This is a genomic window from Nocardiopsis sp. N85 (assembly GCF_028882275.1).
Lineage (GTDB): Bacteria > Actinomycetota > Actinomycetes > Streptosporangiales > Streptosporangiaceae > Nocardiopsis > Nocardiopsis lambiniae.
Window position 1 is genome coordinate 515,554 of sequence record NZ_JARBUT010000001.1, and the last position, 57,671, is coordinate 573,224.

The following is a 57,671-nucleotide window of genomic DNA, read 5'->3' on the forward strand; positions in this document are numbered from 1 at the left end:
CCTGGAACGCGGAACCGTGAACCGGGGGGAACGATGGCGGGACGGTACGGGGGCGGACACGGCGGCCGGGGCGGCGGCGGACGCGCCGGAGGGCGCAGGCCCGAGCCCGAGCCCGTCAAGGGGGTCCGCGACGACGCGCGCCTGTCGCAGGAGCTACGGCGCATGGACGGTGATTCCTACGGCCGCTACAAGTCCCTCAAGGGCGACTGGGACTTCGGCGATTTCACCCTGACCGTGCAGCGCGTCCAGGCCGATCCGTTCGCGCCCCCGTCGCGCATCCTGGTGACCGTCCCGGACCCGGGCGTGCCCGAGAGCGCCTGGGGCGACCCGGTGCGCCGCCGCGCCACCGCCGACTTCCTGGGCCGTCGGGCCGGACGGCTGCTGCACCGGTCGCTGCTGCGCGTCGACACCGGCGGACAGGAGGTCATCGAACGCTCCTCCTGCCGGATCACCGACGGCGGTGGCGTCGAACTGCGCATCGGCATCGACCTGCCCGGTCGGGGCCGCCGCATCGACGGCAGGGCCGCCGAGCGGGAACTGTGCGCCACCCTGCCCGGGTTGGTCGACGATCTCGACTGGGACGAGATCGACCGGGACGCGGCGGCGGCCTTCGCCGACTCCGTCGTCGACACCGTCGCCCTGCGCTCCCGCCTGGCCGACCTGGGCCTGGTCGCGTTCGTCGCCGACGGGGCGATCCTGCCCCGTCGCAGCGGGGTCGCCGACGAGCCCCTGACCGAGGGGGCGGTGCCCTTCGCGTCCCCGGCGGACCTGCGGGTGACGGTGGACCTCCCGCATCGGGGCACCGTCACCGGTATGGGCGTCCCCGAGGGGATCACGCTCATCGTCGGCGGCGGCTTCCACGGCAAGTCCACGCTGCTGCACGCCCTGGAACGCGGCGTCCACGACCACGTTCCGGGCGACGGTCGCGAACTCGTGGTCGCCCGCGCCGACGCCGTCAAGATCCGCGCCGAGGAGGGACGCCGGGTCGAACGGGTCGACGTGGGCTCCTTCGTGCGCGACCTGCCCACCGGGGCCGACACCGCCGACTTCCGCACCGACAACGCCTCCGGTTCCACCTCCCAGGCCGCCAACATCTGCGAGGCGCTGGAGGCCGGGTCGCGCACCCTGCTGGTGGACGAGGACTCCACCGCCACCAACCTCATGATCCGCGACGAGCGCATGCAGGCCCTGGTGCACGGCGATCGCGAACCCCTGACCCCGTTCGTCGACCTGATCCGGCCGTTGTACCGAAACCACGGCGTCTCCACGGTCCTGGTCATGGGCGGCAGCGGCGACTACTTCGACGTCGCCGACCACGTGATCATGATGGACGCCTACCACCCGCACGACGTCACCGAACGCGCCCGGAAACTGTCCCGGGACCGGATCGACGCGGTCTTCACCGCACCGCGCGACCGGGTGATCGACCCCTCCTCCGTCGACGGCACCGACGCGCGCGGCCGCGGCCGGATCAAACGCCGTGACATGGACGTGCTGGTGTTCGGCGACGACGACATCGACGTGCGCTCCATCGAACAGTTCGTCGACCCCGGACAGATCGTCGGGGCGGGCCTGGCCCTGCGCGCCCTGGTCCGCGACGGCCACCTCGACGGCCGGCGCACCCTGGCGGAGGCCCTCGACTCCCTGGAATCGGCCCTGGCCGAGCACGGGATCATCCACGTGGGCGCGGACTTCGGCGGCGACCACGTGCTGCCCCGCCGCCATGAGGTCGCCGCGGTCCTCAACCGCCTGCGCTCCCTGAAGGTGACCGAACAGCGACCACGGCGGGTGTGATCACCCCGGGCCGACCACGGGGTGTGCGCGTCGGGGCGGGTCCGGTGCGGAGATCGGGGGTGGAGTCGGGCCAGAGGCGGGTCCGACCACGGGGTGTGCGCGTCGGGCACCGGCCCCGGGGGGATCGATGGCGCCGGGTCCCCCCGGGGTCGGGTGTGATCGGTCCCACGTACAGCGGATCGGTATTGTGGGAAACCGGGGCGAACACCTCGGACGCGCCCGCTCCGGGCCCCGTTCGCCAGGTGTGCCCGCAGGACCGGCGCGTCTTTTCGCGCCGGTGCGGAACACGGTGGGCCCGGACGGTGTTGGACTGCCACGCGGCCCCCTGCCACCCCGAGCCTTTGGAGACGAGAACCCGGTGCGCAACCCAGCAGATCTGTACGAACTCCATCCCGGTTTCGACGATGTCGCCGGTCCGGCGATGCTGGTCTGCCTCGACGGTTTCATGGACGCCGGGAACACCGGCCGGCAGGTGGCCGAGGAGCTGTTCGAACGCTTCGAGGCGGAGGAGATCGCCACCTTCGACGCCGACCGGCTCGTGGACTACCGGGCCCGTCGCCCGACGATGACCTTCGTCGAGAACACCTGGACCGACTACCGGGCGCCCAAGCTCGCCCTCTACCGGATGCGCGACGCCGAGGGCAGCCCCTTCCTGGTGCTGTACGGCCCCGAACCGGACCGTGAGTGGGAGGCCTTCACCGCCGCCGTCGTCGGGCTGGTGGAGCGCTTCTCCGTGTCGCTGTCCCTGAGCGTCAACGGCATCCCCATGGCGGTCCCGCACACCCGGCCGGTCACCGTGACCCCGCACGCCACCCGCCCCGAACTGGTCGAGGGGCACACCCCCTGGATCGGGCGGATCGAGGTCCCCGGCAGTGCCGTCTCCCTCTTGGAGTACCGCCTGGGCGAGGCCGAACACGACTTCCTCGGTTACGCCGTCCACGTGCCCAGCTACCTGGCCCAGTCCACCTACCCGCGCGCGGCCGTCGCCGCCCTGCGGTACGTGGCCGACGCCACGGGGCTGTCCCTGCCCACCGCCGGGCTGGAGGAGGTCGCCATCGCCACCGACGTGGAGATCGCCGAACAGGTGACCGCCTCGGAGGAGATCCAGCGCGTCGTCCTCAACCTGGAGCGCCAGTACGACGACATCATGTCCGCGCGGACCGACCCGGAGGACCGCACGGTGCTCCCGCTGGCCGACGACGAGTCCGCACTGCCCACCGCCGACGAGCTCGGCGCGGAACTCGAACGTTTTCTCGCCGAGCGCGAGAGCGATGGAAACGGTTGACCTCCCCTCCTCCCCGGCGGGGGAGGGGCGGACCCGGTTCCCCGGTCCTCCTCCACCGGGCGGGCGGCGCCGACGCCCCGCCGTGGGGCACCCGCCGCCGTTCGGCGGTCCGGGCCTCGGAGCGTGCGGCCGAGGCCCGGCCGTAGCCGGGGCGCACGCTCCCGAACGTGCGCGACAGGGCCGCGGCCCGCGCGCCCGTTGGATGGAAGCGGTGTTCGCACACGCTTCACGGTCCTCCTCGCCATGATCCGTGCCGTAGCGGGACCGCTACGGCAGGATGAGGAGGACCGGGAAAGTCATCGAAAACACGAACGAGAGGAGGAGGGGTGTCTCCTCCCCGCCCTGAAGGGCGGGGGCTCCACACCCTCCAACCAGATGACCGTGTTCTACCAGATCCTCTTCAGCTCGGTCCTGCGCCACCTGGACGCCGAGACGATCCACAAGGTGAGCTTCGGAGCGCTGCGCTGTGCCGCCGCGGTCCCGGGGGTCGCGGCGACGGCCGGCCGGATGCTGGGCCCGCGCGAGCCCGAGCTGACCGTGCACGCCCTGGGCCGCGAGTTCCCCGGCCCGCTGGGGCTGGCGGCCGGGTTCGACAAGAACGCGGAGGGGCCCGAGGCGCTGGCCGCGCTCGGCTTCGGGTTCATCGAGATCGGCACGGTCACCGCCCAGCCGCAGCCGGGCAACCCGCGTCCGCGCCTGGTCCGCCTGGTGAAGGACCGGGCGATCGTCAACCGGATGGGCTTCAACAACGAGGGTTCGGCCCTGGTCGCCGAGCGCCTGCACCACCGTCAGGGGCGGCCCGGACCGATCCTGGGCGTCAACATCGGCAAGACCAAGGTCACCCCGGAGGACGAGGCGGAGGGCGACTACGCGACCAGCGCCCGCCGGTTGGCCCCGTACGCCGACTACATGGTGGTCAACGTCAGTTCGCCCAACACGCCGGGACTGCGCGACCTCCAGAGCGTGGAACGGCTGCGCCCGATCCTTTCGGCGGTGCGCGAAGCCCTGACCGAGGCGGGTCGTCCGGAGCTGCCGCTGCTGGTCAAGATCGCCCCGGACCTGGTCGACGAGGACGTCGACGCGGTCGCCGACCTGGCCCTGGACCTGGGGCTGGACGGGATCATCGCCACGAACACCACCATCTCCCGTGAGGGGCTGACCTCCTCGGCGGAGGAGATCGAGGCCGCCGGCGGCGGTGGCCTGTCCGGCGCCCCGCTCAAGGAGCGCTCCCTGGAGGTGCTGCGTCGTCTTCGCGTCCGCGTCGGCGACCGGGTCACACTGATCGCCGTGGGCGGCATCGACACGCCCGAGGACGCCTGGGCCCGCATCCGCGCCGGGGCCACCCTCGTCCAGGGCTACACCGGCATGGTCTACGGCGGACCGCTGTGGCCCCGTCGGATCCACCGCGGCCTGGCCCGCCTGGTCCGCGCCGCCGGCCACGCCTCGGTGGCCGACGCGGTCGGCACCGACGTCACGGTCGCCGCCCCGACGTCCGCCTCCGCCGACACCGCCCCGGTCACCACCGCCTGACCCGGCCCCGGAGCCGTCGAGCGGCCCGGCCCCGGACGGATCCCATCGATCCGTCCGGGGCCGTTCCCGTTGCCGGGGCCGCAACACCGCCACACCCGCATCGCGTTCCGTCCTCCCCGCCCCAGAGGGGACCGGTGGTGCGGCCGGACGTACGTCATCGCGCGGGCCGACGGACGCGCCCCTACCAGCTGCCGTCCCAGTCCGGCGGATAGGTCTTCCCCGTCTCGGGGGCGAGGGCCTGGGTGGTGGTGACGAACACGTACCCCTGTCCGCGCAGTTTCTCGATGATCCCCGGGACGGCCGCGATCGTGGGCGGCTGCGGGTCGTGCAGGAGCACCACCCCGTTGGGCTCGACCTCGCTCACGACCTTCTCCACGATCTCGTCGCGGTCGGAGCCGGTCCAGTCCTCACTGTCCACCGTCCACATGATCTCGGCCATGGCCTGGGCGGAGATCTCCGCCTTGACGTCGGCGTTGGTCGCCCCGAACGGCGGCCGGAACAGGTCGACCGTGTACCCGGTCTGTCGGCGGATCCCCGCGCTCACCATCGCCACCTGGGCGGGCAGTTCCTCGGGTTCGAAGTGCCGCGACATGCTCTCGTGCAGGTCGTTGTGGTTGGCCAGCTCGTGTCCCTCGACGTACATCCGCCGCACCGACCACGGCCGGGTCAGGAGCGGTCCTCCGTTGAGGAAGAACGACGCCGTGACCTCCTCCTCGGCGAGGATGTCCAACAGGTGCGCGGTCTGCTCGACCGGACCGTCGTCGAAGGTCAGCGCCACGCACTTGACCCCGGGGTCGGCGCAGTCCACGTCGGGACCGGGGTCGGTGACCACGCCGGGGGCCACGGGGACCGCGTCCAAGGGGGCGTCGGGCTCGGGCACCGACAGCACCGGCTCCTCGGTCAGGGAGGCCTCCCGGGCGCGTTCCCCCAACTCCGACAACAGCGGTGTCGCCCGGTCGGAGGGGACGATCGCGGTGATCCGGCCCTTCGACGCGTCCGGCGGGTGCCCCTCCACGACCGGTGACAGGTGGCCGTCGTCGAACTCCACCACCAGGTCCCCGTCCTCGTTGAACCCCATCGAGTCGTAGGTGCGCATCACCGGCAGCAGCCCCTGGTGGTCCACGTCCGGATGGTCCTTCAAGACCTCTCCGGCGAGACCGTTGAGTTCGGCCAGCGCCGCGTCGTCGGCCAGCAGTTCCGTGGCGTACCCGGTGTGCCCGGTCGACACGTCGTACCAGTACGTCGCGTATCCCTGGCGCACCCCGTGCAGGTCCTCCTCGGTGCGCACCAGGCGCACTCCCAGGACGTCGTCCGAGGCGGCGACGACCTCCCAGGTGATCTCCAGCGACACCGGATCCCGGCTCACCCCCCGGAAGTCCATGACCTCCTGGTCCAAGCGCCGGGCCAGGGCCTGGGAGAACGCGTCGGCGCCCTCGAACACCGGATGGGCGACGGAGATCTCCACGTCCTCGGGGACGTGGGGGTGGTCGGGGAAGTCGTCCCCGTCACCGGTCCACTCGTCGACCTCCTCGCCGGCCTCGTGCACCAGCACCCCGATGAACTCGGGGGTGGCGGTCCCCGAGGTGGCCGCCTGCGGGTTCTGGCAGGCCGTCAACGGCAGGAACAGCGCCATCACGGCACCCGCCGCCCACCGGGGGAGCCGCCGTGCGCGCCTCCCCCCTCGTGGGCGGTTCTGCTGCGGGCTCGTGCGGGTCGACGACAACACCGGACTCCCTCATCCCAGGCGGGCGCGTTGTGGCTGTTGGGTGCAACATAAGGGACTCCGGTGACGGCCCTGTGGCGCTGACCACATGTGGTCAGCGCCACAGGGCGGTGCCGATCCCGGCGGCCGTCGACCCTCCGCCCGTTCCTTGCCCTCCGCTTCTACTCCCGCTCCTCGGAACGGTGGGTCCGCTCCTCCGTGGAGTCGGGGTCCGCGACGTCCGAGGGTCCGTCCGAGGGCGGGGCGTCGGGCACGCCGGCGACGTAACTCTCACCGGGTTCGACCTCGCCCAACAGCTGCGACACCGTCACCATCGTGTACCCGCGCGCGTCCAGCTCCCGGATGATCTCCCGCGAGGCGTCGATGGTGGTGTCGTGGATGTCGTGCATGAGGATGATCGCCCCGTCGGAGGCCCCCGAGATCGCCCGGCCGGCGACCACCGAGGCGTCGCGGTCCTTCCAGTCGTTGGTGTCGATGCTCCACAGGATCTGGGCCAGGCCCATGTCCCCGGTCACCGAGGCGACGTTGCCGTTGGTGGAGCCGTACGGGGGACGCATGAGGTCCATGGTGTAGCCGGTCTCCCGGTACACCAGGGCCTGCACGGTGTTCAGGTTCGACCGCACCCCGTCGGCGCCCAACCCCGCCAGGTCCGGGTGGCTGAGGGTGTGATTGGCGATCTCGTGCCCCTCGGCGTAGGCGCGCCGTACCGTGCGCGGGTTCTCCATCACCGGGAGACCGGTGACGAAGAAGGTCGCCTTGGCGTCGTGCTCGGCGAGCATGTCCAACAATTCGGGAGTGCGCCCGCCGGGGCCGTCGTCGTAGGTCAGGGCGACGCACTTCACCTCGGTGGAAGCGCAGTCCACGGAGGCGTCCACGGGCGAGATGATCCCGGGGACCGCCTCCTCGCCGGCCTCGGGGATCTCCTCCGGGGCGGCGGTGATGGCGAACCCCTCGACACCGGTGGTGGCCGCGCGCAGGGCCCGCAGCCCGAACTCCGACAGCAGCGGCTCGGCGTCCGCGCGCTCCACCACGGCGGTCACGGGGCCGGCGTCGACGGCCGCGACCTGGCCGGCGTCGAACTCCACGACCAGGTCACCGTCGGGGTTGAACCCCACGGAGTCGTACAGGGACGCCACCGGCAGGACGGCACCCGTCTCCGCGGCGTCGCCCACCCGGTCGCGGACCAGGGTGTTGAGGGCGGCCAGTTCCTTCTGGCCGGCCAGCAACGACTGCGATCCGCGGGTCCGGCCGCCGACGATGTCGTACCAGTAGGTGGCGTGGCACTCCCTGGCGCCCTCGGAGTCGGTCTCCACACTCGTCATGCGCACACCGACCAGTCCGTCGGCGGCCGCGGTGACGTTCCACTCCGCCTCGTACGACGCCGCCCCGGGGTTGGCCGCGTCGAAGGCCGCCACCTCGGCGCCCAGCCGTTCCCGCAGGAAGTCGGAGAGCGGCTCGGCGTTGGGCAGGACCGGGTAGACCACCGAGGCGCTCACCCCCTCGTACTCCAGCTCCGCCTCGTCGAGGCCCTTCAGCTCGGCGGCGTCCACCACGGTCAGTCCGTCGGGCTCGCCGGTGGCCGGGATCCTCTGTTCCACGGCATCGGCGATGCCGTGCGCGACCCCGCCCGCCGGTCCCGCCCCCAGGGCTCCCGGTGGTCGCACCGACAACAACACCATGCCCGCCAGCACCACCAGGGCGACGACCACGGTGATCAAGGGGTGATCAGGGGTCATGGTGGGTCGGGACAACTCGTTCACCAGGGGTTCTCCGCGTTCATCTCGCAGACGAACGTGCGCGGGGTGGGCGGGGCACTCTCACGCGACGTCTTCATCGGGTGTGACGCCGGCCACGGGCGGGGGGTTCGCTCTCCGGGGGCGGCGGGGGCACAAGGGGGCACGCCGGGGGTCAGGGGCGAGGGGGTCTCCCTATACTTGCAGCCGTGGAAGGTACGCGCGTCATCTCCGCGTCCGGGGCGACCCGGGGCGGGCGGCGCGCGTCGAAAGAGGGAACCCGGTGCGAATCCGGGACTGCCCCGCAGCGGTGTACGGGAACGACCCCCGCCATGAAGCACTGGTGATCCGACCGGAGGAGTCGGAAACCGGGAAGCGGCGGGCATTAGGAGATCGGTGTCACCACCGGTCGCGCCCGTGAGTCCGAAGACCTGCCTCCGCCCGACGGCGCATCGCGCCGTCGGTGGTCCCGCGCCCCGAGGGAGGGCCGAGGGCGGCACCCGGGGGCTTCCGTCGTACGCCCCCTGACCGGGGTGCCTCCTCGTCGACCCTCGCGGCCGGTACCCGGCTTTCGACGAGGGAGAGAAGCTTCATGACCACCAACCCCGGGCCCGCCGTGCGATCCACGGTGCACGGCTACCCGCGCATCGGACCCGACCGCGAGCTCAAGCGCGCCGAGGAGTCCTACTGGAAGGGCGCCACCACCGCGGCCGAGCTGGAGAAGGTCGCCTCCGACCTGCGCCTCGACGTCTACGCCCGGCTGCGTGCCGCCGGGATCGACGACATCCCCTCCAACACGTTCTCCTACTACGACCAGGTGCTGGACACCGCCGTCCTCTTCGGCCTCCTCCCCGCCCGGTTCGAGGACCCCACCGAGGCCGGGGACGCGGACGGGCGGCTGCGCCGCTACTTCGCGGCGGCCCGCGGCGTCCAGGGCGCCCCGCCCCTGGAGATGACCAAGTGGTTCGACACCAACTACCACTACCTGGTGCCCGAGCTGTCCCCCGACGTCCGGCCCCGTCCGGTCGGTGACAAGCCCGTGGTCGAGTTCCGCGAGGCGCTCGACGCCGGCCACCGCACCCGCCCGGTGCTGGTCGGTCCGCTCACCTTCCTGCTGCTGTCCAAGGCCGCCGACGACGCGCCGGAGGGCTGGTCGCCCATCGCGCTGCTCGACGACCTCGTGGACGCCTACGCCTCCGTGCTGGCCGACCTGCGGGCCGCCGGCGCCGAGGAGGTACAGCTCGACGAGCCGATCCTGGCCACCGACGAGGGCCGCGCGGCGCTGGGCGAACTGGAGCGGGCCTACACGCGTCTGGGCGGGCTGGACGACCGTCCGCGGATCCTGGTCTCCACCTACTTCGGTTCCATCGGCGCCGACGCCCTGCGCGTCCTGAAGGAGTCCCCGGTGGAGGCCGTCGGCCTGGACTTCGTCACCGACGACAAGGGCATCGCCGATCTGACCGCCGTCTCCGGGCTGGGCTCCACCCGTCTGGTCGCCGGGGTGATCGAGGGCCGCAACGTGTGGCGCGCCGACATCCCGTCCGCCGTCGCCACCCTGGGCACCCTGCTCGCCCTCACCGACGGGCTCACCGTGAGCACCTCCTGCTCGCTGCTGCACGTGCCCATCGACCTGGACGCCGAGACCTCTGCGGCCCCCGGGCTGCGCGCGGCACTGGCCTTCGCCGAGCAGAAGACCCGTGAGGTCGCCCTGCTGGGCCGGGTGCTCTCGGAGGGCGGCGAGGGCGAGTACGACATCGACGCCACCGCCCCCGGCGCGGCCTTCGTGGACGCGCGGGTGCGCGCCCGCCTGGAGGCCCTGGGCCCGGACGCCTACGAGCGTCCGGAGGACCGCGGCGCCCCCACCGACCTGCCCCTGACCACGACCACCATCGGCTCGTTCCCGCAGACCGGCGAACTGCGCCGGGCCCGTGCCGCGCACCGTCGGGGCGAGCTGGGGGAGGAGGAGTACAAGGCGATCCTGCGTTCGGAGATCGACCGGGTCATCGCTCTCCAGGAGGACATCGGCCTGGACGTGCTGGTCCACGGCGAGCCCGAGCGCAACGACATGGTCCAGTACTTCGCCGAGCAGCTCGAAGGGTACGCCACCACCGACCACGGGTGGGTCCAGTCCTACGGTTCCCGCTGCGTGCGACCGCCGATCCTGTTCGGTGACGTCTCGCGTCCCGCGCCGATGACGGTCGAGTGGATCACCTACGCCCAGTCGCGCACCGCCAAGCCGGTCAAGGGCATGCTGACCGGTCCGGTCACCATGCTCGCCTGGTCGTTCGTGCGCACCGACCAGCCGCTGGGGGAGACCGCCCGCCAGGTGGCGTTGGCCCTGCGCGACGAGGTCGCCGACCTGGAGCGTGCGGGCATCCGCCACATCCAGGTCGACGAGGCGGCGCTGCGCGAGTTGCTGCCGCTGCGCGAGGAACGGCGGCGGGAGTACCTGGACTGGGCCGTCGGCTCGTTCCGCCTGGCCACCTCGGGCGTCTCGCCGTCGACGACCGTCCACACCCACATGTGCTACTCGGAGTTCGGTCTCATCGTCGACGGCATCGAGGCGTTGGACGCCGATGTCACCAGCGTCGAGGCGGCCCGTTCGCGCATGGAACTGGTCGAGGACCTGGGACGGCGCGGCTACAGGCGGGGCATCGGCCCGGGCGTCTACGACATCCACTCCCCGCGGGTGCCGTCGGTGGAGGAGATCGAGGCGTCCCTGCGCCTGGCCGTGTCGCACATCGACGCCGGCGGGCTGTGGGTCAACCCGGACTGCGGTCTGAAGACCCGCGGTTACGAGGAGGCCGAGCAGGCCCTGCGCAACATGGTGGAGGCGGCCCGCCGGGTCCGCGCCGACCTGGGCTGACCTTCGGCCGTGGGCCGCCCGTGAGCGGGAGCCGTCGTCGCCCGTGCGCGCGATGACCGTCGAGTGCGCCGGTGAGCGACGATCGGCCCGGGCCGACCCCTCCTCGGGAACACGGAAGGGGCCGCGGCGGCCGCCGCGGCCCCTCTCGCGTGTGCTCGATCAGGCGGAGCCGAGCAGGCCCAGCGCCTCGGTGGCGGCGTTGGTCATGCTCGCCTCGATGTCGTCGGGCAGCGCGAACTTCTCGACGTCCGCCTCGCTGGCGTCGTAGGACGGGTTCACCGTGTAGCTGATCTCGATGTTCACGTTCCCGTGGCGGACGATGAGGATGGCCCTGGGGACCATGTCGCCGAGGAAGTCGTACTTGGTGACGATGTACACGGCCTCGTCACCCAGGTCGACGTCCTTCTTCTCCTCCAGGTCGTCGGCGTCGTACTGGGTCGAGTACTGGTTCTCACCGGAGTACAGGGTGACGTCGTCCTGGAACTCGGACTTGGCGCCCTCGATGGAGTCGGAGCCGCCGTAGGGGACGGAGAAGGTGATGTCGAAGGCGCCGTACGCGGTGCCCGGGTTGCCCTCCGGGGCGTCGCCGCTGATGTCCATGCACGTCGACCTGTTGTCGCTGTTGCTCTTGGACCCGTCCGGCTCCAGCCCGAAGTCGGCCGCCACCTGGTCGGTGATGGCCTGGCAGGGCTCGGTGGGCAGGGTGTACGGGGGCTCACCGGTGGGGCCGCCCGTGCCGCCGGCGGGCTCCTCCTCGGGCTCCTCCTCGGCACCGCCGGCGCCGGCGCCCTCGCTCACCTCGGCGGTGGGGTCCTCGGTGGCGACGCTCCCGCCCCGGTCGTTGCCGTTGGTGACCAGCATGACGATCACCGCGATCGCCAGGACGACGATGACCGCGCCACCGCCGATGACCACCCACAGGGCGGCCTTGCCGCTCTTGGGCTGCGGCGGCGGTGGGTAGGCGCCGGGCGGACCGTACGGGGGCTGAGGGGGCTGGCCGCCGGCGTACATCGGCTGCTGGCCGTAACCGGGCTGTCCGCCGGTGTTGGGATCGCCGTAGGGGCCGCCCGGCGGCGGGCCGTAGGGAGGCTGACCCCCCGTGCCGTCACCGCCGTAGGGGTTCTGCGGTGGCTGGTTGTAAGGTCCGTTTTCGCTCATGGCTCCCCTCGCCCGGATGATGTGTTGACGTGTTGTCTGGGACGCGCGTATGCGCCTGTGGGTTCGTGTGACTTCCGAAGCCGACCCGGAGCGGGGCGGTATGAGCGTTCACACGGACGGGGCGCGCCTCCCGTGACCACCGGACCGCGGGCGAGAACGGAGGAGTGGGGGAGGGGCGGTCCCGGTGTCTCCAGGTGCCCCGTGGCGGGGTGCCCCGGGGCGCCGGAGGGGGGCGTTCGCCACCACCGGCCGGGACGTGAGCATCCTAGTCGGGCGACCCCGCAGGCCGGCAGGGTGGGCGGGGGGTGATGACACGAATCGTCACTGTTTCGTGTCGATCGCGTACACCGATCGTTTCTCCCCGTCCGCACCCTGAGACCGAACGGGGCCGATAGTGATGGAGGGCCTTTTCCAAGGAGTGCGAATGCTCACTGCTCCTGGGGCCGCCGGCCCTCGGTGGTTCCCCCTCGCGGCACTCCTCCACGGAAGACCAGGCCGTCCTCGTCTGTGTCCGGCGGGTCAGGTCTCCGTGACGGCCTTGGCAGTGGCGGGTGGGGCGCCGACAGCCTCAACGGGGATGTCGAGCGCGGGTTCGGTGGTGAGGTGCGCGGCGGTCACGCGGTCGAGACGCAGCCAGCGGATCGCCTCGCGGGTGCGGCAGTGCCCGACGAGGTACCAGTGCCCTTGGGTTCGGGCGAGGAGGACGGGGTCGATGCGGCGGACGGTCCGCCTGTCGTGCCGATCGCGGTAGTGCACGACGAGCACGCGCCGTTCGTGGAATGCCTGCTCGATGGTGTGGCGGGTGCGGGCATCGCCGTGGGTGTCGGTGCGGTCGATCCATACGCGGTCGTTGAGCGCGGTGGCGCGTTCTCGGGCGTCGGCGTCCATGACGCTGAGTGCTTTGACCAACGCGGCGCGGGCGTGGCTGTCGAAGGGCTGTCCGCGGTGGGCGGCCACGGCGGCGGCGAGCCCGGAGACCTCGGCGTCGGTGAAGTTCACCGGAGGCAGTGTGGCGGCGGCGTCGACCATGTAGCCGCCGCCCGGTCCGGGGCGTGCCCAGACGGGGAAGCCACCGTGTTGCAGGGCCGAGATGTCCCGTTTGATCGTGCGGACGCTGACCTCGAAGATCTCGGAGAGGCGTTCGGCGGTGCGCCCTGCCGGTCCGGCGCGCCGTAGCTCCTCACGTAGGGCGTAGAGGCGGTCGGTGCGATTCACGTGTAAATAGTGACATACAGGTGACATGTTCGGCTGTGAGGATGGTGTTATGAGTGATTCACGTGAGCCGGTCTTGTTCCTCAGTGGCGCGGGGCTTCCCGCCTGGATCTGGGATGAGGTCCGACACGACCTGGGCGACGGACGAGAGACCAGGGTCGCCTCGCGGCCTGAGAGCACCGAGGCGCGGCTGGACGACCATGTCCAGGCCGCGCTCGCCTCGGTGCCGGAAGGCGAGTTCGCCATTGTCGCGCATTCGGGTGGCGGCGTGATCGGTGCGCAGATCACTCGGTGTGTGCCTGAGCGCGTCACCGCGCTCCTGGGAGTGAGCGCGGTGATCCCACCGACGGGTGGATCGTTCATCTCGGCGATGCCGGTGCCGAACCGGTGGGTGCTCGATGCCGTGATGCGGTTCGCCGGGACCCGGCCACCGGATTCCGTGATCCGGCGGGGTCTGGCCCACGGCCTCGACGACCAGGTCATCGACCGCATCATCGCCGACTTCACCCCCGAGTCGCCCGGCTACTACCGCGACCGGGTCGGTCACGGGGCGTGGGACGGCCGGCGGGGCTATGTGCGCACTACCGGTGACCGCGAGCTGCCGCCGGCGCTGCAACGACGGTGCGCGCAACGCCTCGGCGCCGACCGGCATCACGACCTGGACACCGGACACCTTCCGATGATCGAGGAGCCCCGGGCCGTGGCGGGGCTGATCGCCCGGTTCCTCGACGCCCGGTTGTGACACCGGCGGACGCAGATCGACGTGATGCCTCGCCTGAGCAGGGAAGACACGTGATTTCGGGTCCCACGTCCGACGCAGGACGCACGGTTATCACCACATCGAGACGTGCACGTGGTCGAAGTGGTTCTCGGTGATGTTGCCGCGGTCGCCCATCGCGCGCCAGTCGGTGTCCCCGCGTCGCACGTCCCAGATCTGCTGCCGGTAGATGACGTACATGATCCCCAGCCGGTCGGCGTTCTCGCGGGACCATTCGGCGATCGCCCAGCCGCGGTCGATCTGGTCCTGGGGGGGCATCTGCCCGTTCTTGGACAGCATGAAGTCGCAGGCCCGGCCCAGGGGGTGCTCGCCGCGCACCCAGCCGCCGACCGCCCGGTAGCAGCCGACGCCGCCGTGCTCCTTGCCCTCGCCGAACTCGTCGATGACCAGCTGGCGCATCTGCGCCGTGCGCGGGGTGATGTTGAGCGGCCCCTCCATCGGCTGGCTCGGGTGGTCGGCGATCAGCTCCTGGACCTCCGAGCGCCTCTCCTCCAGCACGTTCAGGTCGGCCTCGGCCTCCTCCAGCGACTCCTCCGCGGCCTTCTGCGCCTTCTGGTCGCGTTCCAGCGCCTGGGCGAGCTGGTCGATCTTGTCCTGGTTGCTCGTGGCCAGGTAGTCGATCACCACGGCCCGGTCGATGATCTCGTCCGGTGAGGCCTCGACGAACAGGGACATGGACGGGTCGATGCCGCTGTTGGTGTAGGAGGCGTACGCCAGGGCGCGCACCTGTTCCTTGGAGGCGTCGACCTCGTCCGCGGTGCTCTCGGCCCGTTCCGCGGCGCGTTCGGCCTCCTGGATCACGCCCTCCATGTCGCGCAGCTCACCGTTGTACTCCTCGCTGAGTTCGGTGGAGCGCTGACGGAGGGAGTCCATGCTCTCCGGTTCCATGGGCAGGGCCAGGACCGGGGTCTGGGGGACGGCGACGAGCGCCGCGCCCAGGGCGACGGCGACGGCGATGACACGTCCCTTGGAAACGGCTCCGCCGGCACGGCGGCGGGGGAGCGCGGACGCTATCTCGGACAGTGTCCCGCCCCAGGTCGCGGTCGACCGGTCGGGCGCCCAGAAATCGGCGAACTCGTCCACTCGGCTCTGGTCATCGGACTGCACGGTGTGGTCGCTCCTCGGACCCGCGCGCACCCCCTGCGGGCACGGGGCGGGCGGGCACTGCTTCTCGTCTTTCCCGGACGGGACCGGCCTCCGCACGCGAGAGGGAGGGGGTCGACGTCGTGTCGACGGACCGGGAGGCCCGTGCCATCGCACACCCGTGAACGGCGGTGACGGTGGTAACGGGACGGTCATGAGTGTAGGCACTCCCGGGCCCATTCGGGAGTCATCGGATGATTTCTGATGCGACAAAAAGTGCAATGTGGCACAGATAACCCAATTGGTGAGTGTGATTTCGGTGAACCGACTCACCCGCCCGTGGTTGAGTGGGGACCGTGAAGGCCTTGGTGACACGCTCGGCGAAACCCACCGCCACCTGCGCGGACACCCCCATGTGGTGTGATGGGCGCTGTTGTCGCGCGTCCGCCTGAACGCCGTCTCCTCGTCAGCGAGGGCCGACCGGAACCGGCCGCCCTGTAATTTTCGAGGACCTTCCGCGCCCCGACCGCCGCACCGCCCATCCCGGCGCGTCGCCTCCACCCGGTCCGGGGCCGCTCCGTACGCTCTGACGTGGGCGTCGATCCCACGTCGAGATTCCTCGCGCCCGTCCGCCGCCGGGCGCCGTGACCAACGTCGATGGGAAGACCGTGATTGACGCAGTGGACCTGCACAAGGTCTACAGGTTGAAGAGACACCGGGTGACCGCTTTGGACGGGGTCGACCTGCACGTGGAGTCCGGCGAGATCTTCGGTGTCGTGGGACAGAGCGGCGCGGGCAAGAGCACCCTGCTGAGGTCGGTCAACCTGCTGGAACGCCCCGACTCCGGGACCGTCACCGTCGCCGGGGAGGAACTCACCTCCCTGCGCGGTGCCCGCCTGCGCGCCGCCCGGCGCGGAATCGGCATGGTCCATCAGCACTTCGCGCTGCTCTCCTCGCGCACCGTCGCCGGCAACGTCGGCTTCCCCCTGGAGATCGCCGGGGTCGACCGGGCCGCCCGGCGCGCGCGCGTGGGCGAACTCCTGGAGCTGGTGGGTCTGGGCGACAAGGCCCGAGCCTACCCCTCCCAGCTCTCCGGCGGCCAGAAACAGCGCGTGGGCATCGCCCGCGCCCTGGCCTCCGCCCCGCAGGTACTGCTGAGCGACGAGGCCACCTCGGCGCTGGACCCCGCCACCACCGACTCGATCCTGGCCCTGCTGCGCCGGTTGCGCGATGAGCTGGGACTGACGATCCTGCTGATCACCCACGAGATGGACGTGATCAAGAAGATCTGCGACTCCGCCGCGATCATGGAGAACGGCGTGTTCCGCGAGTCGGGCCGGGTGCTCGACCTCATCGGCACCCCCGGCTCGCTGCTGGCCCGCTCCCTCTTCCCGCTGCCGGACATCGGCGGTGAGGACGCGGTCGTCGTGACCTACCCCCGCTCGTTCGACGAGCCCCTCATGTCGGAGCTCACCCGCCGGTTCGACGTCGACGTCAACATCCTCGGCGGTGGCGTGGAGAAGGTGGCCGGGCAGTCCGTGGGCCGTTTGGGCGTGCAGGTCCGCGGCTCCCGCCGGGACGAGGCCCTGACCTACCTGTCCGAGCACGGCCTGCTGGTCGAGGAGGCCGGAAAGTGATCGCGAACCCCACCGACATCCTCTTCTTGGCCTCGGCCGTCGACGCGGGCGGCCCCTGGGACGCGCTCGTCGCCTTCGTGCGGGACTGGCCGAACATGTGGCCCGGCCTGTGGCTGGCCACCCAGGACACCGTCTACATGGTGCTCTGGGCGACGATCTTCAGCGTGCTGTTCGGTCTGCCGCTGGGCGTGCTGCTCGTGACCACCGACCGCGGTGGTCTCACCCCCGCTCCGGTGGTGCGCGCCGTGCTGAGCGCCGTCGTCAACGTCGGTCGCTCCCTGCCGTTCATCGTCCTCATGGTGGCGGTGCTGTCGCTGACCCGGTTCCTGGTCGGCACCACCCTGGGTCCGACGGCGGCGATCGTTCCCCTGAGCATCGGCGCGATCCCCTTCTTCGCCCGGTTGGTGGAGACCTCCCTGCGGGAGGTGGACCGCGAGGTCGTCGAGGCCGCGCACGCGATGGGCACCCGTAAGTCCACGATCGTCGGCAAGGTGATGCTTCCCGAGGCGCTGCCCGGTCTCATCGCCGGTCTGGTGATGACCGTGGTCGCCCTCATCTCCTACTCGGCGATGGCGGGCGCCATCGGCGGAGGCGGTCTGGGCGACCTGGCCATCCGCGAGGGCTACCAGCGGTTCAACGACCACTACCTGTGGGCCACCGTCATCCTCCTCATCGTCATCGTGCAGGCGGCCCAGAGCCTGGGCGACCTGGTGGTGCGCCGACTGGCCCGACGCTGATCGCGGCCGCCCGTCCGGGCGGCCGCACCCCTCCCTCCCCTCCTCCCCCCGCACCCGAGATGTTGTTCGAACCGTTGGGAATGGAGACACGATGACCGGGGACCACAGGGCGGGGACGCCCAGGGGGCGGGTGCCGCGCGGTGTCGGTGCGGTGGCGATGGTCGTGGCCTTGACGGCGGCCTGCGGCAGTCCCAGCGAACGGGCGGGGGAGGGGACCGACGAGGAGGGGCTCACCCCGCTGCGCGTCGGCGCCACCCCCACCCCGCACGCCGAGATCCTGGAGTTCGTCGAGGAGAACCTGGCCGCCGACGCCGGACTGCGCCTGGAGATCGTCGAGTACACCGACTACAACCAGCCCAACGCCGCCCTGGCCGAGGGCGAACTGGACGCCAACTACTACCAGACGGTGCCGTTCCTGGAGGAGTACCTGGCGGGGAACGACGACGTCGACCTGAGCTACGTCTCGGACGTCCACCTGGAGGCGTTCGGCATCTACTCCGAGGACGTCTCCGATCTGGCCGATCTGCCCGAGGGCGCCGAGATCGGGGTGCCCAACGACGCCTCGAACATGGGGCGGGCCCTGCACCTGCTGGCCTCCGCCGACGTGATCACGCTGGCCGAGGACGCGGAGGGCGTGCCCACGATCGACGACATCGAGGACGGTCCGCTGGACGTCACCGTCACCCCGGTGGAGGCGGCCCAGCTGCCGCGTTCGCTCCAGGACCTGGACGCGGCCGTGGTCAACGGCAACTACGCCCTGGACGCCGATCTGCCGAACACGGCCAACACGCTGGCCTGGGAGAGCACCGAGAACAACCCGTACGCCAACGGGCTGGTGGTGCGCTCGGAGGACGTGGGGGCCGAGGACATCGTGCGCCTGGACGAACTCCTGCACGGCCCGGAGGTGCACGACTTCATGGAGGAGCGCTGGCAGGGGATCGTCCTCCCGGTCCGCGGTGACAGGGTGGTGGAGCCCGGCACCTCCGATTCCCCCGAGTAGGGGGGCCGTCGACGCACGGGGCGCGGGTCCGATCCGCGCCCCGTGCGCGTAACGGTTGGGTTTCGGGGCGGCTTTCGTCGATTGACACAAGGTGCTCCGTCTGCTTGTTTTATGGGAGCGCTCCCATACGCGATGTCCCCTCGTCATGGAAGGTGCGTACCGAACAAGTGAGCCATCAAAACGATTTCCCCGAGGGCTTCCTCTGGGGGGCGGCCACCGCCTCGTTCCAGATCGAAGGCGCCACCACCGCCGACGGCCGTGGCCGGAGCATCTGGGACACCTTCGCCGAGACCCCCGGCAAGGTCCTGGGCGGCGACACCGGCGACCCCGCCGACGACCACTACCACCGCTACGCCGAGGACGTCGCGCTCATGCGCCGGCTCAACCTGGGCGCCTACCGGTTCTCCATCGCCTGGCCGCGCATCCTCCCGGAGGGGAGCGGCACGGTCAACCAGGCGGGCCTGGACTTCTACAACCGGCTGGTCGACACCCTGCTGGAGGCCGGGATCCAGCCTTGGGCCACCCTCTACCACTGGGACCTGCCCCAGCCCCTGGAGGACGCCGGCGGCTGGCCCGCCCGCGACACCGCCTACCGGTTCCGTGACTACGCCCAGGTCGTCGCCGAGTCCCTCGGCGACCGGGTCGTGAACTGGATGACCATCAACGAGCCCTGGTGCTCGGCCTTCCTCGGCTACCACAACGGTCACCACGCGCCCGGTCACCACGATGACGCGGCGGCCCTGGCCGCCGCCCACCACCTGCTGCTCGGGCACGGTCTGGCCGCGGACGCGATCCGCTCCACCGGTCACCCCTCCCGGGTGGGGCTCGCGCACAACCAGGCCGTCATCCGCCCCCACGGGCCGAGCGCGGCCGACGCCCGCTCCGCCCGACGCGCCGACGGCGTGCGCAACCGCATCTTCACCGACCCCCTGCTCAAGGGCGTCTACCCGGCCGACGTGCTGGAGGACCTCGCCTCCATCAGCGACTTCTCCTTCATCGCCGACAAGGACCTGTCGATCACCTCGACGCCGCTGGACTTCCTCGGGGTGAACTACTACTCGCCCGAGTTCGTCGCCGCCTCCGCCAAGGGCCTGGACCCGGCGCTGGTCAGTGGTGAGGGCGGGGCCTGGCTCGGCGCCGACCCCGAGGAGGTGCACGTCTCCCAGGGACTCCCCGTCACCCACATGGGCTGGGAGATCGACCCCACCGGCATGTACGACGTCCTGCTCCGCCTGGCGGGGGAGAGCGGCGGCATCGACCTGTACGTCACCGAGAACGGCTGCGCCTTCGAGGACACCGTGACCGAGGACGGCCGGGTCCACGACACCGACCGGCTCGACTACTACGAGGGCCACCTGCGGGCCGCCAAGGAGGCGATCCACGCCGGGGTGCCCCTGCGCGGTTACTTCGCCTGGTCCCTTCTGGATAATTTCGAGTGGGCCTGGGGGTACTCCCGCCGCTTCGGGATCGTGCACGTCGACTACGACACGCAGGTGCGCACGGTCAAGGACAGTGGTGACTGGTACTCCCGTCTGGCGGCCACGGGACGGTTCCCGGAGCGCTAGAACAGGTAGGTCGTCCCCGTGAGGGGGCGACGCGTCCGGAGCCGCCGCGGCCCGTGCAGTTCGGCCGCGGCGGCACACGATTCTTCCCAGAGGGAGCATGCGAAGTGGCCAAGAGCGGTGACGGCGGCGGTCGGCGACGTCCGACCCTGGAGATGGTGGCGGAACGGGCCGGTGTCGGCCGCGGGACCGTCTCCCGGGTGATCAACGGATCGGCCCAGGTGAGCCCGCGCACCCGGGAGGCGGTGCACAACGCGATCGCCGAACTGGGATACAGCCCCAACCAGGCCGCCCGCACGCTGGTCACCCGGCGCACCGACACCATCGCCCTGGTGGTGTCCGAACCCCGGGACCGCCTCTTCTCCGACCCGTTCTTCGCCGACATCATCCGCGGGGTCAGTTCCGTCCTGCACGAGCGCGACCTCCAGCTGATGCTCACCACCGCGCGCAGCGAGATCGAGCACAAGCGGGTCGGCGACTACCTCAGCGGCTTCCACGTGGACGGCGCGCTCCTGGTCTCCCTGCACCGCGACGACCCGCTGTCCGAGCGTCTGGCGTCGGCGGGCGTGCCGGTCGTGCACGGCGGTCGCCCCCACTCCCCGGAGCAGCCCGCGCCCTTCTGCGTCGACATCGACAACGTCGGCGGCGCCGAGCAGGCCGTGCGCTACCTCCTGGAGCAGGGACACCGCAGGATCGCCACGATCAGCGGCCCCCTGGACATGAACGCCGGTGTGGAGCGTCTGCGCGGCTACCAGCGGGTGATGGCCGAGGCCGGACTCGACATCGACGACCGGTTCGTCGTCCAGGGCGACTTCAGCGTCGAGGGCGGCGCGCGGGCCATGGAGCGGCTGCTCGACGGAGGGGCCGAACCCGACGCGATCTTCGTCGCCTCCGACATGATGGCGATCGGCGGCCTGCGGGTCCTGCGCTCGCGCGGGCTGCGGGTGCCCGACGACATCGCCCTGATCGGTCACGACGACACCCTCATGGCCCAGCACAGCGACCCGGCGCTCACCACCGTCCACCAGCCCACGGTCCAGATGGGCCGGGAGATGGCGCGCCTGCTCGTCGACGTCGCCATCCCGCGCGTCTCCGAATCCGAGACCATCATCCTCGCCACCCACCTGGTGACGCGCGAGTCCGCCTGACCGGCCCCCGGCCCGTGGAAGGCCGGTACCGGTCGCGTCCGCCCCCGGATCGCTCCGGTGGGTGGACGTGTGCAGATGCATGTGCAAGGCTGGTCGCGACTTCGCGGGAGACGGTGGGGGCGCATGAATCCGATGCGGGAACCGACGCACACCCGATGTGCGATCTCTTCGTGCGGATGGTGCGACCGGGACGGCCTCGACTGCCGGTTCTGCTCGGGGACCGGTTGGTGGCGCCCGGAGCGACCGCACCGGGACGCCAATGGGATCATCGTATGGCTCCGGATCGACGAGCCGTGCCGAGGGTGCGCGGGCACGGGCAAGGAGCACAGCCCGACCGTGGCGCTCTGAGGTCGGCGGTGGACGCGCGCGTCCGGACGTGCGCGAGGGATCGAGGAGGGTGCGGTGCGCTGGGTGACCTACCTGTCGCCGAGCGGTGGCGGTGAGCGTGTCGGCGCGCTGGAGGACGGCGACGTACTGGGCGTTCCCGACCCCCGAGGGCTGGCCCAACTGCTGGCCGCGGGGATCCCGGAACTGGTGGAGGTGCTGCGCAGCACCCGCCGCGCGCCGATCGAGATCATCGTCGAGTGGGAGGCGCGCATGTGCGCCCCGCTCGTCCCGACCACCCCGATCACGGTCCTTTCCGGCGATGACCTCCGGGCGATCCCTCCCGAACTGGTCGGAGCCGTCGACGACACGGTCCCCGCCGCCGCTCACAGCGCCCGTGTGGGCCTGGCCGCCATCGCCGGTGGTCCGGGGCGGGTCGACGCCCGTACGCCCGCCTGCCTGTGGTCGGACGCCGCGGGAGAACCCGTCCTGTTGGCCCTGGGCCCCGTCCTGACCACGGCGGACGAGCGGATCACCGCGCTGGAGGCCTCCGTGGAGGTCGACGGCCGCGTACGCGGGCGCGCCACGATGGACCTCGACGACCCGTGGTGGGCCGTGGAGCCCGGTCGGGTCCGCGTTCGACTGCCGGTGGCGACGGGACCCCTGACCGAAGGGGACGAGGTCTTCGTCGACCTCGGAGAGCTGGGCTCCTACGAGGTCAGGGTCGGCTCCCAGGTCTGAGGCGCGCTCTTCCCGAATCCCCGCGCCGCCTCGGCCCGGTCCGCCCTCACGGCGTGAACTCCCAGTGCCAGGGCTCGAAGCCGCCGCGCGCCCAGGGCGGGTTGTCCCAACCGTGGGCCGGCGCGTGGGCGAGCATCCACTCGTGCTCGGCGCCGCCCAGGACGTTCACGCCCCCGCACAGGTCGACGGCCAGCCCCTTCCCGTGCGTGCTGGTCCCGGGCCGGGCCGCCATACCGGGCGACATCTGCTGGAACAGGGCCACCTGCTCGTGATAGGGCCGGTAGGAGTCGGCCACGCACATCGCGCGGCCGAACCGTTCCCGGTAGGCGGCGTCGAGTTCGACGAAGGCCGCGGCGGCGTCAGCGCGCAGCCGCTCCCCGGGCTGGGGGAGCGGACACAGCAGGGACTCGGGGATACGGCCGTTCTCGTGAGCGCCGACGTCTCCCCCGGGGCAGACCGCCCGGTCCCCGGTCCCGGCACCCGTGTGGGCCCCGGCCTCGGTGCCGGGGGTCCACGGGGTGGTCCGGTTCCGGCGGGGGCTGCCGGCCTCCCCGCTCCCGGCGTTCCCGGAGGGGCGGGCCTCCAGGCGGGTCTGTTCGGCGAGCAGGTCCCGCAAGGCCTCCTCCTGGGCCAGGATCGCGGCCTCGGCCTCCTCGCGCGCGGTCTCGGCCCTTTCGAGGGCCCTCTCCTGGTCGCGCTCGGCCGCGCGGGCGGTCTCGGAGAGGGTCCCGGCGGCGACCCCGGCCGCCTCGGCCCGGGCCAGTTCGGTGGCGCGGTGATCGCCGAGCAGGGTCAGGTCGGCGGCGAGGTCGAGCATTCCGGCCGGGCCGTCCACGCCGAACAGGGCTCGGACGGGGGACAGGTCGGCGCCCTTGTACACGGCGGCCGCCTGCCGTGCGACGGCCGACCGCGACGACTCCCCGTGCTCCAGCGCCTCCTCGGCGCGCTCCTCGGCCGTGGCACGGCTCTCGGCGAGTTCTTCGAGGCGCTCGCTCTCCTCCACGTAGCGTTCGATCTTCTCGCCGGCCTCCTCCCGCATCACCTCCAGGTCGGCGCGCAGGGCGGCGAGTTCGACGCGGGGGTCGGCGGGCCCGGGGTCCGCGGTGGCGAGGGTGGGGCAGGAGAGGATCACGAGGGTGACAATCCCCAAGGACAGGGCGTTTTTGACCGAAAAGGTGATCCCTGGGATAGGCCCCCGGAATGACCTGGCAGAACGTTCCGCTTTTCGGTCATTACTCAGAGTATTCATTTCTGGGCGCAATGCGGCGCACATCCCCGCTTCCTCCCCCGGACCTGCGTATACGTAGTGTCACGATGTCATGTCGAGGTGACCTTGACGGGGAAGCTGGTGGTGTGTCCAAAAAGTTACCCGAACGCCCGATCGGGTTTCGGCCCCCGCGTCTGACCTGGAAAATTGGTCATAATGCCGACATAGGAGGCATTATGAGGACGGGTGGACAGGGATGATCGTGCTCCGCGGGCCTCGAACGGCCGCATCGATCCCTTCGCCCCCATTGATACGCTATCCACCGCACGCGCACCCGCTGGAACTCTTTGGTCGGGTGGGCGACTCTCTCCTCCCAGGCGAGTCCGGCGGACAGTCTTCACATCTCCCCACATTCCCCACCGCTTACCGGTTCGGTGGCCACCAGTGGTCCATGCCGATGCGCCCGAGAGCCTCTCGGGTCGGAGCGGTCGGCCCTGGGTACCGACAGCCGTTCACAACGGTGACACGAAAGGTTGCGAGGGTCCGTGTCGACACGAGCGACGAAAAACGGGGCCGGTGCGCGAAGCGAGGCAGCGCAGGCCGAACACGCCGATGCCGCGCCCCAGCGCAGCCCCGATTGGTGGCGGCCACGTAACTGGCGGGTACGTTCCCGCCTGGTGGCCCTCATCGTCATTCCCACCGCCGTGGCGCTCGCCCTCGGTGGTCTGCGGGTCTACGAGGCCGCGGTCTCCACGGTCACCCACGCGCACATCGAGGACCGCGCCGAGGTCGGCGTCCTGATCGTGCAGCTGGCCAACCAGCTCGGCCGCGAGCGCAGCGCCAGCGCGGTCTACATCTCCGACAACCCCGACCCCGCACGTCGTTCCGACGACATGCGCCAGGAGTTGGAGGAGGAGCGCGCCGCCACCCGCGACCTCCAGCAGCGGCTCACCGCGAGCCTGGAGGACATGGGCGAGGTCGACGGCACGCTCGCCAACACCCGCCTCAACGGCATGCGGACCCAGCTCTCCACCCTGGACCCGCTGCGCGAGGAGGTCGACGACACCCGCATCACGGTGCTGCCGGTCGTCACCAAGTACCGCACGATCACCCGGTCGCTCACCGAGTTCAACCAGACGATCGCCGACGAGACCGGTGACACCGAACTGCGCGAGAGCGTGCGCACGCTCACCGCGCTGTCCAACGCCCGGGACCAGCTGTCCTACGAGACCGCGCTGATGGGCCACTCGCTCGTCCGCGACTCGATGACCGGTGGCATCTCCGAGGCCATCGACTCCAGCCGCGCGCGCTACGACAACGAGATCTCCAACTTCATCCAGGCCGCCTCCTCGGAGCAGCGCGAGATCTTCGACGACAACTTCACCGGTCTGGAGGTCAGCCAGGTCTCCACGATGCGCATGCGCGTCATGTACCGCGCCGCCCGCGACGCGGAACTGAGCGGTGTGACCTCCAACGACGGCCCCGAGGACTACCGGAACATCGCCGGCATCGCCCTCGGGAAGTTGCAGACCGTCGAGGAACAGATCGCCGAGGGCATCCGTGAGGACGCCTCCGACCTGCGCGGCGAGGCTCTGGCCCGCGCCCTGATCGACCTCGTCGTCGTCGCGGGCGTGCTCCTGGCCGTCTTCGTCCTCACCTCCCTGGTGGTCCGCTCCCTGGTGCGCCCCCTGCGCACCCTGGAGGACGGTGCCCGCCGCGTCGCCGAGCGCGACCTGCCGGACGCCATCAACCGGATGCAGGAGGCCGGCACCGTTCCGGAGACCGTCAAGGTCACCCCGATCGAGGTCGACACGCACGACGAGATCGGCGAGGTGGCCCGGGCCTTCGACGACGTCCACCGCGTCGCCCTGACCCTGGCCTCCGACGAGGCCGCCCTGCGCAGCAACGTCAACGCGATGTTCGTCAACCTGTCCCGCCGAAGCCAGACCCTGGTGGAACGGCAGCTGCGCCTCATCGACGGTCTGGAGCAGTCCGAGCAGGACTCCGACCGCCTCTCCGACCTGTTCCAGCTCGACCACCTCGCGACGCGCATGCGTCGTAACAACGAGAACCTCCTCGTCCTCTCCGGCCAGGACAACACCCGCAAGTGGGCCCAGCCGGTCCCGCTGGTCGACGTGCTGCGCGGCGCGGTCTCCGAGGTCGAGCAGTACGAGCGCGTCAACGTGCGCGCCCCCTCGCACATCTCCGTGCTCGGCCGCCCGGTCAACGACGTGATCCACCTCGTCGCCGAGCTGGTGGAGAACGCCACCTCGTTCTCCCCGCACGACACCGAGGTCCTGGTCAGCGCCAAGACCCTCGACAACGGCGGCGTCCAGGTGGACGTCACCGACAGCGGTATCGGCATGGCCGCCGAGGACCTGGCGGCGATCAACGCCCGCCTGGCCTCCCCGCCGGTCATCGACGTCGCGGTCTCGCGCCGCATGGGTCTGTTCGTGGTCTCGCGCCTGGCCCACCGCCACGGCATCAGGATGCACCTGAAGGAGGCCCACGGCGGCGGCACCACCGCGATCGTCGTCATCCCGCCGGACCTGCTCATCACCCCGGTCGAGGGCCAGCACTCCCTCGGCGGCGCGGACAGCCGCCTGGAGCTCGCCTCCGGCGCGCCGAACACCTACGCCGACGCCGAGGCGGCCTTCGCCTCCGGCCCCGCCGCTCCCGAGCCGACCGACGCCTGGCAGGGCCAGGGCACCGGCGCCGACCTCGGCGCCGGCCTGCCCAAGCGCCAGCCCGGCGGCACCGCCCGCGAGGAGCACCCGCCCAGCGGCCAGGACCTCTGGAACACCGCGAAGAACGGCGAGAGCTTCGACGTCTGGGGCAACGGCAACGGCACGGGTACCGACACCTGGGCCACCGGCGGCGGCTCCGACGCCCTGTCCGGTGAGACCGGCACCCACCGCCGGGTCGTGGACCCCTACGACACCCCGGAGGAGGAGGCCGCCCCCGCGCCCGAGGGCACCGGTCGCAGCCTCTTCGACCCGGCGCCGCGCGAGGAGGCCGCGGGGTCCCTCTTCGAGCGTCCCGTCGACCGTTCCACCGACACCGGCTCCTTCAGCCGGCCCGTGGACACCGGCGCCTTCGAGCGTCCGGCCGACACCGGGGCGTTCCGCCGGCCCACCACCGACACCGGCGCCTTCCGCCGGCCCGAGCCCGACTCCTACGACGCCTTCAGCGGCGGACGCACCGAGCGTGCCGCGGCCCCGGCGGACCCCTACGCCGACACCGGCTCCCGGTCCGACGCGGGTTCCCGGCCCGACGCGGGCGACCACCGTCGTGACGTCCGTCGCGAGGAGCCGCGCAACGAGCCCGACACCGAGACGTTCCCGGCGATCTCCTCGCCGTCCGCCCAGGCCCCGTCCACCACGGACTGGACCACCGGCGCGCAGCAGCAGGAGACCCCGGCCGCGAACGACACCGGTTCCTGGCGCTCGGGCAACGGCGCGGGCGAGACCCGTGAGGGCTACGGCTCCACGGCCTACCTCTCCCGTCGCTACGGCGCGGCCCAGGGCCCGGCCGGCAACACGGTGGTGCCGCCGACCCCGGCGGGCGAGGAGAACGACTCGCTCCCGATCTTCGACGCCATCGAGTCCAACTGGTTCCGTCGCCGTACGGGCGGACCCACCGTGGACACCACCGAGACCGGTCCGATCCGGCAGGTCCCGCCCGCGGCGCCCGCGCCCGCCACTCCGGCGCCGACGCCCGCGCCCGCGACTCCGGTGGCCCCGCCCGCCGCGCCCGCGGCCCCGGCCGCCCCCGTGGCCTCCCAGCCCCGGGAGGCCGCCCCCGAGACCCGTTCGGAGCAGGAGTGGAACTCCGCCGCCGACCGCGGATGGAAGGCGGCCCGTTCCGCCGCCGAGCCCATCGCCGGTGGATTGACCACCTCGGGCTTGCCAAAACGGGTTCCCAAGGCAAACCTTGTTCCGGGGACCGCGCCCAAGCCGGAGAACTTCAAGCAGATGCCGGCCCGCAGCGCGGATCGCGTCCGCAACCGGTTCTCGGGCTTCCAGAAGGGCGTCCGCGAGGGTCGCAGCCGCCTCGGCGACGGACCGATGGAAGGGTGATCGCGGTGGACAACGGCGGGACGGGGTGCCTCTTATTCCAGGAGGCCGGATGCAATAGCATCTACCGAGCTTCTCGGACGCGTCACACCCGTCGCTCGAAGAGAATCGAACACCAGGCTCCCGGCCACCCCCACGGGAGGGTCCGGGCAGTTGCAGAGGCAGTGCTGTCACATGCCGTGCCGGCGGTAGCAGTGCCGAAGAGACCAGCCGGCGAACTTGGACAGGAGATCAGATGAGTCGACAGGTGAATGAACTCAACTGGTTGATCACTGACTTTGCCGACCGTGTACCCGATGTCGCCCACGCGATCGTCGTCTCGTCCGACGGTCTTCCGTTGGCGGCGTCCGCGGGCTTCCCGGCCGACCGGGCCGACCAGCTGGCGGCGATCGCCTCCGGTCTGTCCAGCCTGACCCAGGGCGCGGCCCGGGTGTTCGAGGGTGGAGCGGTCGCCCAGACCGTCGTGGAGATGGAGCGGGGGCTGATGCTCATCATGGCCATCAGCGACGGCTCCTGCCTGGCGGTCCTGGCCTCCGCGGAGAGCGACCTCGGTCTGGTCGCGTACGAGATGACCCTGCTCGTCGAGCGGGCGGGGCGGGCGCTGACACCAGCGGCGCGCACCTCGGGAATCCACTGATCCACCACCGACAGGAGGAAGTGGTGGCACCTCACAGTAGAGATGCCGGGAGCGCCTCGTGGTTCGGACAGCCGGGCGGTCCCCCCACCGGGGGGATTCCGGCGGTTCCGGGCGGCGGAGATGTTCCCCGACCTATCCAACAACCGTACGATCAACGATCCGCGGCGGGCAGCGCACCCAGTTCACTGGTCCGCCCCTACGCGGTGACCAAGGGCCGTACCAAGCCGAAGTCACAGCTTCCCCTCGAAGCTCTGATCTCGACGACGACGACGGCCCTCAACGAGTCGGGGACGCTGACGCCCGAATGGCAGGCGATCAGCGACCTGTGCCGGGAATGGCGTTCCGTGGCGGAGATCTCCGCGCTGTTGCGGATGCCGCTCGGCGTGGCGCGGGTGCTTGTGGCGGACATGTCCGAGCAGGGACTGGTCCAGATCAGGTCTTCGCTCAACAACGACGCCCGCCCGAACACCAACCTGCTTGAAAGGGTGCTCAGTGGACTTCGCAAGCTCTAGCCCGGCCGAGGAAGGCGGTGCTGGGGGGAACGCGATGACGTCGGTCAAGATCGTCGTCGCCGGGGGCTTCGGTGTCGGGAAGACGACATTCGTGGGCTCCGTCTCCGAAATCGTGCCGCTGACCACCGAAGCGGTCATGACCAGCGCCAGCGTCGGGGTCGACGACCTCGCCAAGACGCCGGACAAGCAGACCACGACCGTCGCCATGGACTTCGGTCGTGTCTCGCTCGACTCCGACCTGATCCTGTACCTGTTCGGCACCCCCGGACAGCACCGGTTCTGGTTCATGTGGGACGACCTGGTCAAGGGTGCCATCGGCGCCGTGGTCCTGGTGGACACCCGCCGCCTGGCGGACTGTTTCCCCGCGATCGACTACTTCGAAGAGGCGCGTCTGCCCTTCATCGTGGCGGTCAACGGGTTCGACGGGTACTACCCCCACGCCGCGGACGAGGTCCGGGACGCGCTCACGCTCAGCCCGGAGATTCCGATCGTCCAGGTGGACGCCCGTGACAGGGCCTCCACCAAGTCGACGCTCATCACCCTCGTCGAGCACGCCATCACGGTGGGGGACCCCGAGGGCGCCGCAGGACAGCCCACCTCCACCGGCGGCCAGAACTCCTGGCGCTAGCGGAGGACCGCAAGGGCCGGGGTCCCGCACAGTGCACGGCCCGGTTCCCGTGGTACGGGAACCGGGCTTCCGTGCTGCCTGGCATCATGGCCGGATGAGCTCTTCCTCCCAGCCGGACCCCGGGGCGATGACCCGCCGTTTCCGCGAGGTCGCCGAGCGCGTGCTCGACGCCCTTCTCGACGAGAGCCCGGAGTGGGCCCTGGACCTGGGGGACCCGCGCGGCGCGGACCGCCTGTCCGACCACTCCGAGGAGGCCGACGCGCGACGCGTGCGGCTCTTCATCGATGCCCTGGGCTCGCTCGACGACATCGACGACGACGTGCTGTCCCCGGGGGACCGGGTCGACCTGGAGGTGCTGCGCTCCCGGGTGAGCGCGGACCTGTGGCGCACCACCGAGCCGCGCCCCCTCTCCCACGACCCCTTGGCGTACTCGCCGGGCGGGGCCCTCCTCCCGCTCGTCGAACGCGACCTGCTCCCGCTCGCCGACCGGCTGCGGGCGCTGGCCGCCCGCTGCTCCTCACTGCCCGAATACCTGGCCGTCGCCCGTGGACGCCTGGAATCGGGGCCGGGCATGTCCCGGATGCACGTGGAGACCGCGCTCGCCCGGTTGGAGGGCGCCCGTACGCTGCTCGACGACGCCGTGCCGGCCCTGGCCGCCCGGGAACCCGACATCGCCCCCGCCGACCTGGAGAACGCCCTGGAGGCCGCCCTGGTGGCCGTGGAGGAACACGGCGAGTGGTTGAGCGGGCGGCTGGAACACGCCACCGCCGACCCCCGCCTGGGGGAGCGGGTCTTCGCCGCGCGGCTCTGGTACACCCTCGACTCCGAACTGTCCCCCGAGGCGCTGCTGGTCCGCGCCGAGAGCGACCTCATCGCCACCGAGGAGGCCATCGCCGAAATCGCCTCCGCGTACCTGCGCCGGCCGCCCGGTCCCGGCCTGGCGGCCGAGGCCCTGGCCAGGGTGGCCTCCGAGAACGCCACCGACGACGCCACGATCCGACCGCTCTGCGAGGACGCGCTCGCCTTCCTGGACCGCCGGGTGCGCGAACTGGACCTGGTCACGGTGTACGACGACCCCGTCGAGGTCGTCCCCATGCCGAGGGCGCGGCGCGGGACCACCGTCGCCCGCTGCGAACCGCCCGGCCCGCTCGACCCCCGGGTCGGGCAGAGGCCGACCCGCGTCGCGGTGTCCCCGCCCCCGGGGGAGTGGTCCGCCCGCCGCCGGGCGTCGTTCTTCCGCGAGTACAACGCGGTCCTGCTGCGCGACCTCATGATCCACGAGGCCATGCCCGGCCACGCCCTCCAACGCGCCCACGCCGCCCGGCACGAGGGCGCCACCCGGGTCGGGCGGGCGCTGCGGAGCGGTCCCTTCGTGGAGGGCTGGGCGGTCTACGCCGAGGAACTGCTGGCCCGCCACGGATGGTCCGGCGACCCGGCCGCCGACACGGTCCTGCGCCTGGTGCGGCTCAAGACGCGGCTGCGGATGATCCTCGACGCCATCCTGGACGTGCGCCTGCACACCGGCGACCTCACCGAGGCCGAGGCGATGACACTGCTCATGGACCGCGGCCACCAGGAGGAGGGCGAGGCGGCCGGCACGTGGCGCCGGGCACAGCTGACCAGCGCCCGACCGTCCACCCACTACGTCGGCCACGCGGAGGTCGCCGACATCGCCCGCGATCTGGCCGTCGCCCGTCCGGGCGCGTCCGAGCGGGCGCTCCACGACGCGATGCTCGCCCACGGTTCCCCGCCGCCGCGCCATCTGCGCACCCTGCTCGACCTGTGACGGCCCCCGGCCGCGCCCCGGGCGCCCCAGGGCGCTTCTATGCTGGAGCGGCGGACAGGACACGTGGACGAAGGGGGAGAGACGGGCGATGGCGGACGGTTCCGACAGCGGTCGACAGGACCGGGGCGAGGTCCCCGGCGCGGGCACCGGGAACCCCGACGGGTGGGATCGGTTGTGGACCCCGCACCGCATGGCCTACATCAAGGGCGAGGGCAAACCCACCGGATCGCGCCCCGAGGACGGCTGCCCCTTCTGCCGCGCCCCCGGACTGGGCGACCCCGAGGGCCTGGTGGTACGCCGCGGTAAGAGCGCCTACGTCGTCCTCAACCTGTACCCCTACAACAGCGGGCACCTGCTGGTGTGCCCCTACCGGCACGTGTCGGAGTACACCTCCCTCAACGAGGAGGAGACCGTCGAGGTCGCGACCCTCACCCAGGAGGGCATCAGGGCGCTCACCGCCGCCTACCGGCCCCACGCCTTCAACGTGGGCATGAACCTGGGCGCGGCGGCCGGCGCCGGCATCGCCGCCCACCTGCACCAGCACATCGTCCCCCGCTGGGGTGGCGACACCAACTTCATGCCGGTCATCGGGCACACCAAGGTGCTGCCCGAACTCCTGGAGCAGACCCGGGCCGGGATCGCCGGTCACTGGCCCGGCGAGTGATGGCCGTCGGCTCCGTGGGGTCCCGCGTCCTCCCGGTCCGTCCGACGGGCACGGGGGCGCGCCGTTCGCGACGAATCGCCGTTCCCCGACCGACTGTTAGGATCGTCGCCGTGCGCGACAACGAGCACGCGCACGAGCGGTACCTCCCAGAACTCCAGACATCCGGGCCGGTGCCGACCCGGACGACGTCGATCGCGCACGGATCGCGGACCCTTCTGTCCGCGAAACGCCGCGTACGTCAGGAATCCCCCGGCGTTCGCCGAGGGAGGGTGCACTAGACGACATGCTGAGAATCCTTCGTCCCATGGTCTCCAGGGTCACCGCTCCGCTCGGTCGGAGCCTGGCCCGCATCGGCCTGACCCCCAACATCGTCACCATCCTCGGCGCCACCGGCGTCGTGGCGGGTGCCCTCTACTTCTATCCGCGCGGGGAGTTCTACGCCGGTTCGGTGGTCATCACCGTCTTCGTGCTCTTCGACATGCTCGACGGCGCGGTCGCCCGGGCCAAGGACGCCGAGAGCGCGTTCGGCGCCTTCCTGGACTCCAGTCTCGACCGCATCGCGGACGCGGCCATCCTGGCCGGACTGCTGTGGTGGTTCATCGCCGACGGCGACGACCCGCTGCTCGCCGGCCTCACCCTGTTCTGCCTCATCAGCGGCTTCATGGTGTCCTACATCAAGGCCCGCGCCGAGGGCCTGGGCGTCAACTGCGACGTCGGCGTCGCCGAACGCACCGAACGCCTCATCGTCATCCTGGTCTCGGTGGCACTCAGCGGGTTCGGCGTCCCCTACGTCCTGGCCGGTGGCCTGTGGGTGCTGGCGGGTATGAGCCTCCTCACCATCCTCCAACGCCTTCTGGAGACGCGGGCCCGCCTCAACGAGGCCGACCGGATCCGGAAGGAAGAGGAGGCCGCGGAGGCCGACACCGGCTTCGCCGAGGACGCGCGCGACATCGGGCACGGGGACACCGACGAGGGCGCCGCCGAGCCGACGTCCGGCAACCAGCGCTAGGGCGTGTTCCGTGGATGCCGTCCGTCGCGTGGCAGGGTGAGTATCAGCGGAACACGCCTTGGAAGAGAGCGAAGGGACGACGTGGACGAACGGGTGGCCGAGCTGGCCTACGCCGCCGGATGGTCGGCCGTCCGGCATGCCCCCGAGAGCGTGGGGCGGGCGGTGTTCCGCGGCATCGCCGACCGCTCCTGGCGCGCCCACGACGAGGGCACCCGCGGCCTGGAGCGCAACCTGCGCCGACTGCTCGGGCCCACGGCCACCGAGGCCCGACTGCGCGCCCTGTCCCGCGCCGGTATGCGCTCCTACATGCGCTACTACTACGAGATGTTCCGCCTGTCGGCCATGCCGGACGAACACATCCTCGGCAACACCCGCGCCACCGGGATCGAGGTCCTGGAGAAGACCGTCGCCGAGGGGCGCGGTGTCGTCGCCGCCCTGCCCCACATGGGCAACTGGGACCACGCCGGGGCGTGGATGACCCTGCGCGGCACCCCGCTGACCACCGTCGCCCAACGCCTGCGCCCCGAGGGTCTGTACCGGCGCTTCACCGCCCACCGGGAATCCCTGGGCATGGAGGTGCTGCCGCTCACCGGCGGCGCCGAGACCGTGGCCACCCTGGCCCGCCGTCTGCGCGCGGGCGGACTGGTGTGCCTGCTCGCCGACCGTGACATCAACGGCACCGGCGTCGAGGTCGACCTGTTCGGGGAGCGCGCCCGCGTTCCCACCGGCCCGGCCGCACTGGCGATGAACACCGGCGCCGCCCTCATGCCGGTCTCCCTGTGGTACGACGGACCGTACTGGAACATCCGCGTCCACGACGAGATCCCGATCGCCGACGGCCCGCACCGCTCGGAACGCGTCCATCGCACCACCCGGGAGCTGGTCCGGGTCTTCGAGGGCGCCATCGCCGAGCACCCCGAGGACTGGCACATGCTCCAACCGATCTTCAGTCGCGACCAGGACGACGACCGGATCCGCCGCCACCGGCGGGAGACGGAGGCCGCGTTGCGGGCACTGGAACACCGGGGCGGACGGATCCGATAGGCCATGGGCATGCGGATCGGTCTGGTCTGCCCCTACTCCTGGGACGTCCCCGGAGGGGTCCAGCAGCACGTCGGCGACCTCGCCGACGCCCTCATCGCGCGAGGGCACGAGGTGTCGATCCTGGCCCCGGTCGGGGATCGGCCCGTCGAACTCCCCGACCACCTGGTCCCGGCCGGTCGGCCGGTCCCCGTGCCCTACAACGGGTCGGTGGCCCGGCTCAGCTTCGGGCCGCGTACCGCCGCCCGGGTCCGCAAGTGGATCACCCGAGGCGACTTCGACGTCGTGCACATCCATGAACCCGCCGCGCCGAGCGTCTCCCTGCTGGCCTGCTGGGTCGCGGAGGGACCCCTCGTGGGCACCTTCCACACCGCCAACCCGCGCTCGCGTGCGATGGCGGCCGGCTCCCACGCGCTGCGTTCGGCCCTGGAGAAGATCCACGCCCGCATCGCGGTCTCCGAGGCCGCCCGCCGCACCCTGGTCGAACACATCGGCGGTGACGCCGTGCTCATCCCCAACGGGGTGGCCGTCCGCCGCTTCGCGGACGCCCCGCCCCTGCCCGGGTTCCCCGGCGAGGGCGGTTCCATCGGTTTCCTGGGGCGTTTGGACGAACCCCGCAAGGGGCTGGCCGTACTGCTGGAGGCGTTCGCCCTGCTGGCCCCCCGCCGCCCCGGGCTGCGCCTGCTGGTGGCCGGTCCCGGCGACCCCGGACCCGCCCTGGCCGCCGTCCCCGACCGGCTGCGCGACCGTGTCGTCCTGACCGGCCGACTCGACGACGCGGACAAGATCCGCGCCTACCACTCCACCGACCTGTTCTGCGCGCCCAACCTCGGCGGCGAGAGCTTCGGCATCGTCCTGACCGAGGCCATGGCCGCCGGGGCCGCGATCCTGGCCAGCGACATCCCCGCGTTCGAGGCCGTCCTGGACGGGGGTGTCGCCGGTGAGACGTTCGCCGTGGGCGACGCCGCCGACCTGGCCCGCCGCGCCGACGCCCTGCTCGACGACCCCGCGCGCCGGGACGCGCTGTCCCGGGCCGCCCGGCTGACCGTGCGCGCCTACGACTGGGACACCGTCGCGGCCGACATCGTGCACGTCTACGAGACCGTGCTGCCGGGGGACGCCGCCGCCCTCCTGCCCGGACCGGGATCGCGCGGGAACACGTGACCGCGCACCACCGCGCGTCCCCGACCCCGACCCCGACCCGCGGCCGGGCCCCGGTGGCGTGTCCGCGCGTCGTCGCCCTCGCCGGGTCCGTAACCTGGGGTGAAAGGGGGGAAGGGCCATGATCGAGGACGTCCTCGTGGTGTTCGTCGTCATCGGCGCGGTCCTGACGATGATCGCCTGCGGGTTCTACGCGTCGTGGCGGGCCACCCGGCTGCACCGACTGCACCGGCGTGTGGACCTGTCCCGCGCCGGGCTGCGGGCCGCGCTCGAACGACGCAGGGCGGTCACCGCGGACCTCGTGCGGGAACTCGGCCCGACCGCCGGGGCGGAACTGGGGGCCGCGGTCACCGCGGCCGACGGGGGCGAGCCCACCGAGAGCGAGCTGTCCCGGGAGCTGCGCCGGACCCTGGCCACCGCCGCCCTCCGGACCGGGGACATCGCCGCACTCCTGCCCGACGTCGCCTCCGCCGCCAAGGGCGTCCACCTGGCGAGGGTCTTCCACAACGCCGCCGTGGCCGACACCCACAGGGCGCGCCGCTCCCGGGTCGTGCGCCTGCTGCGCCTGGCCGGTGGGGCACCGCTGCCCGATTTCTACGAGATCGACGACAGACCCCCCGACATCCCGGTCCCCGTGCCCTCACCCGACACCATGTAAGACCCCGGCCCGCGAAAACGCCGATCTGGCCAAAGCCCACCGAACCGGGGGGAACTACCATGGTGGTCCGGGAGACCCAGGGTGCGCGGCGCCGAGGCGTCGGCGCATCCTCATGCGTGCGGCCGCCTGCCGCCGCCCGGGCGTACCCAACCCCTGGAAACACTGATGGGACGGGAGTCCACCACCGTGGCTGACAACGCATCGCCCACCTCCGACAACGCCGTCGGTACCCAGCGCGTCAAGCGAGGCATGGCCGAGCAGCTCAAGAACGGCGTCATCATGGACGTCGTCACGCCCGAGCAGGCCAAGATCGCCGAGGACGCCGGTGCCGTCGCGGTCATGGCCCTGGAGCGCGTCCCCGCCGACATCCGCAAGGACGGCGGCGTGGCCCGCATGTCCGACCCGGACATGATCGACGGCATCATCGAGGCCGTCTCCATTCCGGTCATGGCCAAGGTCCGCATCGGCCACTTCGTCGAGGCGCAGGTCCTCCAGTCCCTGGGCGTGGACTTCATCGACGAGTCCGAGGTCCTCACCCCGGCCGACGAGGCCCACCACATCGACAAGTGGGCCTTCACGGTGCCGTTCGTGTGCGGCGCCACCGAACTGGGCGAGGCCCTGCGCCGTATCGCCGAGGGCGCGGCCATGATCCGCTCCAAGGGCGAGGCCGGCACCGGCAACGTCGTCGAGGCGACCCGCCACATGCGGTCCATCCGTTCGGCGATCAAGCGCCTGGGCACCCTGGACGAGGCCGAGCTGTTCGGCGCCGCCAAGGAACTGCGCGCGCCCTACGACATCGTCAAGGAGGTGGCCGAGCTGGGCAAGCTGCCGGTTCCGCTGTTCTCCGCCGGCGGTGTGGCCACCCCCGCGGACGCCGCCCTCATGCGCCAGCTCGGCGCGGAGAGCGTGTTCGTCGGCTCGGGCATCTTCAAGTCCGGCGACCCGGCCAGGCGCGCCGACGCCATCGTGCAGGCCACCCTGCACTACGAGGACCCCGCCGTGATCGCGCGTGTCTCGCGCGGACTGGGCGAGGCCATGGTCGGCATCAACCTGGACGAGCTGGCGGACTCCCAGCGTTACGCCGGTCGCGGCTGGTAGCGGACCTTCGCCCCGGGCGGCCCCCGGGCCGCCCGGGCCCCGTACGCCGTGACCCCGCGCTCCCCTTCGCCCTCCCACCGCATCAGAGTGAGGCCGTACGTGACCCACAGACCGACCATCGGTGTCCTGGCCCTGCAAGGGGACGTCGCCGAGCACCAGCGCGTCCTGGACTCCCTGGGCGTGCACACCGTCAAGGTGCTCACGCCGGAACGACTGGACGCGATCGACGGTCTGGTCCTCCCCGGCGGAGAGTCCACCACCATGTCCAAGCTGGCCGTCCGGTACGGGCTGCTGGAGCCGCTGCGCAAACGGATCCGCGCCGGGATGCCCGCCTACGGGACGTGCGCCGGGATGATCATGCTGGCCGACCGTATCCTGGGGGGTACCGACGATCAGCGGACCGTCGGCGGCATCGACATGACGGTGCGGCGCAACGCCTTCGGCCGACAGACCGAGTCCTTCGAGACGGCCGTGGACATCGACGGCCTGGACGGGGGGCCGTTCGACGCGGTGTTCATCCGGGCCCCGTGGGTGGAATCGGTCGGCCCCGACGTCACGGTCCTCGGAGAAGTCCCCGGCGCCGATGAGGCCGGTAGGATCGTCGCCGTACGACAGGGCGGCCTGATGGCCACGTCCTTCCATCCCGAACTGACCGGAGACGCGCGCATCCACCGCCTCTTCGTCGACATCGTGAAAGGACTCGCATGAGCGGCCACTCCAAGTGGGCCACCACCAAGCACAAGAAAGCCGTCATCGATGCCAAGCGCGGCAAGCTCTTCGCCAAGCTGATCAAGAACATCGAGGTGGCCGCGCGGACCGGTGGCGGTGACCCCGACGGGAACCCCACGCTCTATGACGCCATCCAGAAGGCCCGCAAGAGCTCGGTGCCGCTCGACAACATCGAGCGCGCCCGCAAGCGCGGATCCGGCGAGGAGGCCGGCGGCGCCGAGTGGCAGACCATCATGTACGAGGGCTACGCCCCCGGCGGTGTCGCCCTGCTCGTGGAGTGCCTCACCGACAACCGCAACCGCGCCGCCTCCGAGGTGCGCGTGGCGGTCACCCGCAACGGCGGCAACATGGCGGACGCCGGTTCGGTGTCCTACCTGTTCAACCGCAAGGGCGTCGTCATCGTGCCCAAGGAGGGCACCACCGAGGACGAGGTCACCATGGCGGTCCTGGAGGCCGGCGCCGAGGAGATCGAGGACATCGGCGAAGCCTTCGAGATCGTCTGCGAGGCCACCGACCTGGTACCGGTGCGCAGCGCCCTCCAGGAGGCCGGCATCGACTACGAGTCGGCCGACTCCAGCTTCCTGCCGACCATGGAGGTCCCGGTGGACACCGAGACCGCCAGGAAGGTCCTGCGCGTGGTGGACGCCCTGGAGGACTCCGACGACGTCCAGAACGTCTTCACCAACGCCGACATCCCCGACGAGGTCATGGCCGAGATCGGCTGATCGCCTCGCCGTCGACACGCCGGTGGCCGCACCCCGAGGGGTGCGGCCACCGGCGTTCGGTCTGTCCGCGCGGATCGTTGGGCTGCCCCCCAGGGCGATCGCACGACCCACCTCCCCCGACCGCTGCCGGGAGGTGCCGGACGCCTTCCTCGCCGACCCCGACGAGGCGCGCCGGACGGCACCGCGCACGGCCTACCTGGAGATCCCCGAGACGCAGCGGAGGTACGTCCTGGGCGACATGGACGCCGAGGACGGATCGTTGGTCGCCGTGGCCTTCGGGCCGGGCGGGACCCCTCCAGCCCGGGGCTCGAACGCGCGCGTCACCGAGAAGGAGCACGGGTACGCCCGGGAGTACTTCGCCGAGCGCGATGCGTGGGCCGCCCGCGCGCCCGCCGACGAGGGGATCGACGGTCCGGGGGAGCCCGGACTCCTGGCGTTGCGCAACGACTTCCCCGTCCCGGTCACCGTCGACGGGACGCGGTACCCCACGGTCGCGCACGCCTACCGGGCCCTGTCCACCGACGACCCGGAGCGACGGGAGATCGTCCGGGTGGCCGAGAACCCCCACCAGACCGCTCGGCTGGGCCGGGAGTCGCCGCGCAGGCGGGGCCGGGCCGGGGCGCGGACCGCCGTCATGCTCCGCCTGCTGCGCGCCGAGTTCGAGCAGCACCCCGACCTCCCCGAACTCCTGCTGTCGACCGGGGACCGGACGATCCTGTACGACGACATCGGCTCGCCCTCCTGCTGGGGGCGGCACGAAGCCGGCGGGCGCGACTGGGCGGGTCGTCTCCTGGAGGTGGTGCGGGCCGAACGCTGCGCGGACCGCGCCGGTATCTGAGAGAGGATCGCCCGCCCCCGGTCGAGGACGGCACCGGTATCGAGGGCGATCCCCTCGCCTTCGAGGACGGACCGCACCGGCGACCACGCCCGGATCGACCGGCCCGACGACGTGTGGTCCCTCGCCGGGACCTGAGGCGGGCGGGTGGTGCGCCGCCGCGAGAGGCCCGCCGGGCGCCCCGTGTTCTTCCCGGTGCTCGACCGCTGCCACGGTTCCCCGTACTCCCGGAAGCCGTCGGCCATGCCGGTCGAGCGCACCGAGGCCGGCCCCAACGGCGTGGACGAGTTCCAGGGGTCCTTCCGCGTCCCGCTGTGGGGCCGCCGACGGCGGGATCGCCCCGCTCGGCCCCGGCGGTCACCTCCCGGCGGTCGAGGCGGCCACCGGTGGGGGCTTCCGGGTGGACACCACCCGCCACCTGACCGTCGTCCGAGGTCGCGGCCGAGCGGACCGTCGGTCGCGGGGCCACCGGTCCGATGATCGCGGGTTCGACCACGGACTCCCGGGCCGAGGGTGGTGCGCCCCACCGCCGGCCGTTCCGGCTCACACCGGGGAGACGACCCGGGCGTCGGAGCGGGTGGGGCCGGAGAACACCGCCTCCAGCGGGACCCCCAGGGCCTCGGCGACCGCCTCGGGCGGGGTGGGTCCCCCGGCCAGCACGGGACGGGCCCTCGCGAGGGCGTTCGCCAGCGACTCCTGGCGGCGCAGGTGGGCCTCGGCGCGGGCGTCGAGGCGGCCGGGTGCCGGGTGCAGCGGGTGACTCGGCGCCGGGGCGTCGCCCGGGGTGGGTTCCAGGGGTCGCCCCGCCGGGTCCGTGTAACCCGTGCAGCGGCGCAGCCGGTCGCCGGCCGCGGCGGCGCTGTCGGCGTGCGTCACCACCAGGGAGTCCACCCCGCCGGTGGCGGCCAAGGCGTACCGGTGGGCGGCCAGGTCCAGGTGGCCCACCCGGAACGCCCCCTGCCAGGGGTGCGTCCCGTTGTGCGGCTCGGGCAGCGGACCGGCCAGTGCCGGGGCCTCGGTGGGGAACGGCCCCGCCCCGTGCCGGGTGGTGTAGGCGCGCACCACCCCGATCCGGCGGGCGTCGCCGGGGCGGCCCGCCTCGGCCAGCAGCGCCAGCGGGTTCGCGGTGGTGGTCGTGGACCAGGTGGTGTGCGGGTGGAAGCCGTGCCACTCGTCCAGCAGCACCCCCTGGGCGCCCTCGAACACGACCGGGACACGGGCCAGCAGATCGGGCAGGTACGTCTCGTCCACGATGCGCACCCCCCGCGCGAACCCCCCGTACGCCGTGACGCAGTCCTCGACGTCCGGGTGTTCGCGGGTGTCGTCGCCGAGCTCGCGGCGGAGCGCGTCCAGGTGGTCGGCCAGCCGGTGCAGTTTGCGGCGCATCACCGCGGGTGCGCGGCAGTCGCCGACCGTGGGCGCGTCCCCGGTACGGGCCAGGGCGTAGGCCATCGTCTCGCCCACACCCATCCCGCACGATCCGTGGCGGCCGCCGCCCCGGGCCCGCTCGCGGACCCGGTTGGCCTCCTGGTGCCAGGGGGTGGCGATCAGCGCCCGCTCGTCCACCGTGACCAGGGCGAACGGGTCCGCGACGCCGAGGGACGCCAGGTGGGCGCCCTCGGCGGCCAGCGCGAAGGGGTCCACCACCATCAGCCGGGACAGGTGCGTGGGCACCGGCCCGCCCGGGGCCAGGGTCCCGGCCCCGAACTGGGAGAACGTGTGGTGTCGGCCGTCGGGCGTCACCACGTTGTGGGCGGCCTGGGCGCCCCCGTTGGCGCGCACGACGGCGCCGTGGCGCCGCCGTGCGCACAGCAGGTCGACCGTCACACCCTTGCCGGCGTCGCCGAACCCGAGGTCGACGACGACGGCGTTGGTGTCGGCCCACGGGCCGGTGCTCACAACCGGTCCGTCCCGGGGGCCGGGACACGGGTGCCGGGCAAACCGGTCGAGCGCACGATCGAGCCGCGCGGACCGGCCAGCGGCCGCAGCGCCCTGCCCACGACGTCACCGGCGTCCGACCCGGCGTCGGCGAGGTCGGACAGTCCCTCCTCCAGGTCGATGGCCTCCTCGGACAGGCCGATCGTCACCGCGATGGTCTCCGACACCGCGCCCAGGTCGTCCAGGTGGATGACGTTCTGGCCCAGCTGGTCGTCCCAGAAGGACCGCACCGCGTCGTTGGTGAAGTGGCTGCTGCCGCTCGGCATGATGAAGTACACCTCGAACCTGTGCCGCAGCTCGGCGAGGATCCGCGGGAACGGGATGTCCTCGGACAGGTCGTCGCCGATGACCTCGCGGACCTCGCGGGCCTTGACCTTGCCGTAGGCCTTCTCGTCGCCGATGAGGAACAGGTAGCCCTTGCGGCCGCGCTTGTCCAGGCAGTCCATGGCGGTGTGCCGGGCCATGAAGTACATGGCCAGCTCGTAGGACTCGGTGACCTGGCCGCCGCCACCGCCCTCCAGCAGGATCTTGCCGAGGTCCTCCTCCAGCTCGTTGCCGGACTCGAACTGGCCGACCTGGAGCGGCGCCCGGTCGCAGGTGGCGTCGCCGATCCCGCCGAACAGGATCTGCGGGTGCTCCACGTAGCCCTTGCGCAGCAGCAGGCCGAACAGCGAGGGCAGCTTGGTCTGGAGCACACGGGGGACGCGCCCCATCGATCCGGTGACGTCGAACAGGACCGAGATGGCCAGGGACTCGGGGTGGGCGTCGGAGTCGCGGCTCTCACGGACCGTGACGCCCTTGGGGTCGAGCGTCTCGTGGACCTTCCACTCGGCGCGGGGGACGGACGCCAACACGTCGTCGGTGTAGCCGAAGTCGCTGTGTCCGGCGGCCGCGTTGTAGGCCTTGCGGGCGTGGTAGGCGTCGGTGGACCAGTGGCTGCTTCCCATGACGGGTTCTCCTCTTTCAGTGGGGGTCGGGCATGGTGAACGTGCGGAACCGGCGCGGCCCGTAGAGCCGCTCCAGGACGTCGTCGAGTTCGATCAGCAGGGTGAACCCGTCGGAGGGGCGCTGTTCGGGCGCCGGCAGGGAGCAGCCGCGGGCGAACGAGCGCAGTTCTCGGGGCAGGCGTCCGGCGGTGACGTATTCGACGCACCGGGTCGCCATGTAGATGTCGGTCCGCACCGAGGCGGGGCGGCGTTCGGCCACCTCGGGCGGGTAGAAGTCCTTGCGGTGGGGGACCATCGCGGGGATGTGCGGGGCGCCGTGCGCCGCGTGCGCGGTGACCGAGTAGCACCAGTCGACCAGGATCACGCCGTGCTCCTCGGGGTGGATCAGCACGTGTTCGGGCACCACCGCCCCGTGCACCACCCCGGCCCGGGAGGCCGCGTCGAGCGCGACCAGCAGGCGGCGCCACATCCACGCGGCGTCGCGCGGGTCGACGCCGTCGGGGTACGCGCGGCGCACGTCGGCCAGGCTGTGGAAGCCGTCCCACCGGGCCAGCACGTTGGCCCTGCGCTCGACCCCGGTCGCGGCGTCGCGGTGGCGGATCGACTCCACCAGCCGGGGGAAGAACGCCCGCGCCTCGCGCGGCCCGTGCTCGCGGATCCGCTCCAGGGCGGTGGCCTCGGCCTCCATGAGGTCGTTGTCGCGCGGGGCCCGGGGCACCTTGAGCACCGCGTCGCGCCAGTGGTCGTCCCGGTAGCGGACGGGGTACAGGTCGGCGATGTCGCCCGAGGCGAGGGGGGAGGGCCCCACGTGGTAGCTGCGGGCGGCGGTGACCACCACGTGGTCGTCGAACCCGAGTCGGCCCTGGACCGCCTTCCGGTAGCGCGTCCACATCTCGGTGAGCCGGGTGAACAGAGCCGCGTCACCGGTGGGGGTGTCGGGGTGCAGCGACCGGGCGAGCCGCCGGTGCGCCGCGACCGCCGCCGGGGGCACGGCCGTGGTGTCGGTGGGGAGGGGGCCGAACAGGTCGGCGGGGTCGTGGGCGGTGAGGACGGCCCGGGTCGCCTCATCGACGGTCATCGGAATCTCCACGGGTGTCATGGGCGCTCCTGAGCAGGGGCGGGTGCAGGGCGGTGGTGCCGCCCGCCCGGTACAGGCGGGGGCGGCGACCGCCTCCGGGGCCGCCGCGCTCGGCGAGGTCCCCGGTGTCCTCGACGAACCCGGGGGCGGCGAGGATCTTGCGGTGGAAGTTGGCGGCGTGCAGGGGCCGGTCCCACACGGCCTCGTACACCTCGCGCAGGTCGGTGATGGTGAACAGGGGCGGTAGGAACGCGGTGGCCAGGGAGGTGTACTCCAGCTTGGCGCGGGCCCGTTCGACGGCGTCGGCGATGACGCGCGCGTGGTCGAAGGCGGGTTCGTACTCGGCGGGGCCGCCGTGCCCGAGGGCGCGCCAGGGGACCCAGGCGGCCTCCGCGATGTCACGGCCCTGCTCGGGGTCGGGCAGGTCGGGGGCCAGGAGCATGTACGCCACCGAGAAGACCCGCATGCGGGGGTCGCGGTCGCGGGCGCCGTAGGTGCCCAGCTGTTCGAGGTGGAGCGTGGTGGGCAGGGCGGTCTTCTCCGCCAGGACCCGCAGCGCGGCGTCGGGCAGGTCGGGGTCGGCCGGTCCGGCCGGGCCGTCCTCGGCCCGCACGAACCCGCCGGGCAGCGCCCAGCGGCCCCTCTGGGGGCGCGCGCCCCGGCGGACCAGCAGCAGCAGGGGTTCGCCGGCGCGGATCGTCATCGCCACCACGTCGACGGTGACCGCCACGGGCGCGAAGGCGTGCGGGTCGTAGGCGGCGAGGAAATCGCTCTCGTCCTCGTCGCGCCGCATTCCGTCGTCCACCATGGTCCCACCAGTTCTTCTCATCATGAGTTTTTCTCGATTCGAGAATAACTTAGCAGGCCCCTGCGACGGAGTCCACCCCTTTTCCCGTTCCCGGGGTCCGGTACGGTCGGTCCGGCGAAAGGGGAGAGAACGTGGAGAGCCTGAGCGACCTGGTCCGACCCGGCGCGACCATCGCCCTGGGCGACGGATTCGGCGCCCCCCGGGGCGTCACGGCCGAACTGTGCGCCGCCGCGGCGCAGGCCGGCGGGGTGCGCCTCGTCCTGGGCTGGGTCCCCGAACCCGACCCCGCGCTCGACCCCACCGCGTTCGCGGACGTGCGCACCGTCATGCCCGGCTGGGGACTGCGCGACCTCGTCGACCGGGGCCTCATCGCCCACCCGCCCGTGCGCATGTCCGGCGTCCCCGCCCTGCTGCACGGTCCCTGGCGCCCCGACCTGCTCATCGCCTCCCTGGTCCCCGTACCCGGCGGGTACGCCTTCGGCAGCGAGGTCTCCTGGCAGCGCACCGCCATCGACGCCGGCGCCACCGTCGCCGGCGTGGTCTCCCGCGCCCTGCCCCGCGCCGACGCGGGCGCCCCGCTCCCCGCCGACCGCGTCGTCGTCATCGGCGGGAGCGATCGCCCCGCCGGCACCCTGCGCCCCTCGCCCACCGGCCCCGACCAGGTCGCCATCGCCCGGCACCTGGCCCCCCTGATCTCCGAGGGGGTCCGCCTCCAGCTCGGTTTCGGGGCGGTGCCCGCCGCCCTGGCCGCCGAACTGCGGGTCCCGGTGCGCATCGACTCGGGCCTGCTCCCCGAGGCCGTCGTCGACCTGGACGAGCGCGGCCTCCTGCTGGGCGACCCCGTCGCCATGTACCTCGTGGGCGGCCCCCGCCTGCACGCCTGGGCCGACGGTCGCCCCCTGCTGCACCCCGTCGAACGGGTCCTGGACCCCGGCCGACTCTCGGCCGACCCCTTCATCGCGATCAACACCGCCGTGGAGATCGACCACGACGGCCAGGTCAACGTCGAGGGCACCGCCCGAGGGGTGCTGGGCGGCATCGGCGGCCACGCCGACTACGCCGCGGCCGCCACCCGTTCCATCGGCGGGCTCAGTGTCATCGCCATCCCCACGCGCCACCGCGGCCGCCCCACCCTGGTCGAACGCCTCTCCCGTCCGGTGACCACCCCCTCCCAGGACGTGGAGGTCGTGGTCACCGAACGCGGCGTCGCCGACCTGCGCGGTCTGTCCCGGGCCGAACGTCGCGCCGCCCTGGCCGATCTGTGGGGCGCGAACCGCCACTGAACGTCCCCCGCCACCGATACGCTCGACCACCGTGGCCGTGTCGGCCGCGCACCGGGGCGGCGACACACCGGGCCGGTCACGGGACGTCCGTCCGTCCACGGCACTAGCATGGTGCGAACGAACGTTCGAGAAAGGTGTGGGGCGCGTGCGCGTGTTGGGGATCGACCCGGGGCTCACCCGGTGCGGCGTCGGAGCCGTCGAAGGCGCCATCGGCCGCCCCTTGAGCCTGATCGCCGCCGACGCCATCCGGACCGGCCCCGACACCGCCCTGCCCCAGCGCCTCCTGGGCATCGAGCGCGGCATCGAGCAGTGGCTCGACGAGATCCGCCCCGACGCCGTCGCCGTCGAACGGGTCTTCGCCCAGCACAACCTCAGCACCGTCATGGGCACCGCCCAGGCCAGCGGCATCGCCCTCGTCTGCGCCGCCCGACGCGGCCTGCCCGTCGCGCTGCACACGCCCAGCGAGGCCAAGGCCGCCATCACCGGCAGCGGTCGCGCCGACAAGGCGCAGGTCGGCACCATGGTCGCGCGTATCCTCGGACTCGACGGTCCGCCCCGACCCGCCGACGCCGCCGACGCCGTCGCCCTGGCCATCTGCCACATCTGGCGCGGCGGCGCCCAGGCCCGGGTCGCCCAGGCCCAACAGGACTTCGCGCGCAAGGTGGAACTGGCCCGCCGCGCCCGCGGCGCCCGCCCCTAGGGAAGGAGAAGGGCACCCGGTGCCCGCTATGACATGATCGCGTTCCTCACCGGCCGGGTGGCCGCACGCGGCGCGGGCAGCGCCGTCATCGACGTCGGCGGGGTCGGCATATCCGTGCAGTGCACCCCCAGCGCCCTGGCGCGCCTGCACGTCGGCGAGACCGGCACCGTCGCCACCAGCCTCGTCGTGCGCGAGGACTCCCTCACCCTGTTCGGGTTCGCCGACGACGACGAGAAGCACCTCTTCGAACGGCTCCAGACCGCCTCCGGTGTCGGCCCCCGGCTGGCCCTGGCCATGCTGTCGGTGCTCGACCCCGACACCCTGCGCCACGCCGTCGCCACCGAGGACACCGCCGCCCTCACCCGGGTCCCCGGCATCGGCAAGAAGGGCGCCCAGCGCATCGTCCTGGAACTGCGCGGCAAACTCGACACACCCGTCCTCACCGACGGCACCCTGCCGTCCGCCCCCGTGTCCGGGGCCGGACCCAACGGCGCCTGGCGCACCCAGGTCGTCTCCGGCCTGGTCAACCTCGGCTGGTCCGGCAAGGACGCGGAGGCCGCGGCGGCCGCCGTCGCCCCCCAGGCCGAGGAGACCACCGACGTCGCCGTCCTGCTGCGCAGCGCCCTGCGCACGCTCAGCCGCGCCTAGGAGCACCCCGTGTACGACCACGACGACCGACCGACGGGCCCCGCCGACCCCTACGGGCGCGGAGCCGTCTCACCCGAGGCCGGTGCCGACGAACGCCAGGTGGAGGGCGCCCTGCGTCCCCGCTCGCTCGACGACTTCGTCGGCCAGGAGCGGGTGCGCGACCAGCTCTCCCTGGTCCTGGACAGCGCCCGCAAGCGCAACCGCGCCCCCGACCACATCCTCATGTCCGGCGGACCCGGCCTGGGCAAGACCACCCTGGCCATGATCATCGCCGCCGAACTCGGCGCGCCCCTGCGCATCACCTCCGGACCCGCCATCGAACGCTCCGGCGACCTGGCCGCGGTGCTCTCCACCCTCCAGGAGGGCGAGGTCCTCTTCCTGGACGAGATCCACCGCATGGCCCGCCCCGCCGAGGAGATGCTCTACGTCGCCATGGAGGACTTCCGGGTCGACGTCGTGGTCGGCAAGGGCCCCGGCGCCACCGCCATCCCCCTGGACATCGTGCCCTTCACGCTGGTCGGCGCCACCACGCGGGCCGGCATGCTGCCCGCCCCGCTGCGCGACCGCTTCGGATTCACCGCCCACATGGACTTCTACACGGCCGAGGAACTGGAGCGCATCCTCCACCGTTCGGCCGGTCTGCTGGGCGTGCCGCTCGCCGAGGACGCGGCCCGCGAGATCGCCGGGCGTTCGCGCGGCACCCCCCGCATCGCCAACCGCCTGCTGCGCCGGGTCCGCGACTACGCGGAGGTGCGCGGTGACGGGATCATGTCCCTGGACACCGCCCGCGCCACCCTGGAGCTCTACGAGGTGGACGAGCTGGGCCTGGACCGCCTGGACCGCGCCATCCTCGACGTGCTGCTCAACCGCTTCCGCGGCGGCCCCGTGGGCCTGTCCACCCTGGCGGTGTCGGTGGGGGAGGAGGCCGAGACCGTCGAGGTGGTCGCCGAACCCTTCCTGGTCCGCTCCGGTTTCCTGGCCCGCACCCCGAGGGGGCGGGTCGCCACCCCGCTGGCCTGGGCGCACCTGGGGATCACGCCCCCGCCCGACGCCGCGTTCGGCGCCGCCGCGGCCGTCGGCACCACGGGCCCCGGCACCACCACCGGCAACGGCGCGGGCGCGACCTCCGGCACCCCCTGACCGCCCCGGCGCAGGTCACGGAAAGGCCTCGACGCGAAACCCAACCGTTAACACTCCGATCTCCTCCGGTGGGGGAACGGTGACCGGCGCCACGTAAGCTGTGACGAACCGACCGAGAACGGGGTTGACGCCCCGACCCGGGAGTGTCGTCCGACACCGAAGGAACGCTTCGGCCGTCCGGAGCGTTGTCATCACCGGGTGTCGAGCGGACCACAGTGTCCGGACCGGCACGAACAAGGTGGTCGTCGCGGTGACCGTGCCGTCGGCCACACGACGAAGACTTCAGGAAGGACGCCCCGTGCAGGGCCTTTACCAACTCGCCGAAGGTGCCCAGGGAACCTCCGCGGGCGGAGGAATCCTCTCCTCGCTCCCCATGATCGCCCTCATCCTCCTGGTGTTCTGGCTGCTCATCTGGCGGCCCAACCAGAAGCGGCGTCAGCAGGAGATGAAGATGCAGAGCGACCTGGTCCCCGGAGTCGAGGTCATGACCAAGGCGGGCATCTACGGGACCGTCGTCGAGGTCCACGACAACGACGTGATCCTGGAGATCTCCCCGGGCACCCGTATCCGCATGCTCAAGCCGGGCATCGGCGAGATCATCACGCCGCAGGCCGACGACACGCCGGTCGAGGACCGCCCCGACTTCGGCGACGACGACCCCAAGCCCAACAACTGACGGTCGACGCGGCCGTCGCCGGAACGCCCTCGCGGCGCTCCCGACGCGCCGTGCCCGGCCGACGCGCCGACCTCCGGTACCGGCCCCACCGGGGCCGGTACCGTCGTGTTCCCGCCCGGTGCGTCACGCCCCGGGCGGCGCGACCCCGAACCACAGCAGAAGGTCCACACCGCACCATGGCCCACGACAACACCCCCGCGGACACCGCAGTCGACCTGGACGAGATCCTGGCGCGCATCCGCGACATCCCCGACTTCCCCAGGCCCGGGATCCTGTTCAAGGACATCACCCCGCTCCTCGCCGACCACGCGGCGCTCGCCGGGACCGTGACCGGGCTCGCCGCCCCCTTCCGGGACGCGGGTGTGGACCGGGTGGTGGGGCTGGAGGCCCGCGGATTCATCTTCGGCGCGCCGGTCGCCCTGACGCTCGGGGCCGGGTTCGTCCCGGCGCGCAAAGCCGGGAAACTCCCCGCGGCCGTCATCGAGCAGCCCTATGATCTGGAGTACGGGACCGCGACCGTGGAGGTCCACGCGGACGCGATCACCGCCGGATCCCGCGTGCTCATCGTCGACGACGTACTGGCCACCGGGGGGACCGGGCGGGCCGCGGTGGACTTGGTCCGCAAGGCGGGTGGTACGGTCGTGGGATTCTCCGTCCTGATGGAGCTCACCGCGCTCCGGGGACGCGAGAGGCTGTCCGACGTGGAGCCGCACGCACTCCTTTCGGTCTGAGCCCGGACCCCGCGCGGTCCGAGCACGGCCCACCGCCCGTGACGCGGGCGAGCCCTCCGGGAATGCCCGGACCGGATCCGCCGTTGACACCGTTCCCGACACCCCGGACACGAGGGGTGACGGACCGAGTGACACGGGTCATGGGGTACCGCGTTCGCGCCGGTGGGGGCCCACTAGACTGGCGGGTGGGACACCGCGGCGGCCGTGATCGGCGACCGGCCCTGATGATACGCACGTGCACCGGTGGAGCCGGGCGATGCCGACCGCCCGAACGATCCGGGCGGAACCGCGGGAGGTAGGCATGCCAGGCGAAGTGGTCTCGACCGGGACGGTGTCCGAGCACGGAACGCACGGCGAGGAGCCCGGCACCCCCCGGGCGCCCCGAGAAGACCGACCGGAGGGCGCCGCCGGCACAGCGGCGCCCTCCGCCGTATCCACGCCCTCCACCGTGCGAGTACGCAGAAGGCTCGCCCGACTCGGCGCCCAGCGGGGAGTGACGATGAACCCGGTGCTGGAACCACTGATCAAGACCGTGCGCGCCACCCACCCCAAGGTGGACGTGCGGCTCATCGAGCGCGCCTACGAGGTGGCCGCGCACTATCACCGGGATCAGAAACGCAAGAGCGGCGACCCCTACATCACCCACCCGCTCGCCGTCGCCACCATCCTCGCCGAACTCGGCATGCAGGAGGCCACCCTGGCCGCCGCGCTGCTGCACGACACCGTCGAGGACACCGAGTACTCCCTGACGGAGCTGCGCGCCGACTTCGGTGACGAGATCGCCGAACTCGTCGACGGCGTCACCAAACTCGACAAGGTCAAGTACGGCGAGGCCACCCAGGCCGAGACCGTCCGCAAGATGGTCGTGGCCATGGCCCGCGACATCCGGGTCCTGGTCATCAAACTCTGCGACCGGCTCCACAACATGCGCACCCTGCGCTATCTGCCGTCGGTCGCCAAACGGGAGAAGAAGGCCCGCGAGACGCTGGAGATCTTCGCCCCCCTCGCCCACCGACTGGGCATGAACACCATCAAGTGGGAGCTGGAGGACCTGGCCTTCGCCACCCTCTACCCCAAGCGGTTCGACGAGATCGCCCGCCTGGTGTCCGAACGCGCCCCCCGCCGCGACGTCTACCTTCAGGAGGTCATCGAGGCGGTCTCCGGCGACCTGCGCGAATCCAAGATCAAGGCCACCGTCAAGGGCCGGCCCAAGCACTACTACTCGATCTACCAGAAGATGATCGCCCGCAACGTCGGCTTCGACGAGATCTACGACCTCATCGCCGTGCGGGTCCTGGTGGACAGCGTCCGCGACTGCTACGCGGCCTTGGGGACCATCCACGCGCGGTGGAACCCGGTGCCGGGGCGGTTCAAGGACTACATCGCCATGCCCAAGTTCAACATGTACCAGTCGTTGCACACGACGGTCATCGGACCCTCGGGCAACCCCGTCGAACTCCAGATCCGCACCCGCGCCATGCACCGGCGCGCCGAGTACGGCATCGCCGCCCACTGGAAGTACAAGGAGGACCGCAACAGCGGCGGAGCCCCCGTGCCCAAGGGCGGCTCCGACATGGCCTGGCTGCGCCAGCTCATCGACTGGCAGCAGGAGACCAAGGACCCCGGCGAGTTCCTCGAATCGCTGCGCTTCGACCTGTCGGTGCAGGAGGTGTTCGTCTTCACCCCCCAGGGCGACGTCATCTCGCTTCCGCAGGGCGCCACCGCCGTCGACTTCGCCTACGCCGTGCACACCGAGGTCGGTCACCGCACCGTCGGTACCCGGGTCAACGGGCGTCTGGTGTCGCTGGAGAACGAACTCCACAACGGCGAGACCATCGAGATCATCACCTCCAAGGACCCCGACGCGGGTCCCAACCGGGACTGGCTCGACTTCGTCAAGAGCGCCCGCGCCCGCAACAAGATCCGGCACTGGTTCACCAAGGAGCGCCGCGAGGCCGCCATCGAACAGGGCAAGGAGGAGATCGCGAAGGTCATGCGCAAGCAGGAGCTCCCGGTCAAGCGCCTGTTCAGCGGAGAGGCCCTCATCGCCCTGGCCAAGGAGCTCCGCTACCCGGACGTGGACGCCCTGTACGCGGCGGTGGGGGAGCGGCAGGTCAGCGCCCAGAACGTGGTCACCAAACTCGTCGACTCCATGGGCGCGCCGGACGGCCACACCGAGGACATCGTCGAGCCGGAGCCGCCCACCAAGGCGCCCCGCCAGCGCCAGCCCGGCAACCCGGGCGTGGTCGTGGAGGGCGACGCCGACGTGTGGGCCCGGCTGTCCAAGTGCTGTACGCCGGTGCCGGGCGACGACATCGTCGGGTTCGTGACCCGCGGCAACGGCGTGTCGGTGCACCGCGCCGACTGCGTCAACGCCGCCACCCTCGACGCCGAGCGCAAGGTGCGGGTGGACTGGTCGCCCACCGAGGACTCGCTGTTCCTGGTCGCCCTCCAGGTGGAGGCCCTGGACCGGGCCCGGCTGCTGTCGGACATCACGCGGGTGCTGTCGGACCAGCACGTCAACATCCTGTCGGCGACCGTGCAGACCAGCCGCGACCGGGTCGCCCAGAGCCGGTTCACGTTCGAGATGGCCGACCCGGCCCACCTGGGGAGCGTGCTGCGCGCGGTCCGCGGTGTGGACGGGGTCTACGACGTGTACCGCGTCCGCAACTGACCGGCCCGCACGACCGGACGCGCCACTCCCGGCACTCCTGACACGCTCTCCGCCGACCCCGCTCCGGTCCGAGGGCCGGGGTCATCGAACGGGGCGGGCGCGACGGGGGACACCGGAGCGGAACCCGCACGGCGGTTCGCCGTGGCCGCCCACGGTCGCGCCGACGGCACCCCGGCCGCCTTCCGGCCCGAGCCCCGACAACGACACGTGGACGGTGACCCGCGCGGGGCCGGCGCCGTCCATCCGTTCCCTCCCCGGGTGAGCGGGACGGGTACGGGGGCGACCCCGGTCCGAGGACCGGGGCCGCCGCGTTCAGATCCGGACCGTCGTGGACCGCACGATCTCGAACACCGGGTGCCGGTCCGCCTCGGCGGCGAACGCCTCGCCCGGCGCGTCCGGCGGTGCGTCGAAGTACGGCGCCATCACCAGGGCACGCGGGTGGTCCACGTAGTCCCGCAGGACCGGGCCCGCCTCCTCGGCTTCCAGTTCGCGCACGCTGACGAGTTCGATCCATCCGCCCTGACGCAGGGTCGCGAACCCGTCCCGGCGGATGTTGTGCACCCAGTCGACCTCCCCGTAGGGGGCGACCAGGAACCGGCCGTCGTCGTTGTCCACGAGGTTGATCGGGACGGTGCGCAGGAACCCCGTCCTACGTCCCCGCGTCGTGAGCAGGTACGTATCGGGCGGGCACATCCCGTATTTGACGAAGCCGCTCAGCGCGGCGTTCAGGACCCGCCGCCCCCGCGTCATCTCGAACCGCTTCGCCGGTTCGTCCACCATCTGGCAACTCCCTCGATCGCTTGTCCCCCATTGTGGGGGGTGTCCGCGACGAACGGCGGACCGCGGTCACCGGAACGCGGAGATCCCCGTCACCGCCTGGCCGATGCTCAGCGCGTGGATCTCCTCGGTGCCCTCATAGGTGGCCACCGTCTCCAGGTTCACCATGTGTCGCATCACCGGGTACTCCAGGGTGATCCCGTTGGCGCCGTGCACGGAACGGGCCGCGCTCGCCACGCGCTGGGCGGCGGCCACGTTCGCGAACTTGCCGAAGCTGACGTGGTTGTGGTGGGCCAGTCCCCGATCCTTGAGCCGGCCGATCCGCAGGGCGGTCATGTTGGCGTGGTTGACGTCCACGACCATGTCGGCGAGCTTGCGCTGGGTCAGCTGGAACCCGCCGATCGGCCGGCCGAACTGTTCGCGGGTGCCCGCGTACTCCAGCGCGGCCTCGTAGCAGGCGCGGGCCGCGCCCGCGACGCCCCAGACGATCCCGTAGCGGGCCTCGTTGAGGCACGACAGCGGCGAGCCCAGACCGCGGGAGGCCGGCAGGACCGCGTCGGCGGGCAGCCGCACCCCTTCGAGGACCAGCTCCGAGGTGATGGAGGCGCGCAGCGACAGCTTCTTGTGGATGACGTTCGCGGTGAAGCCCGGGGTGTCGGTGGGCACCACGAACCCCCGGATGCCGTCGTCGGTGGCGGCCCACACCACGGCCACGTCGGCGACGGACCCGTTGGTGATCCACATCTTGGTGCCGTCGAGCACCCAGTCGGAGCCGTCCTCGCGGGCGCGGGTGCGCATGGACCCAGGGTCGGACCCGGAGTCGGGTTCGGTGAGCCCGAAGCAGCCGATGGCCTCGCCCGCGGCCATGCGGGGGAGCCAGTGCTCCTTCTGCTCCTCGGAACCGTACTTGTGGATCGCCGCCATCGCGAGCGACCCCTGCACGGACACGAAGCTGCGCAGCCCCGAGTCGACGGCCTCCAGTTCGCGGCAGGCCACCCCGTAGGCTACGGCGCCGGAACCCCCGCAGCCGTACCCCTCCAGGTGCATGCCCAGCACGCCGATGTCGCCGAACGCCTTGGCCAACCCGCGCGGGTCGGGCAGGGTGCCCGCATCGAACCAGTCCGCCACGTGGGGCAGCAGCTCGCGGGTGCCGAACGCGCGCACCGCGTCGCGCACGTCGCGTTCTGTGTCGGACAGGTCGGCGTCGACGGCCAGGAAGTCGTGCGGGTCGGGGGCGGGCGCCTTGTGGTGGTTCATGTCGTTCCTTCGTGATTTCAGGAGGCGGTCTGTTCGACCGTGCCGCGTTCGACCATCGCGTCGATCCGGTCGGCGGACAGGCCCAGCTCGGTGAGGATCTCCCGGGAATGCTGCCCCAGGAGGGGCGGTGCGGTCAGCGGGGGAGGGGTGTTCTCCAACCGGAACCCGGCGCGGACCTGCTCCAGGAGCCCGGCGGTGGGGTGCTCGACGGTGCGCAGCACGTCGTCCCCCCGCGCCTGGGCGGTGCGCAGCGCGTCCAGCACCCCGCGCACCCGGCCCACGGGCACCCCCGCCTCGACGAGCAGCCCCATCCAGTGGTCGGCGGGGCGGGTGGTCAGCGTCGCGGTGATCTCCCCGACCAGCTCCTCCCGGTGGGTCACCCGTTCCGGGTTGGTGGCGTACCGCGGGTCCCTCGCCAGGTCGGGCCGGTCCAGCGCTTCGCACAGCCGTCGATAGAGGGCGTCGTTGCCCGCGGCGATGACGATGTCCGCGTCGGCCGTGGGGAACGCCTGGTAGGGCACGATCGTGGTGTGGGCGTTGCCGATCCGCTCGGGTTCGACCCCGGTGACCAGCGCCTGCTGGGTGAGGTTGACCAGACCCGACAGGCTGGAGTTGACCAGGGACACGGTGATCTCCTCACCCCGACCGGTGGTCCGGGCCCGGAACAGGGCCCCCAGGATCCCCACCGCCGCGTTGAGCCCGGTGAGCACGTCGGTGATGGCCACGCCCACCTTGCTCGCCGGCCCCTCGACCGGACCGGTCGCGCCCATCAGCCCGCTCTCCGCCTGCACCACGATGTCGAACCCGGGCCGCGTCGCCGGTTCGTGTTCGGGCCCGAACCCGCTCACCGAGCAGTACACGACCGCCGGGTTGCGGACGCTCACGGCGGCGTGGCCCAGACCGAGGCGGTCGATGACCCCGGGCCGGAAGTTCTGGATGACCACGTCGGCGCCCGCGCACAGCTCCTGTACGGCCGCCAGCCCGTCGGGGTCCTTCAGGTCGACGGCCAGGCTGCGCTTGTTGCGGTTCACCGACAGGTAGTAGGCGGCCTCACCGCCCGCCCACGGAGGCCCCCAGGCGCGGGTGTCGTCGCCGCGTCCGGGCTGCTCGACCTTGATCACCTCCGCCCCCATGTCGGCCAGGAGCATGGTGGCGTAGGGGCCCGCCAGCACCCGGGACAGGTCGGCGACGCGCACGCCGGTCAGGGGCAGGGGTTCGGTCACGGGATCACTCCTCGCCGCTCGGCAGCTGGTGATCGTCCTTGAGCTGGTAGTAGCTCTCCAGGCAGCGGCGCAGCGCGGTCGTGAGCGCGGCGCCCGATTGTCCCGCGTACCGGGTCTGCACCCGGCTCACCAGCTCGGCGATGTCCTCGGTCACCGAGGCCCCCTCGACCAGGGCTCGGAAGAAGTCCTTGGCCAGGTCGGTGAGCAGCGTGGTGTCGGCGGCCACGATCCGGCCGTCGGCGGTGTCCACCGCCAGGACGACACCGAGCCGCTGGTACTGGGAATGACTCGCCACGGAATCGGGCAGACGGGCGTAGCCGGAGATCAGGACGACCCTGGGATTACGGAAGACCTGCTGCATACGGTCGTGCACGTACGTCACCTCTCGTTCGCGGGCATGCGAGAACTCCAACGCACTGGAGTCTCGCGCCTGGTAGGCGCCCGGGGGGAACCGGACACCCGCGACGTGAGGGCAGTCGGGTACGAGTATGGCGGTTCCGTTCCACGCCTGTCGAGCGGGGGGCCGCGCAAGCGTGTCCCGGGCCACACGGGTCCGCGCCTGTCGCGCGCCGGGAGCGCTGTGTTAACCTGCGTCGCAGGTCACGAGTACCAGCGTCAAGCCCCGGCTGGCTGGTCGGCAACCCTCCTTCCGCGGTGGGGTGCCCCGGGTGAGGACCAGGTCCCGACACGACCGTGTCGGTGCAAGCGCGGACCCTTGTGGCGCTGCCTGATCGGCACCCCCGTGGGTCCCACGACCCACAGAAGAGGTGTGCCATGACCGTCGTCACTCCCATCGGCTCCGCCCGTTCCGTCCGCCGGCCCCGTCCCGAGCCGGTCGACCTGGACCGCTGCGCGATCGTCGCGGCCGAGGAGGGCGTGCCCCTGGTCACGGGTGAACACGTCGAGTACGCCAACCTGGACTACGCGGCCAGCGCCCCGTGCCTGACCCCGGTGGCCGACGCGCTGTCGGCGGCCCTGCCCTACTACGCCAGCGTGCACCGAGGCGCCGGCCACCACTCCCAGGTCAGCACCGACGCCTACGAACGGGCCCGCCGCTCCGTCGCCCGTTTCCTGGGGGTGCGCACGGAACCGGCCGACGCGGTGGTGTTCGTGCGCGGCACGACCGACGCCCTCAACCTGCTGGCCCGATCGGTGCCGCAGGGGTGCACGGTGGTGGTGTTCGAGTCCGAGCACCACGCGAGCCTGCTGCCGTGGGAACACCCGGCCTCCCAGGCCGGAGCGGTCATCCGGCTGCCCCTGCCGGAGTCCCCCGGGGCGGCGGTGGACGCCGCGCGGGCCGCCCTGGCGGCCGCGCCGCGGGGGCCCCGCCTGCTGTGCGTCACGGCGGCCTCCAACGTCACCGGTGAGATCTGGCCGGTCGAGGAACTGGTGGCGGCGGCGCACGCCGAGGGCGCCCGCGTGGTGGTGGACGCCGCCCAGTACGTGCCGCACCTGCCCTTCCACCTGGAGCGCACCGGCGCCGACTACGTCGCCCTGTCCGCGCACAAGCTGTACGCGCCGTTCGGTTCGGGTGTGCTGGCCGGCCGCGCCGACTGGCTGCGCGAGGCGGTCCCCTACCTGTCCGGCGGCGGTGCCACGCGGTCGGTCACCGACCACGACGTGGTGTGGAACGACCTGCCCGCCCGCCACGAGGCGGGCAGCCCCAACGTGCTGGGCGCGGTCGCCCTGGCGGCGGCCTGCGACACCCTCACCCCGAAGGTCCAGGAGTCGTTGCACATCCGCGAGTGCGCGCTGGTGGAGCGACTGCGCGCCGGACTGGCCGAGATCGACGGCGTGCACGAGCTGTCCCTGTGGGGCGATGAGCACCCGCGGGTGGGCATCGTCTCGTTCGTCGTGGACGGGCTGCCCGCCGACCTGTTGGCGGCCGCGCTGTCGGCCGAGTACGGGATCGGGGTCCGCGACGGCCTGTTCTGCGCCCACCCGCTCACCCGGCACCTGCTGCCGGAGGGCCACGGGCAGGCGGTGCGGGCCAGTCTGGGCATCGGCACCACCTGGGAGCACGTGGACCGGCTGGTCGGCGCGGTCGCCGATCTGGTCGCCCACGGTCCGCGCTGGGAGTACGCCGAGGCCGACGGGCGTCTGGTGCCGGTCCCGGACCCGCGCGCGATCCACTGACCCTCACCCCGCCGGACCCCCGCGTTGGGGCGGCCCTTTCGCCGTTCCGGTGGGGGAGGGCCTTTCGGGGGCGTCGTCCACGACGTCCCCGATGCGCGTTTCAGGCCCTGAGTCCCGGAAATTGTGGAGTCACAAGACACGACAAATAACTAAATAGGGCACATAACACTAGAGGGTGTGCGGGGAATCACTTTCCCAAGAGGTAGCATCAGGCCCTGAATGGCATGGCGCGAATGCCGTGGACCCGACCGGTCCGTCCGGCGACACGCCTGCCTCCCACGAGCGGACCGGCTGGGGGAGCGTGATCGTGACGGACGTCCGAGGCAACGAGGCGGGACCGCTCACGGGCGCGCGTCGAGAGCCGATGCGCCACCCCGGGCGCCGTTCACGCGTCGTGGACCTGCGCGGCCGCCCCTCGCGCCCCGCGACACCACCCGGGCCCGACGAGGCGGACCGCCGACACGGAGCCTTCCTCACCCGGATGATCGCCTACCTGTGCGCCGACGAGGGCGTCGCCCAGTTCGTCGACTGGGGCTGCCCCGTGCCCGGCACCGCCGACCTGGTCCGTGCCGCCCGCC

Annotated in this window: 49 protein-coding genes and 2 riboswitches (1 of these 51 running past the window's edge); of the genes, 35 read left to right on the top strand and 14 right to left on the bottom strand. The window is 72.1% G+C overall.

Features of this window, described 5'->3' with window-relative positions; all coding sequences use genetic code 11:
- Positions 1-33: 33 nt before the first annotated feature.
- The 3 genes from PWG71_RS02125 to PWG71_RS02135 all read left to right on the top strand — a co-directional run bounded on the left by PWG71_RS02125 (position 34) and on the right by PWG71_RS02135 (position 4,609).
- On the top strand, positions 34-1,794 hold the full coding sequence (locus PWG71_RS02125; protein ID WP_274807735.1) for an ABC-ATPase domain-containing protein: 1,761 nt from the start codon (positions 34-36) through the stop codon (positions 1,792-1,794).
- Positions 1,795-2,152: 358 nt separating this feature from the next.
- The gene (locus tag PWG71_RS02130) at positions 2,153-3,079 is read left to right on the top strand and encodes a proteasome assembly chaperone family protein (RefSeq protein WP_274807736.1); all 927 of its coding nucleotides are present in this window, start codon (positions 2,153-2,155) and stop codon (positions 3,077-3,079) included.
- A 375-nt stretch (positions 3,080-3,454) separates the two neighbouring features.
- Entirely contained in the window at positions 3,455-4,609 is a 1,155-nt protein-coding gene (locus tag PWG71_RS02135) for a quinone-dependent dihydroorotate dehydrogenase (protein ID WP_274807737.1), read from the top strand.
- Between the two features lie 181 nt (positions 4,610-4,790).
- On the opposite strand, the gene PWG71_RS02140 is transcribed toward PWG71_RS02135, so the two are convergent.
- Together PWG71_RS02140 and PWG71_RS02145 are read right to left on the bottom strand one after the other, a co-directional pair.
- Positions 4,791-6,242: a polysaccharide deacetylase family protein gene (locus tag PWG71_RS02140; RefSeq protein WP_274807738.1), complete on the bottom strand. Its 1,452-nt coding sequence runs from the start codon at positions 6,240-6,242 to the stop codon at positions 4,791-4,793.
- A 251-nt stretch (positions 6,243-6,493) separates the two neighbouring features.
- A complete protein-coding gene (locus PWG71_RS02145; RefSeq protein ID WP_274808112.1) occupies positions 6,494-8,068 on the bottom strand; it encodes a polysaccharide deacetylase family protein in 1,575 nt (524 codons plus the stop codon).
- A 252-nt stretch (positions 8,069-8,320) separates the two neighbouring features.
- A riboswitch (cobalamin riboswitch) is annotated at positions 8,321-8,501 on the top strand.
- Positions 8,502-8,657: 156 nt separating this feature from the next.
- On the opposite strand from PWG71_RS02145, the gene metE reads away from it, so the two are divergent.
- Positions 8,658-10,931, top strand: coding sequence for a 5-methyltetrahydropteroyltriglutamate--homocysteine S-methyltransferase (metE, locus tag PWG71_RS02150; RefSeq protein WP_274807739.1), 2,274 nt, complete (start codon positions 8,658-8,660; stop codon positions 10,929-10,931).
- 159 nt (positions 10,932-11,090) lie between these two features.
- Here the strand turns inward: metE and PWG71_RS02155 are convergent, their stop codons facing one another.
- Together PWG71_RS02155 and PWG71_RS02160 are read right to left on the bottom strand one after the other, a co-directional pair.
- On the bottom strand, positions 11,091-12,089 hold the full coding sequence (locus tag PWG71_RS02155) for a DUF3558 domain-containing protein (protein ID WP_274807740.1): 999 nt from the start codon (positions 12,087-12,089) through the stop codon (positions 11,091-11,093).
- Positions 12,090-12,608: 519 nt separating this feature from the next.
- Positions 12,609-13,304 carry a helix-turn-helix transcriptional regulator gene (locus PWG71_RS02160; protein ID WP_274807741.1) on the bottom strand — a complete coding sequence of 232 codons (696 nt, stop codon included), beginning with the start codon at positions 13,302-13,304 and terminating at the stop codon, positions 12,609-12,611.
- Between the two features lie 25 nt (positions 13,305-13,329).
- Here PWG71_RS02160 and PWG71_RS02165 point away from each other — a divergent pair, with 25 nt between their 5' ends.
- Positions 13,330-14,043, top strand: a complete 714-nt coding sequence (locus PWG71_RS02165; RefSeq protein WP_274807742.1) for an alpha/beta fold hydrolase — start codon at positions 13,330-13,332, stop codon at positions 14,041-14,043.
- Between the two features lie 90 nt (positions 14,044-14,133).
- On the opposite strand, the gene PWG71_RS02170 is transcribed toward PWG71_RS02165, so the two are convergent.
- Positions 14,134-15,186 carry a coiled-coil domain-containing protein gene (locus PWG71_RS02170; RefSeq protein WP_274807743.1) on the bottom strand — a complete coding sequence of 351 codons (1,053 nt, stop codon included), beginning with the start codon at positions 15,184-15,186 and terminating at the stop codon, positions 14,134-14,136.
- Positions 15,187-15,842: 656 nt separating this feature from the next.
- Here PWG71_RS02170 and PWG71_RS02175 point away from each other — a divergent pair.
- From PWG71_RS02175 to PWG71_RS02205, 7 genes are all read left to right on the top strand, one after another.
- On the top strand, positions 15,843-16,799 hold the full coding sequence (locus tag PWG71_RS02175) for a methionine ABC transporter ATP-binding protein (RefSeq protein WP_274808113.1): 957 nt from the start codon (positions 15,843-15,845) through the stop codon (positions 16,797-16,799).
- The gene (locus tag PWG71_RS02180; protein ID WP_446724960.1) at positions 16,796-17,536 is read left to right on the top strand and encodes a methionine ABC transporter permease; all 741 of its coding nucleotides are present in this window, start codon (positions 16,796-16,798) and stop codon (positions 17,534-17,536) included. The genes PWG71_RS02175 and PWG71_RS02180 overlap by 4 nt, the downstream gene beginning before the upstream one ends.
- A gap of 91 nt (positions 17,537-17,627) precedes the next feature.
- Positions 17,628-18,536: a MetQ/NlpA family ABC transporter substrate-binding protein gene (locus PWG71_RS02185; RefSeq protein ID WP_446724961.1), complete on the top strand. Its 909-nt coding sequence runs from the start codon at positions 17,628-17,630 to the stop codon at positions 18,534-18,536.
- A gap of 167 nt (positions 18,537-18,703) precedes the next feature.
- On the top strand, positions 18,704-20,101 hold the full coding sequence (locus PWG71_RS02190; protein WP_274807744.1) for a GH1 family beta-glucosidase: 1,398 nt from the start codon (positions 18,704-18,706) through the stop codon (positions 20,099-20,101).
- A gap of 152 nt (positions 20,102-20,253) precedes the next feature.
- Positions 20,254-21,246, top strand: coding sequence for a LacI family DNA-binding transcriptional regulator (locus PWG71_RS02195; RefSeq protein ID WP_446724970.1), 993 nt, complete (start codon positions 20,254-20,256; stop codon positions 21,244-21,246).
- Between the two features lie 123 nt (positions 21,247-21,369).
- The gene (locus tag PWG71_RS02200) at positions 21,370-21,594 is read left to right on the top strand and encodes a hypothetical protein (protein WP_274807746.1); all 225 of its coding nucleotides are present in this window, start codon (positions 21,370-21,372) and stop codon (positions 21,592-21,594) included.
- Between the two features lie 54 nt (positions 21,595-21,648).
- On the top strand, positions 21,649-22,311 hold the full coding sequence (locus PWG71_RS02205) for a hypothetical protein (protein ID WP_274807747.1): 663 nt from the start codon (positions 21,649-21,651) through the stop codon (positions 22,309-22,311).
- A 46-nt stretch (positions 22,312-22,357) separates the two neighbouring features.
- Here the strand turns inward: PWG71_RS02205 and PWG71_RS02210 are convergent, their stop codons facing one another.
- The gene (locus tag PWG71_RS02210) at positions 22,358-23,461 is read right to left on the bottom strand and encodes a M15 family metallopeptidase (protein WP_274807748.1); all 1,104 of its coding nucleotides are present in this window, start codon (positions 23,459-23,461) and stop codon (positions 22,358-22,360) included.
- A 734-nt stretch (positions 23,462-24,195) separates the two neighbouring features.
- Between PWG71_RS02210 and PWG71_RS02215 the strand changes: the two genes are divergently transcribed.
- The 14 genes from PWG71_RS02215 to PWG71_RS02280 all read left to right on the top strand — a co-directional run bounded on the left by PWG71_RS02215 (position 24,196) and on the right by PWG71_RS02280 (position 39,080).
- On the top strand, positions 24,196-27,597 hold the full coding sequence (locus PWG71_RS02215) for a sensor histidine kinase (protein ID WP_274807749.1): 3,402 nt from the start codon (positions 24,196-24,198) through the stop codon (positions 27,595-27,597).
- 232 nt (positions 27,598-27,829) lie between these two features.
- Entirely contained in the window at positions 27,830-28,231 is a 402-nt protein-coding gene (locus PWG71_RS02220) for a roadblock/LC7 domain-containing protein (RefSeq protein WP_274807750.1), read from the top strand.
- 95 nt (positions 28,232-28,326) lie between these two features.
- Entirely contained in the window at positions 28,327-28,743 is a 417-nt protein-coding gene (locus PWG71_RS02225) for a DUF742 domain-containing protein (protein ID WP_370634665.1), read from the top strand.
- 34 nt (positions 28,744-28,777) lie between these two features.
- Positions 28,778-29,371, top strand: a complete 594-nt coding sequence (locus PWG71_RS02230; protein ID WP_274807752.1) for a GTP-binding protein — start codon at positions 28,778-28,780, stop codon at positions 29,369-29,371.
- 127 nt (positions 29,372-29,498) lie between these two features.
- A complete protein-coding gene (locus PWG71_RS02235) occupies positions 29,499-31,157 on the top strand; it encodes a DUF885 domain-containing protein (RefSeq protein ID WP_274808116.1) in 1,659 nt (552 codons plus the stop codon).
- 88 nt (positions 31,158-31,245) lie between these two features.
- Positions 31,246-31,821: an HIT family protein gene (locus PWG71_RS02240; protein ID WP_274807753.1), complete on the top strand. Its 576-nt coding sequence runs from the start codon at positions 31,246-31,248 to the stop codon at positions 31,819-31,821.
- Positions 31,822-32,125: 304 nt separating this feature from the next.
- On the top strand, positions 32,126-32,830 hold the full coding sequence (gene pgsA, locus PWG71_RS02245) for a phosphatidylinositol phosphate synthase (RefSeq protein ID WP_274808117.1): 705 nt from the start codon (positions 32,126-32,128) through the stop codon (positions 32,828-32,830).
- An 81-nt stretch (positions 32,831-32,911) separates the two neighbouring features.
- A complete protein-coding gene (locus tag PWG71_RS02250; protein WP_274807754.1) occupies positions 32,912-33,874 on the top strand; it encodes a phosphatidylinositol mannoside acyltransferase in 963 nt (320 codons plus the stop codon).
- A gap of 3 nt (positions 33,875-33,877) precedes the next feature.
- Positions 33,878-35,035, top strand: coding sequence for a glycosyltransferase family 4 protein (locus PWG71_RS02255; RefSeq protein WP_274807755.1), 1,158 nt, complete (start codon positions 33,878-33,880; stop codon positions 35,033-35,035).
- A gap of 118 nt (positions 35,036-35,153) precedes the next feature.
- Entirely contained in the window at positions 35,154-35,690 is a 537-nt protein-coding gene (locus tag PWG71_RS02260; RefSeq protein WP_274807757.1) for a hypothetical protein, read from the top strand.
- Positions 35,691-35,876: 186 nt separating this feature from the next.
- Positions 35,877-36,788 carry a pyridoxal 5'-phosphate synthase lyase subunit PdxS gene (pdxS, locus tag PWG71_RS02265; protein ID WP_274807758.1) on the top strand — a complete coding sequence of 304 codons (912 nt, stop codon included), beginning with the start codon at positions 35,877-35,879 and terminating at the stop codon, positions 36,786-36,788.
- A gap of 99 nt (positions 36,789-36,887) precedes the next feature.
- A complete protein-coding gene (pdxT, locus tag PWG71_RS02270) occupies positions 36,888-37,496 on the top strand; it encodes a pyridoxal 5'-phosphate synthase glutaminase subunit PdxT (RefSeq protein ID WP_274807759.1) in 609 nt (202 codons plus the stop codon).
- Positions 37,493-38,242, top strand: coding sequence for a YebC/PmpR family DNA-binding transcriptional regulator (locus tag PWG71_RS02275; protein WP_274807760.1), 750 nt, complete (start codon positions 37,493-37,495; stop codon positions 38,240-38,242). The genes pdxT and PWG71_RS02275 overlap by 4 nt, the downstream gene beginning before the upstream one ends.
- Positions 38,243-38,264: 22 nt before the next feature.
- Complete coding sequence (locus tag PWG71_RS02280) at positions 38,265-39,080, top strand: NADAR family protein (RefSeq protein WP_274807761.1); 816 nt, start codon at positions 38,265-38,267, stop codon at positions 39,078-39,080.
- A 540-nt stretch (positions 39,081-39,620) separates the two neighbouring features.
- Here the strand turns inward: PWG71_RS02280 and PWG71_RS02285 are convergent.
- From PWG71_RS02285 to PWG71_RS02300, 4 genes are read right to left on the bottom strand one after another with little or no spacing between them, the layout of a single operon-like run.
- Positions 39,621-40,976, bottom strand: a complete 1,356-nt coding sequence (locus tag PWG71_RS02285; protein WP_274807762.1) for an adenylosuccinate synthetase — start codon at positions 40,974-40,976, stop codon at positions 39,621-39,623.
- On the bottom strand, positions 40,973-41,962 hold the full coding sequence (locus PWG71_RS02290; protein ID WP_274807763.1) for a hypothetical protein: 990 nt from the start codon (positions 41,960-41,962) through the stop codon (positions 40,973-40,975). The genes PWG71_RS02285 and PWG71_RS02290 overlap by 4 nt, the downstream gene beginning before the upstream one ends.
- Before the next feature lie 16 nt (positions 41,963-41,978).
- Positions 41,979-43,040 carry a molecular chaperone DnaJ gene (locus tag PWG71_RS02295; RefSeq protein WP_274807764.1) on the bottom strand — a complete coding sequence of 354 codons (1,062 nt, stop codon included), beginning with the start codon at positions 43,038-43,040 and terminating at the stop codon, positions 41,979-41,981.
- Complete coding sequence (locus PWG71_RS02300) at positions 43,027-43,869, bottom strand: NUDIX hydrolase (protein ID WP_446724971.1); 843 nt, start codon at positions 43,867-43,869, stop codon at positions 43,027-43,029. Before PWG71_RS02300 ends, PWG71_RS02295 begins: the two co-directional genes overlap by 14 nt.
- A 110-nt stretch (positions 43,870-43,979) precedes the next feature.
- On the opposite strand from PWG71_RS02300, the gene PWG71_RS02305 reads away from it, so the two are divergent.
- The 7 genes from PWG71_RS02305 (at position 43,980) to PWG71_RS02335 (ending at position 51,700) form a co-directional block, all read left to right on the top strand.
- Positions 43,980-45,131, top strand: coding sequence for an acetyl-CoA hydrolase/transferase C-terminal domain-containing protein (locus PWG71_RS02305; protein WP_274807765.1), 1,152 nt, complete (start codon positions 43,980-43,982; stop codon positions 45,129-45,131).
- Between the two features lie 145 nt (positions 45,132-45,276).
- Entirely contained in the window at positions 45,277-45,831 is a 555-nt protein-coding gene (ruvC, locus tag PWG71_RS02310; protein WP_274807766.1) for a crossover junction endodeoxyribonuclease RuvC, read from the top strand.
- Between the two features lie 33 nt (positions 45,832-45,864).
- Positions 45,865-46,479, top strand: coding sequence for a Holliday junction branch migration protein RuvA (gene ruvA, locus PWG71_RS02315; RefSeq protein ID WP_274807767.1), 615 nt, complete (start codon positions 45,865-45,867; stop codon positions 46,477-46,479).
- A gap of 9 nt (positions 46,480-46,488) precedes the next feature.
- Positions 46,489-47,619 (top strand): Holliday junction branch migration DNA helicase RuvB, encoded by a 1,131-nt coding sequence (gene ruvB / locus PWG71_RS02320; RefSeq protein ID WP_274807768.1) that lies wholly within the window; start codon positions 46,489-46,491, stop codon positions 47,617-47,619.
- Between the two features lie 298 nt (positions 47,620-47,917).
- A complete protein-coding gene (gene yajC / locus PWG71_RS02325) occupies positions 47,918-48,295 on the top strand; it encodes a preprotein translocase subunit YajC (protein ID WP_274807769.1) in 378 nt (125 codons plus the stop codon).
- A gap of 176 nt (positions 48,296-48,471) precedes the next feature.
- Positions 48,472-49,026 (top strand): adenine phosphoribosyltransferase, encoded by a 555-nt coding sequence (locus tag PWG71_RS02330; RefSeq protein WP_274807770.1) that lies wholly within the window; start codon positions 48,472-48,474, stop codon positions 49,024-49,026.
- Between the two features lie 499 nt (positions 49,027-49,525).
- Positions 49,526-51,700, top strand: a complete 2,175-nt coding sequence (locus PWG71_RS02335) for a RelA/SpoT family protein (protein ID WP_274807771.1) — start codon at positions 49,526-49,528, stop codon at positions 51,698-51,700.
- Between the two features lie 312 nt (positions 51,701-52,012).
- Here PWG71_RS02335 and PWG71_RS02340 read toward each other — a convergent pair whose 3' ends face one another.
- The 4 genes from PWG71_RS02340 to PWG71_RS02355 all read right to left on the bottom strand — a co-directional run bounded on the left by PWG71_RS02340 (position 52,013) and on the right by PWG71_RS02355 (position 55,318).
- Positions 52,013-52,480, bottom strand: a complete 468-nt coding sequence (locus PWG71_RS02340) for a nitroreductase/quinone reductase family protein (protein ID WP_274807772.1) — start codon at positions 52,478-52,480, stop codon at positions 52,013-52,015.
- 66 nt (positions 52,481-52,546) lie between these two features.
- Positions 52,547-53,734 (bottom strand): acyl-CoA dehydrogenase family protein, encoded by a 1,188-nt coding sequence (locus PWG71_RS02345; RefSeq protein ID WP_274807773.1) that lies wholly within the window; start codon positions 53,732-53,734, stop codon positions 52,547-52,549.
- Positions 53,735-53,751: 17 nt separating this feature from the next.
- Positions 53,752-54,957 (bottom strand): CaiB/BaiF CoA transferase family protein, encoded by a 1,206-nt coding sequence (locus PWG71_RS02350; protein WP_274807774.1) that lies wholly within the window; start codon positions 54,955-54,957, stop codon positions 53,752-53,754.
- A 4-nt stretch (positions 54,958-54,961) separates the two neighbouring features.
- Positions 54,962-55,318 (bottom strand): DUF3870 domain-containing protein, encoded by a 357-nt coding sequence (locus PWG71_RS02355; RefSeq protein ID WP_274808119.1) that lies wholly within the window; start codon positions 55,316-55,318, stop codon positions 54,962-54,964.
- A 237-nt stretch (positions 55,319-55,555) separates the two neighbouring features.
- Positions 55,556-55,671: riboswitch (SAM riboswitch) on the top strand.
- A gap of 60 nt (positions 55,672-55,731) precedes the next feature.
- On the opposite strand from PWG71_RS02355, the gene PWG71_RS02360 reads away from it, so the two are divergent.
- Positions 55,732-57,093, top strand: a complete 1,362-nt coding sequence (locus PWG71_RS02360; RefSeq protein WP_274807775.1) for an aminotransferase class V-fold PLP-dependent enzyme — start codon at positions 55,732-55,734, stop codon at positions 57,091-57,093.
- A 307-nt stretch (positions 57,094-57,400) separates the two neighbouring features.
- Positions 57,401-57,671, top strand: partial view of an SAM-dependent methyltransferase gene (locus PWG71_RS02365; protein ID WP_274807776.1) — the 5' end (the start) only. 431 nt of this gene lie beyond the right edge of the window; only the first 271 of its 702 coding nucleotides appear in the window; it begins with the start codon at positions 57,401-57,403; its stop codon lies beyond the right edge, outside the window.

Bases quoted from the DNA above. Each gene is read 5' to 3' on its own strand.
- PWG71_RS02125 (WP_274807735.1), top strand. From the start codon at position 34: ATGGCGGGACGGTACGGGGGCGGACACGGCGGCCGGGGCGGCGGCGGA.
- PWG71_RS02135 (WP_274807737.1), top strand. From the start codon at position 3,455: ATGACCGTGTTCTACCAGATCCTCTTCAGCTCGGTCCTGCGCCACCTG.
- PWG71_RS02140 (WP_274807738.1), bottom strand. From the start codon at position 6,242: ATGGCGCTGTTCCTGCCGTTGACGGCCTGCCAGAACCCGCAGGCGGCC.
- PWG71_RS02145 (WP_274808112.1), bottom strand. From the start codon at position 8,068: ATGACCCCTGATCACCCCTTGATCACCGTGGTCGTCGCCCTGGTGGTG.
- metE (WP_274807739.1), top strand. From the start codon at position 8,658: ATGACCACCAACCCCGGGCCCGCCGTGCGATCCACGGTGCACGGCTAC.
- PWG71_RS02155 (WP_274807740.1), bottom strand. From the start codon at position 12,089: ATGAGCGAAAACGGACCTTACAACCAGCCACCGCAGAACCCCTACGGC.
- PWG71_RS02165 (WP_274807742.1), top strand. From the start codon at position 13,330: ATGTTCGGCTGTGAGGATGGTGTTATGAGTGATTCACGTGAGCCGGTC.
- PWG71_RS02185 (WP_446724961.1), top strand. From the start codon at position 17,628: ATGACCGGGGACCACAGGGCGGGGACGCCCAGGGGGCGGGTGCCGCGC.
- PWG71_RS02195 (WP_446724970.1), top strand. From the start codon at position 20,254: ATGGTGGCGGAACGGGCCGGTGTCGGCCGCGGGACCGTCTCCCGGGTG.
- PWG71_RS02200 (WP_274807746.1), top strand. From the start codon at position 21,370: ATGAATCCGATGCGGGAACCGACGCACACCCGATGTGCGATCTCTTCG.
- PWG71_RS02220 (WP_274807750.1), top strand. From the start codon at position 27,830: ATGAGTCGACAGGTGAATGAACTCAACTGGTTGATCACTGACTTTGCC.
- PWG71_RS02230 (WP_274807752.1), top strand. From the start codon at position 28,778: ATGACGTCGGTCAAGATCGTCGTCGCCGGGGGCTTCGGTGTCGGGAAG.
- PWG71_RS02235 (WP_274808116.1), top strand. From the start codon at position 29,499: ATGACCCGCCGTTTCCGCGAGGTCGCCGAGCGCGTGCTCGACGCCCTT.
- PWG71_RS02240 (WP_274807753.1), top strand. From the start codon at position 31,246: ATGGCGGACGGTTCCGACAGCGGTCGACAGGACCGGGGCGAGGTCCCC.
- pgsA (WP_274808117.1), top strand. From the start codon at position 32,126: ATGGTCTCCAGGGTCACCGCTCCGCTCGGTCGGAGCCTGGCCCGCATC.
- PWG71_RS02255 (WP_274807755.1), top strand. From the start codon at position 33,878: ATGGGCATGCGGATCGGTCTGGTCTGCCCCTACTCCTGGGACGTCCCC.
- PWG71_RS02260 (WP_274807757.1), top strand. From the start codon at position 35,154: ATGATCGAGGACGTCCTCGTGGTGTTCGTCGTCATCGGCGCGGTCCTG.
- PWG71_RS02275 (WP_274807760.1), top strand. From the start codon at position 37,493: ATGAGCGGCCACTCCAAGTGGGCCACCACCAAGCACAAGAAAGCCGTC.
- PWG71_RS02290 (WP_274807763.1), bottom strand. From the start codon at position 41,962: ATGGGAAGCAGCCACTGGTCCACCGACGCCTACCACGCCCGCAAGGCC.
- PWG71_RS02295 (WP_274807764.1), bottom strand. From the start codon at position 43,040: ATGACCGTCGATGAGGCGACCCGGGCCGTCCTCACCGCCCACGACCCC.
- PWG71_RS02300 (WP_446724971.1), bottom strand. From the start codon at position 43,869: ATGAGAAGAACTGGTGGGACCATGGTGGACGACGGAATGCGGCGCGAC.
- ruvA (WP_274807767.1), top strand. From the start codon at position 45,865: ATGATCGCGTTCCTCACCGGCCGGGTGGCCGCACGCGGCGCGGGCAGC.
- PWG71_RS02330 (WP_274807770.1), top strand. From the start codon at position 48,472: ATGGCCCACGACAACACCCCCGCGGACACCGCAGTCGACCTGGACGAG.
- PWG71_RS02335 (WP_274807771.1), top strand. From the start codon at position 49,526: ATGAACCCGGTGCTGGAACCACTGATCAAGACCGTGCGCGCCACCCAC.
- PWG71_RS02340 (WP_274807772.1), bottom strand. From the start codon at position 52,480: ATGGTGGACGAACCGGCGAAGCGGTTCGAGATGACGCGGGGGCGGCGG.
- PWG71_RS02345 (WP_274807773.1), bottom strand. From the start codon at position 53,734: ATGAACCACCACAAGGCGCCCGCCCCCGACCCGCACGACTTCCTGGCC.
- PWG71_RS02355 (WP_274808119.1), bottom strand. From the start codon at position 55,318: ATGCAGCAGGTCTTCCGTAATCCCAGGGTCGTCCTGATCTCCGGCTAC.
- PWG71_RS02360 (WP_274807775.1), top strand. From the start codon at position 55,732: ATGACCGTCGTCACTCCCATCGGCTCCGCCCGTTCCGTCCGCCGGCCC.